Raw genomic sequence first — 56,777 nt, forward strand, 5'->3', positions numbered from 1 at the left:
AGCTTACGCGGTTTTCTTGCCGCGGCGGCGCGCCGCGAAGCCGACCAGGCCGAGGCCGCCCAGCAGCATGCCCCACGTGGCCGGTTCCGGCACGGCCGATACCAACGATACGCCATCGAGCAGCAGGAATGGCGGCGCGCCCGGGGCGGTGCCCTTGGCCAGGAACGACAGCACCTGGCTGGCGCCGTCCGCCGTGAACGTCATCGTCGCGGTTTTCCAGCCGCTGAAGCCGCCGTTGGCGATCGACAGCGCCGTGCTGTCCTGGCTGGCGCCGCCGAAGCCGACCTGCCAGTAGTTGTCGGCGTTGGCGCCGTCGAAACCGACCTGCTGTGCCAGCGCGTAGTCGAAGGTCAGCGTGTACGCGCTGCCAGCGGCCAGGCCGCTCACGGTCTGCGACAGCACGCCGGGGTGGTACTGCGAATCGGAGGCGAAGAAGTTGCCGCGGCCGTCGAGCGGGTCGTAGCCGTTGCCGTTGCCCTTCAGCCAGATCGCCGAATCCCAGGTGGGCGCGGTTTTGCTGTCCAGCACGAAGTTGTAGCCGCCATCGTTGCCATTGCTGCTGGTCCAGCCGGCCAGCGTGGTGCGGTCGGCTGCCGTGGTCGGCTTGGCGGAAAGCTGCTTGTTGCTACCGTTGGTGGTTTGCTCGAAATTGCCGTTGGCAACCAGATTGGTGGCCGCGTGGGCGAAGCCGGTACCCAGCGTGGCGATGGCAACGACGGACAGCAGGGCGGATTTGATGCGCATGAGGCGAACTCCAGTAATGGCGGATAGTGGAAGAAAACTGCCGGCGATGTCTGGGCCGACGACAGCTCGACGGACACTTCCTGCCGAACTGGGGGAATGCCAATTGTTGTATTTGGTTAACAACAATTGCATAAGGAAATTATATCAGCAAATCCGGCGTTGTAACCATTTGTCCAGAACATTCATGCAACGGGGTTCGCAGTCGCAACGCTGGCGCCGCTGTCCCGTGGCACGTTATGCCGCTCAGACAAGCCTACCCCAAGTGCAGATACCGGGGTCAGACCCGCTGGGTCTGACCCCAGCCCTTCGCTGTTGGGGTGAATGCATGCGCTTTCAGAGCGTCGGGGCAACGCTTAACTAAGCGGCGTTACCGTGACACGCACTACTTCCGGTCAGGCATCGCCGCCACCATGCGGTCGCAGTCGGCCGCTTCCTGTTTCTTTTGCGCGCCGATGCCCAGGCCGGCCATCCACTGCGTGAGCGCCGCGATTTCCTCGCCGGCGAACTGCTTCGGGTCGTGCCCGCCGCGGACGAACACCAGCGCGCCCCGATCCAGCGCATCCTTGCGCGGGGCTTCCCAGGCTTTCACGGCGGCCCGGTACCGGTTGGCCCCGGCGGGGAAACGCTTGACGCACTCGTCCATCGTGGCCTGCAGCAGGTCGCGCCGCACCATCAGGCGGAGGTCGGCGCTTTCCGCCGCGGTCATCGGCTTGGGCGCGGGTTGCGGCGCCGTCTGGACAACGCCGTCTCCCGGCACGACTGGATTCGCCAGCGCGGCCTCCACCTGGGCATAGAACGATTTCGGCGTGTCATAGTAAATGTTGGCCCGGCCGACGCGTTTGCCATGGTGGAAGACCGCCTGCTCGGGCACGCCGTAGACCTGCATTACCTTGCCGAAATCCGGGATCTCGCGCCACGGCGCGTACTGCACCCGGGCGAACGCGAACTTGCTGCCGGCCGGGGCGGCCGCCATCTTGTCGAACTTCTTGTCCGCGTCGATGCAGTAGCCGCACTTGCGGTCCGGCGACGTCACCTGGACGATGGCAAATTCATGGCGCGCAACGAAGTCCGCCACTTCCGACGGCTTCAGTTCCTCGACCTGTGCCGCGCCCGCGGCGGTGGTCACCAATACCGCCGCGAACGGGGCTACCCAGGCGACTGTTTTTACCGAGAATTTCACCATGACTCCCTTCATGCAAGTAAACGTTATATAAATAACAATTATATAATGCGGCCGCGATGCGGACACCCCTGCTCCGACGGGCCGAAGTGCACTATCATCCGGCAATGTTCAACTCGTCCATTCGGCTGTCCGGCAGCGGCCGGATCGTCAACCACGCCGGTTTTCCATGTTCTTGAAACGCCCCACCAACATCCTTCTGACAGTCACCTGCGCGATCGCACTGCTGCACTTCGGCCGCGAAGTGCTGCAACCGATCACGCTGGCGCTGGTGCTCAGCCTGGCCCTGGCGCCGCTGATCCGCGCCATCGTCGGGCTCGGCATCTCGCGCACCGTCGCCACCTTCATCGCGCTGGGCCTGTCGATCTCGGCCCTGGCCGGCGCCGGCGTGGTGCTGGTCGCCCAGCTGTACGGCTTGACGGCCGACCTGCCGCAATACCGCGCCGAGATCCGCGCCAAGCTGAAGGAAGTGCAGGTGCTCACCGAGCAGCCGCTGGCCCGCCTGCCGGCCGAACTGCTGGAAGGCGTGCCCGGCGCCACGGCAAGCGGCACGTCGCTGCGCTCGCGCCGCGGCACCACGCAGCCGGTGCCGGTGGTGATCCGCGAGCCCACGTCCACGCAGGATTCGCTGACCCGGGCCATCGGCGTGGTGTCCGGGCCGCTGGGTACCGTCGGCCTCGTGCTGGTGCTGCTGGTGTTCGTCCTGCTCGACCAGGAAAACCTGCGCGACCGGCTGGTGCGCCTGGCCGGGCAGCGCGAAGTGAGCCGCACGCTGAAGGGGCTGGAAGACGCGGCGCACGGCGTGTCGCGCTTCTTCTTTTCCCAGTTCATCGTCAACATCGTGTTCGGCGCCGTCATCGGCGTGGTCTTGTGGTTGCTGGGGATTCCGCACGCGGTGCTGTGTGCGGCACTGTGCGCCGTGCTGCGCTTCGTGCCCTATATCGGCGCGCTGATCGCCGGCGGCGCGATCGCGCTGTTCGCCGCCGCGGTCGATCCGGGCTGGACGCTCGCGCTGGTGGCGCTGGCGCTGTTCGTGGCGCTGGAAGTGGTGCTGGCGTACGTGATCGAGCCGCGCGTGTACGGGCACAGCTCGGGCATGTCGGCCCTGGCGGTGATCGTGTCGGCGCTGTTCTGGAGCGCCGTGTGGGGACCGGTGGGCTTGCTGCTGTCCACGCCGCTGACACTGTGCCTGGTCGTGGCGGGCCGCTACATCAAGGGCCTGGAACCGGTGACCATCCTGCTGGCCGAGATACCGGACGCCAGCGCGGCGCAGCGCTTCTTCCACCGCGCGCTGTCCGGCGACGCGGCCGCGATCATCGCCGATGCCCGCGTGTTCCTGCGCAAGTCGACGCTGGCGCGCTACTGCGACCAGGTCGTGCTGCCCGGCCTGGCCCTGGCCATCGGCGACTTGCGCGGCGGGCGGACCGACAAGGTGCAGGAAGAACGCCTGCGCTCGACCATCGCGCTGGTGGCCGACACGCTGGCCGCCGGCAAGCACACCGGGCGGGCACGCCGGCTGACCGTGTCGATGCTCAACGAAAGCATCGGCGCGCACCTGCGGCGCCGGCGCGAGGAACAGCTGGGCCGCTGGCAAGGCTCGCTCGACGTGCCGGCACGGTCGATCGTGCTGAGCGTGGGGTTCTCCAATATCCGCGAGGAATTCCGCAGCGAGCTGCTGGTGCTGGCGCTGCGCGAAGCGGGCATCGATGCGCGCAGCATCATGCTGGACGACGAGGACGAGGAAGCGCGGCCGGATGCCGAACACCTGGTGTCGACGGTGTTCGTGGTCTATCCGATCGAGACCCCGTTCGAGGCATGGAACGAGGCGATCGACGCATTGCGCGAGAACCTGCCCGACGTGCCGCTGGTGACGATCCGGCCGCGCGAGGACGTGACGGCCGATGCCGCACTGGTAGCCGGGCGCGTGGACATGGTGCTGCAATCGTTCGAGGAGGCGCTGGCCTTCGTGGCGCCGGTGAAGGAAGCCAAGGCGGCCAAGGCGGCGGCGCGCTGACCCGGGTCGCTGGCCTCAGTCCGTAACCTTGCCGCGCAAGGCCTTGATCTTCCCGCTGCGCACCTTGGCATCGACGCGCCGCACCTGCGAGCCGCGGGTGGGCCGCGTGGCGCGCCGGACCACCGGTACGTGCGCCGCCTCGTCGACCAGCGCCTGCAGGCGGCGCAGCGCATCTTCCTTGTTCTGTTCCAGGCTGCGCGAGGCCTGCGCCTTGATGACCAGCACACCCTCCTGCGTGATGCGCGCGTCGCGCAGGGCCAGCAGGCGTTCCTTGACGCGTGCCGGCAGCGACGACGCCGCGATGTCGAAGCGCGCATGCACCGCGCACGATACCTTGTTGACGTTCTGCCCGCCCGGCCCCTGGGCCCGGATCGCGCTGAACTCCACTTCGCTGGGATTGATGACCGCCATGCCGCCTCGATGAACCTGACCGGCCAACCGGCCGCGTGGCGCATGATAACTCATGGTACACTGCCCCGGTTCCGTGCAACGTTATGTCTATGAGACGATTATTCGTCATCTTCCTTGCCCTGCTGTTCCCCCTGAATGTCTTCGCGCTGTCGTTGTCGGTCGCCGCGCACGCGCCGGCGCCCCTCCAGGCCCCCGGCCATGCCATCGAGAGCAAGGCCAGCGACAGCAAGGCAGCTGATCACCGCACCGCTGACATCGTGTCCTTCGACAGCCGGGCCGGCATGGGCCTGCCGGGCGACGTCCTTTGCGACATCGATCCCGGTGAACCGCCCGCCGGCATGGATTTCCACGACACCGTGCACGCCGCCGCGCAGCCGCCGCTGGCCGCGCCGCCCGATGCCTCGGTCCCCTGCTTCGTGCCGCCCTGGCGCGGTCGCGATCCCCTGCCCCCGATAAAGCCCCCGCCTTCGGCCTGATACGGCCCTGCCGCTAATTTTCCCGACGTTTTTCCCGACTTTCCCCAACAAGCAGCACCGCAGTCTTTACGAGGTTTTATCAATGGAATGGCTTTTCGACCCGGCAATCTGGGCGGGATTGCTCACGCTCGTCGTCCTGGAAATCGTCCTGGGCATCGACAACCTGATCTTCATCGCCATCCTGGCGGACAAGCTGCCGCCCCACCAGCGCGACAAGGCGCGGCTGATCGGCCTGTCGCTGGCCATGCTGATGCGCCTGGGCCTGCTGACGATCGTCTCCTGGCTCGTCACGCTGACCACACCGCTGTTCTTCGTGGCCGGCCAGGGTTTCTCCGGCCGCGACCTGATCCTGCTGGCCGGCGGCGTGTTCCTGCTGTTCAAGGCCACCATCGAGCTGCACGAACGGCTCGAGGGGGTGACCCACGTGCAGACCGGCTCGAAGGTGTACGCCGGCTTCGGCGCCGTGGTGGCGCAGATCGTCGTGCTCGATGCCGTGTTCTCCCTCGATGCGGTGATCACGGCCGTCGGCATGGTCGACGAACTGGGCGTGATGATGGCGGCCGTGGTGATCTCGATCGGCGTGATGATCCTCGCCTCGAAGCCGCTGACGCGCTTCGTCAACGCGCATCCCACCGTGGTGGTGCTGTGCCTGTCGTTCCTGCTGATGATCGGCCTGTCGCTGGTGGCCGAAGGCCTGGGCTTCCATATCCCCAAGGGCTACCTGTACGCGGCCATCGGCTTCTCGATCGTGATCGAGACACTGAACCAGTTCGCGCGCCGCAATTTCCTCAAGAACGAGGCGCGCATGCCGTTCCGCGACCGCACGGCCGACACGGTGCTGCGCCTGATGGGCGGCCGCAAACGCGTCGACACGGCGGCCGACACCCTTGGCGGTCAGGCGATGGCACTGGATGCCTTCGCCGTCGAGGAACGCAACATGGTCAGCGGCGTGCTGACGCTGGGCGACCGCTCGGTGCGCTCGGTGATGACGCCGCGCTCGGCGATGTCGTGGGTGAACCTGGACGATGCCGCCGACACGATCCTGCGCCAGTTGCAGGAAACGCCGCACAGCCTGATGCCGGTGTGCCGGGGCCAGCTGGACAATGTGCTCGGCATCGCCCGCACCAAGGACATGATCGCCGACCTGCTGCTGCGCCGCCCGATCGCTGAAACGGGTGGACGCCTGCGCACGCCCATCGTGCTGCCCGATACGGCCGGCGTGCTCAAGGCGATGGACACGCTGAAGCGCGCGCACGGCCAGCTGGTGCTGGTGACCGATGAATACGGCGTCGTGCAGGGCCTGCTGACACCGGTGGACATCCTGGAAGCCATCGCCGGCGAATTCCCCGACGAAGACGAAGAGCTGGCCATCCAGCTGAAGGCCCCGGGCCGGTGGGAAATCGATGGCGCGGCCGACCTGCACCTGCTCGAACAGGTGCTGGAAACGGACGCGCTGGTGCGCGACGATGCCGACTGCACCTCGCTGGCCGGCTTCCTGCTGGCGCATTTCGAGGGCTTCCCGGACGTCGGCCAGTCGCTGGAACTCGATGGCCTGCGCTACGAGATCCTGGCCGTCGAGGAGCGGCGCATCGCCAAGGTCGCGGTGCACCGCATCGCCGCCGCCGAAATGGAGGAAACCGCGTGATGAAGCACCATGCCGCCGGCCCCGCCCTCTCCGACGTCCTCCAGCAGCTGGCCGAAGATGCCACGCGCGAGCGTATTTCCATCGGCGACCTGCTGACTGCCCTGGCCGACCGGGCGCTGGGCGCCCTGCTGTTCGTGTTCGCCTGCCCCAACGTGCTGCCCACGCTGCCCGGCACGTCGGCGATCCTGGGTGCCCCGCTGGTGATCCTGGCCGCCCAGCTGGCGTTCGCCAGGAAGCCCTGGCTGCCCGCCTTCATCGCCACGCGGTCGATCGCGCGCAGCGATTTCCAGGCGCTGATCGGCCGCATCCGGCCGTGGCTGCTGCGCGCCGAACGCATGCTGCGCCCGCGCGGCACGGCCTGGGCGCTGCCGCCGATGGAATACGTGGTGGGCCTGGTGTGCCTGCTGCTGGCCATCGTGGTCTTGCTGCCGATCCCGCTGGGGAACATGCTGCCCGCGCTGGCCATCAGCATGCTGGCGCTGGGCGTGCTGGAGCGCGACGGGCTGTGGATCGTGGCCGGCCTGGCGACCGCCGCCGCGTCCGCCGCGCTCGTTTCAGGGGTTGTATTTGCTGCAATGAAGGCAATCTTGTATATGATGATGGCTTTTTGACATGACAGGATAGAAACGCATGACCGTATCATCGATCGGATGGCTGGAAGCCGCCTTGCTGGGACTGGTGCAGGGATTGACCGAATTCCTTCCCATTTCCTCCAGCGCGCACCTGCGCATCATCGGTCCGTTCCTGCCTTCGGGCATGGACCCGGGCGCCGCCTTTACCGCCATCACGCAGATCGGCACCGAACTTGCCGTGCTGATCTACTTCCGCCGCGATATCGCGCGCATCGCCACCGCCTGGCTGCGCGGGCTGGCCGATCCTGCCCTGCGCAAGGATCCGGACGTGCGGCTGGGATGGCTGATCATCATCGGCTCGCTCCCCATCGGCATCCTGGGCCTGCTGCTGCAGGACGCCATCGAGACCTACCTGCGCAACCTGTACCTGACGGCCACCATGCTGATCGTGTTCGGCGTGCTGCTGGGCTTTGCCGACCGCTTCGGCAAGCAGCGCCTGTCGCTGGGCCAGATGACATGGCGCGACGGCATCGTCTTCGGCTTCGCCCAGGCGATGGCCCTGATCCCGGGCGTCTCCCGCTCCGGCGGCACCATCACGGCCGGCCTCCTGATGGGCTACAAGCGCGAAGCCGCGGCGCGCTACTCGTTCCTGCTGGCGATCCCCGCCGTGATGGCATCGGGCGGCTACCAGCTGGTGAAAAGCTGGGGCGTGGCCGGCCCCGTCGCCCCCGGCCCCACGGCGCTCGCCACCGTGGTCGCCTTCTTCGTCGGCTACGGGGTCATCGTCGGCTTCCTGAAGATCGTCAGCAGCCGCGGCTTCATGCCCTTCGTGATCTACCGCATCGTGCTGGGCGCCGTGCTGCTGGCCATGCTGGGGGCGGGACGGCTGGCGCCGATCTGACGATCGGCTGCATGCGGTGACAGGGAAAACGGCGGCCTTCGGAACACCGCACGCGGCCGGGTGTGCCGGCGCGAACGCACTTGGCGACCGGAGTCGGCCTGATAATCCGCCAGCGCAGCGCACCGCATGAGGAACGCCGGATTTCTTTACAGCTCATCTGAGGGGGACGCGGCATACATCGTCCAAGTGATTGATATCTCCCTGGTTATTTCCACGGCACAGAACATGCTTCAGCACTGTGAAATATTTTTGGAGTTGCAAAATGTCAAAGTCCCCTTTGCAAATGTTCAGAATATTCCTGATGTTGCTCGGCTCACATGGCATTGTGTCAGCGTCGCCAATCCTGCTGATCGAGAACGGTCTCCTGCGTGGCGCACAGGGGGTGGATGTGCAGGGTGTGATGTACAACGTGCAGTTCGAGAAAATCCCGCCGCCCGTGGGAGCACTGCCGTTCACTACCAGCGACGGTGCACTCCGGGCGTCAGAGGCGCTGGCCGAGCAGGTTTTCCTGGGGATTTTCGACGAGGCGCCGCTTCAGACACGGGGTTGCGAAGCGCAAGACGCCTGCTATGTCCTGACGCCGTATTTCTTCCACGACGTCCCGGATCCGAGGTGGCCCGCCATTGACACAGTGGCTTTTATCAACCAGGCCAGTCCGGGAGATGCCGATTCGTTCTGGACTGTCACGGCCTATCCACCGCCTCAAGGCTTCAGCAATTCGACGTTCGCGACATGGTCGGTCGCCGAGGTGGAAGCCGTTCCCGAGCCAGGCACGCTGTTGCTCGTCGTCATCGGAGCGTGCGTCCTGGTGCTCCAGCGCCGTCATTCGCACCTGCGCAAACATGTCGCATAAGGCCGCGGCGTGTGGGAGTACCTCAAGCCCGCTACGCGATCACGCAAGGCACCCCGGCAAAGCCGTCCGCTAGTGCTCGACGCCGCACGCCTTGGCCACGACGCCATCGACGAAAAAGCCATTCCTGCCGGCGGCCTTGGCGACATACAGCGCTTCGTCCGCGCACTTCAGCAAGCTTTCGCGGGTACTGTCGGCGCCACCGAAGGCCAGGCCGACACTGGTGGTGACTGGTAGTCCGCCAGCAATGACGTCGAACGGCAGATGCATGGCCTCGACGATTTTCGCCCCGAGGGCCGGCAATTCATCGACGGCATACAGGCCCTCGAAGACGACGACGAATTCATCGCCCGCATAACGCGCCACGAGGTCGGTGCCCCGCACGGCCAGCTTGAGCCGCCTGGCGAATTCGACCAGTACGGCATCGCCGGCAGCATGGCCATGGCTGTCGTTGATCTGCTTGAAATGGTCGATGTCGAGAAACGCCACGCCGATCCCGGTACGGGTCCGGTTCAGGCGCATCAGCGCCTTGTCCAACTCGCATTCCATCATGCGGCGGTTGCACAGGCCGGTCAGCGAGTCGGTGCTGGCCAGCCGTGCCGATTCGGCTTCCGCCCTGGCCCGCTCTTCGGTCAGCGCATGGATGGCCCGGCTCAGGGCGCCCACCTCGTCCCTGCGGGCCAGGTCGATGATGTCGATGCCGGCATCGCCGCGGCGGATGCTCGCCACCTGGCGGCGCAAGGTTTCCAGGGGACGCAGCAAGACCACGATTGCAAACAGCCCCAGCAGGCCAGCGACGGCTGCCGCGATGCCCGTGCGCAGCAGCGCACGCTGGCGCATTGCCACCAGCGGCGCGAACGCTTCCGCCGTGGGATAGACGATGCCCACGATCCAGTCGGCGGTGGCCAGCCGGCGGTAGCCGATCAGTGAATCCACGCCGGCCTTGTTCTTCGCCAGCACCCAGCCATTCATCCCCGCCAGCGCCTGCCGCGTCGATGGCACGATGCCGCCCTCCTCGTCGGCGACATTGCGCAGCAGGCGGCGCGCATCCGGATGGTGCAGGATGACACCCTCGGTCGTCACCACGAACATGTAGCCGTGCCGGCCCGGCGTGAGGCGGTCCAGGTGGCGGAAGAAATCCGCCTGCGACAGGTCGATGGAGGCGGCCAGCACGAACTGCAGGGTTCCGGCCGCATTGAAGACCGGCTCGGTCAGCAGCACGACGGGCTTTCCCGACAGCGCACTGCGCAGTGGCCGCGACAACAGGCCCCTGCGCGTGGCCACCGTTTGCTGGAAGTATTCGCGGGCCGCCACGGTGGTCTGTCCGGCGGCGGCACCGCCGGACAGGCTGCTCATGAGAGTGCCCTTGGCATCGATCGCCACGGTGTTGAAGAACTGCTGGTCCAGCGAAGGGATCTGTTCCAGGTGGCGGCGTACCGCCGCGGGACGGACCACCTGTGCGGCGCGCATGCCTTCGGCCGTGACGCGCAGCACCGCCCGCTTCGATTGCAGGTCCTGTTCCATCTGCGCCGCCGCACTGGACAACAGCGCGTATTCGCGGTCGCCGACCAGCCGGGTCATGTCCCGCTCGACGATGTTGACCGCGTAGATGGACAGCAGGATGCCGGACAGGAATACCAGCGCGCAGACGATGATTGTCATCCGCGCCTTGAGCGTACCGAATGGATGGATTCTTTGCATGGCGTGCCGGGTCGTTGGATCGAGTCTAGCACGCAGCCCCTGGCGGCTATCACTCTGCACGCTGGCGCATTAAGGACCGATACTGCCGGATAGCCCGCTCAAGGATACGCTGTGCTCAGTTTCACCCAGTCCTCGGCCAACGTCCCGAGTGCGAAGTTCGCAAATTCACGTACACGTGGCGAGAGATGCAAGGCATGCGGATACACCACATGCAGCGGTTCTGCAATCGCCCGGTACTCGCGCATGATGTGCACCAGCCGCCCGTCCATCAAATCGGCACCCACGTCCCAGATCGATTTGAAGAAAATCCCGGCGCCAGCCATCGCCAGCGCACCGGCGGCATCGCCGTCGTTGCAAATGAATGTGCCCTGGATTTCGGCCGCCACGTGCGCATCGTTGCCCTGAAATAACCAGTGCCGCGAATGGCGCGCGCCGTAGACGATGCATCGATGCCCGGCCAGCTGATCCGGATGGGTGGGTTCGCCGTGCTGGCGCAAATATGCCGGCGAGGCGCAAAGCACGCGATAACTGGGCGCCACATAGCGCGCCGTCATCGTCGAATCCATCAGGGCGCCAAAGCGCAGCGCGACATCGATCCCGGCCTCGACCATATCCACGATTTCGTCGGCCAGCACCAGCTCGATGCGCAGGCCGGCGTGGCGGGCCTGGAACGCCGCGACCAGCGGAGCCACGTAGCGCCGGCCGAAAGTGCGTGGCGCAGTAATCCGAAGCAGCCCCGATACGGTCTCACGGCTGCGCACCATTTCCTCCTCCGCTGTCTGCACCTCCGACAGGATCCGCACGCAATGGGCGTGGAAGCGCTCGCCTTCCTGCGTCAAGGACTGGCGCCGCGTGGTGCGGTTCAGCAGGCGGATGCCAAGCCGCTCTTCCAGCGCCGCCAGACGCTTGCTGACGACCGCCAGCGACATGTCCAGCTCGCTTGCGGCGCCGGTCAGGCTGCCGGCCGTGACGACGCGTGCGAACACCAGCAGATCTCCAATGTTATCAATCATCCAATATCGATCATTCAATTATCAACGATAAAGAAATAATGAATCTATTTTCAAGCCATATATCAACCTATGGGAGATAAATATAATCGAAGAACTTCACGCCACCAAGGAATATCGATGCTTGCACGTACACTGATCGCCATCTTCATCTGCGCCTCCAGCCTTCCGGTTGCCAGCGCACAGCAGGACCCCGTCCCGCGTATCGACAGGTTCCAGGCTGGCTATTACCACTTCAAGCTCGGCGATTTCGACGTCACCGCCTTGTCCGATGGGACGCTACCCATTCCAGCCGACGTATTGCTGACCGGCGCCAAGCCGGGCGAGGTTGCCGCGCGGCTGGCGGAAACCTACCAGACCACTGCGGTCGATGCCTCCATCAACGCCTATCTGATCAAAGCCGGCCACCGGCTGGTGCTGGTGGATGCCGGCACCGGCGAACTGTACGGGCCAACCCTGAACAAGCTCGCCGCCAGCCTCGGCGCCATCGGCTATCAACCGGAGCAGATCACCGACATCCTGATCACCCATATCCACACCGATCACACCGGTGGCCTGATGGACGGCCAGCGTATCGTCTTCCCCAACGCCACCGTGCATGTCGAACAACGCGAACTCGATTACTGGATGAGTGCGGCCAACCGCGCCAGGGCGCCGGACAGTGCCAGGCAATACTTCGATCAGGCGGCGGCCAAGATGAAGCCGTATGTCGACAGCGGACGGGTCAAGACCTTCAGCGGCGCCACCCAGCTGTTTCCTGGCATTCGCTCGATCCCGAGCCCTGGCCACACGCCCGGCCACAGTTTTTATGCACTGGAAAGCCGGGGCGAAAAGCTGGTGTTCTGGGGCGACCTGCTGCATGTGGCGGAAGTCCAGTTACCGAATCCCGCCGTGACCATCGTGTTCGACGTCGACCCGGCCGCCGCGGCGGCACAGCGCAAGCAGGCATTTGCCGACGCCCTGAAAGGCCGTTACTGGGTGGCCGGTGACCACGTGGCGTTTCCCGGCGTCGGCCACCTGCGTGCCGATGGCGATGGCTATCGCTGGGTTCCCATGCCGTACGTGAACGACTACTACGTTCCAGCTTTGAAATAAGCGACGGGAGGAATACCATGAAGATCCTTCAGTTCCTGGCCACGGCAGTGGCGTTGGCCTCGCTTGGCTGGCCGGTTGCAGCCGCCACGCCGGAAGAGCATGCAGCCGCCCTGCGTGAGCGCGCCAGCGCCGGCAGCGGCGCCTATGAGATCGTGGAATCCCTCACGACCGAGGTCGGGGCACGCCCCGCTGGCTCAGCCGAAGACGCGAAAGCGGTAGCATGGGCCGTCGAGAAATTCAAGGCGCTCGGCTATGACAAGGTGTACACCGAAGCGGTGACGTTCCCGACGTGGCGCCGCATCGGCGAAAGCGCCGAAGTCACCAGCCCGGCCACGCATCGCCTGGCGATTTCCACGCTGGGCGGCAGTGTGGCAACCGATCCGGACGGCATCAGCGCCACGGTGATCGAATTTCCCTCGTTGAATGCACTGGAGGCTGCGCAGGCGGATGCCGTCCGGGGCAGGATCGTATTCATCTCGCAGCGCATGGAGCGCAGGCGGGACGGCAGCGGCTACTTCGATGTGCTGCCGATCCGCAGCCGTGCCGCCAGCATCGCGGGCCAGAAAGGCGCAGCGGCGCTGCTGCTGCGGTCACTGGGCACGGCCAGCAATCGGCTGCCGCACACCGGCAGTGTCGACTACACCCCGGACATGCCGCGAATCCCGGCTGCCGCACTCTCGGCGCCGGATGCGGATTTGCTGAGCCGCCTGCTGCGCCGGGGCGAAACCGTACGCATTGCGCTGCGCATCGCGGTGGACTCGCGCCCCAGCCATGTCTCGCACAACGTGATCGGCGAAATAACCGGACGTGAACGGCCGGAGGAATATGTGCTGATCGGCGCGCACCTCGACTCCTGGGACCTGGGCACCGGCGCCATCGATGACGGCTTCGGCATCGGCGTGACCATGGCTGCGGGCAAGCTGATTGGCGCCTTGCCACAGCGCCCGCGCCGCACCCTGCGCGTCGTGCTGTTTGCCAACGAGGAGCAGGGATTCCACGGCGCCCGCCGGTACGCCGCCCGGGATGCGGCCGAGTTGTCGCGCCATCGCATGGCAGCGGAAAGCGACTGGGGCGGCGGCCGCATCATCGCGATCCGCTCGCCCCATCTGTCCCCCAGCCTGGCCGGCGCACTGGATCGCGCCCTGGCACCACTCGGCGTGCGGACCGCCTCGGGCGGCACCCCCGGCCCCGACCTCGGCTTCCTGGCCCGGCAAGGCATGCCATGGGCGCAGCTCGAACAGGACGCCAGCGAACTGTTCGACCATCATCACAGCGCCAACGATACCTTTGACAAGGTCGATCGTGCCGCCATCGACCAGAACACCGCCGTGTATGCGGCGTTTGCCTATCTCGCCGCGGAGGCCGATTAAGAGCGCCCGGCAACACCCTGCCCTGTCCCGGAAGCGGTCGCCCGGCATGTCATTCTTTCTGTTCCCCGAAGTTCCGCCACGTGTGGAGTACGAGCTGACACCCATGGGCGCCAGCATGTTGCCCGCGCTGGAGGGCTTTACATCGTGGATCCGCGATCACTGGCCAAGCATCAGGGAGGCCCGCGCCAGCTATGGCGCCTTGCATGACGCGCCGGGGAGCTCAGGGAACGGACAGACAACGGAGGTGCAGGCATCGCAATGAGTGATGAGAAGGAGCCCTATGCTGAATCTCCTTAGTCCGCGACGGATGCCTGTCCTTGCAATACGGCTGGAGCGCGGGATGCCGCCTGGTGGCCAGGCAGCGGCCGGCGCGAGCGCCCCAGCGCCAGCCTGTCGGCCGCGGCTCCGCTCGGAATCCGTTCGCTGCGCGACAGCGCCAGCACCTGCCGGGTGGTGTCGAGGATGCCGGCCACCCGCGCCAGCGCATCGGCGCGTGCGTAGACTTTCCCGCGCGGTGCTACCGACAGCACGCCGCCTGCATTCACCACATAATCGGGACAGTAGGTGATGCCGCGCTCCCAGAGAATGCGGTCCTGCGCTGCGTCGCTCAGCTGATTGTTGGCGGCGCCAGCGACGATCCGGGCGCGAATTTCCGGAACCGTCGCGGGATTGAGGGTCGCGCCGAGTGCACAAGGCGCATACACGTCCGCTTCGGCCTTGTGGATCGTGCTCGCCGGTACGGCAACGCCGCCGTAGGCTTCCCGGGCCTGCGCGACCCTGGCCGCGTCGATATCGTAATAGAGCAGCTTGGCGCCGGCCTGGTGCAACAGTCCGCAAAGCGCCATGCCGACCTTGCCCAGGCCCTCGACTGCGACGGTCCGGCCGGCGAAGCCGGGCATGTCCCGGTGTTCGAGTGCGGCCCTGATCCCGTGCAGCACCCCCCACGCCGTACACAAGGCGCCGTCGCCCGTTTCCTCGAGCGGAAGATTGCGAACGTGCCGGGTTTGCGTGCTGATCAGGCGCACATCGGCGGTATCGATGCCTGCGTCCTCGGCCGTGGTGTAGAGGCCGCCAAGCCGTTCCAGAATTTGGGCGAAGGCAAGCAAGCGCGCGTTTCGCGTACCCGTTCCAGGTACATCCATGATGACCGCCTTGGCGCCACCGTAGCTGAGCCCGCTTGCAGCATACTTGTAGCTCATGGCACGCGACAGGCGAAGGGCGTCCCGCAGGGCGGCCGCCTCGCTGGCGTAATGCTGCATCCGGCAGCCGCCCATACCTGGACCCAGGCTGGTGTCGTGCACGGCGATGAACGCGCGCAGGCCGCTCGCGCGGTCGGTGCAGGCAATGACCAGCTCATGGTCGTCGAAATCGGGGTGGGTGAATAAATCCATGGCTAGCCTCCGGCAGTGATGATGAAATGAACAGGACTTCTTCTGTAGAATCGTGTTCCGCGATAATTCTATTCATCGATCGAGCAGGTAAAACGCGCATGGACGAAGATACGAAAACTGTTCGGCGCAGCCGTGACGAGCACGGCACACTCGACACCACCGACCGAAAATTATTAGGTTTGCTGGCGCAGAACGCCGAGCTCAGCTATGCCGAATTAGGCGAAAGAATCCATCTGTCGCCGCCCGCGGTCCACGAACGCGTCAAGCGCCTCAAGCGCGCTGGCGTGATCAAGGCCACGGTCGCGCTGCTGGACGGGCCGAAGATCGGCAAGCGCCTGCTGGCCTTCGTGCACCTCGAGACCAGCAACTGGCAAACGACCCGGCGCGTGCTCGACATGTCAGCCTTTCCCGAAATCGAGGAAATTCATACTGTGGCCGGGGATACCGCGATGATCCTGAAAGTCAGGACCGGCGGTCCGGTCGAACTCGAAGACCTGCTGGGGAAGCTGCACCGGCTGGAAGGCTTCAAGGGCGTCAAGACCTTCGTTGCGCTCGGCACCTACCTCGAGCGCGGTCCTTCGCCTGCATAGGCTCGGAAAACCCGCGCCATCTGTCAGCGTCACCCCGCTTCATGTATCGGCACAGGCGCTGCTGGAAAGCGCTTGCCGGCGATCCGGGCCGTGTCACTCCGCAACCGCATTACCGCTCAAGCATTGCGCGCACTTGATAATGCATTCTCATTATCGTATAGTTCAGGCCTGCCAATGATCCTGGAGCCCCGCCGTGCTTTCGCTGCCCCGTCGTTCCCTCCCCGCCCCGTTTCCGGTGCACGCCTTGCCGCGGGCCGTCTTCATCGCCTGCGCGGTCCACGGTGCGGCATGTGCCGCCGATGAACCGGCCGGCATGGCGCCGGCGCAGGTGGTCGAGATCCGGGGCAGCCGGGGCGACGACCGCATCACGCCTTCCACCGCGGCCAGCGCGCTGCCCGCCAGCGTCACCACCATCACGGCCGGCGATATCGCCACGCTGGCCATCGGCCGCGACATCTCGAACGTGTTCCAGCGCATTCCCGGCGTGGTGGCCAACAACATCGACCAGGGCGACACGGGCAACGGCTTCCGCATGCGCGGTTTCGCCACCCAGGGCACGCATGGCGCGGACACGGCGATCACCATCGACGGCGTGCCGCAGAACATCCCGTCCAGCCAGGGCGGCGCCGGCCACGGCCCGGCCTTCCTCGAATGGATGACGGCCGACATGATCGGCTCAATCGACGTGATCAAGGGCCCCGTCTCGGCCCTGTACGGCGACCAGAACCGCGCCGGATCGATCGCCATCGCCACCCGCGAAGGCGGCGCCGCCACGCCGTCCAGCGCGGCGCTCACGCTGGCCAGCCATGGCGGGCGGCGCGGCTCCCTCACGCTCTCGGGCGAATACGGCGCGGTGCGTTCGCTGCTGGTGGCGGACCGCTACCGCGGCGACGGTTTCCGCCATGGCGCCAGCAACGACCGCAGCAACCTGTTCTGGAAACTGTCGATGACGCTCGGCGACGGCATCTACAGCGTGCGTGCCAGCTACTACCGCTCCGACTACGCGGGCGCGGGCTACCTGCCGCTGCCGGCGCTGGAAGCCGGGCTCGACCCGCATGCCACGCAGTTCGGCCTGCCCGGCTTCGGCGATGCGCATCGCAAGACCCTGGTGTTCAACCGCCAGCCCACCGGTGCGGACGGCTGGTTCGCAACGGTATACGCCGAGGACTTCGAACGCAGCCGGGCGATCGCCAACAGCGCCACGCTGCACACCTTCGGCTACGACGACCGCACGATCCACGGCGGCCGTGCGGGCAACACATGGAGCTTCGGCGACAAGGCCGTGCTGACGGCCGGTGTCGATGCCCGCGCGGACAAGGGCGACGCGCTGCGCCGCCAGTACCGCGACCGCCAACCCACCGCGAACTATGTCAACAACCAGGAGCTTGACCTGCTGACCTACGGCGCCTTCTTGCAGGGCCAGTACCGCGTGCTGCCGGCACTGAAGCTGCATGCCGGCGCCCGCTACGACCGCTTCGACTACGACATCGTCAACCGAAAGCTGCCGGCCGCCTCGACCGGTTACCGCGGCACGGCGTTCACGCCGAAGTACGGCTTGTTGTGGAGCGCGCATCCCGGCCTGGACGTGTTCGCCAACGTGGCACAGGGTTTCCGCTCTCCGGCGGCCGAGCAGGTCAGCGCCAGCGGCAGCCTCGGGCCGCTGGGCGCGCCGGGCGGCCGCGTCAACGCGGGCATCGATCCGAGCAAGGTGCGCTCGCACGACCTGGGCATCGCGGCCCGCCCGGCCGCCGGCTGGAACGTGGCCGCCTCGGTCTATTCGATCGAGAACGACGACGAGATCGTCAACACCGCCCCGAACGTGTTCCTGCCAGCCGGCCAGACCACGCGCCGCGGCTATGAAGTCGACGTGAAATGGCAGCCGGGGCGCGCGGCCAGCGCCTACCTCAGTTACGGCCGCATCCTGCGCGCGCGGCTCGACAATCCGGCACCGGGCGCCGGAGCATTGCTGTCCGTGCCGGCGCACACGTGGAAGGCCGGCGCGCAGTACCGTCGCGCGCTGGGCCCCGGCAAGCTCACGGTGAATGGCGACGTGTACGTCACGGCACGCAATCCCTACTACAGCGGCACGCCCTCCGTGCGGCGCGACATGCCGACCTACGTGCGCTACAGCCTGAAGTCGGGCTACGAGACCGGCCGGGTGCAGACATCGCTGGCACTGGTGGTCCAGCCGCACGAATTCGCCAGCGACATCGCCTACGGCACCACCGCCGGCCTGCTGGTGTCGACCGTGCCGCGCACGCAGCTTGAAGGCTCGCTGCGCTATTTCTTCTGACCCCATCGACGAAAGATCGCCATGAACAAACTGACCGGCGCGGCCGATGCCGCGGGCCTGTTCGCTTCCACCCTGTGCATGGTCCACTGCCTGGCCATGCCGGTGCTGCTGGCCGTGCTGCCGGCCATGAGCTGGGCCGAGGACGGGCACGTGCACGAAGTGCTGCTGGGCGTGGCAGTGGTGGCCGCGCTGCTGTCGCTCGGGCCGGGCTACCTGGCGCACCGCCGCCGCGCCGTGCCGCTGCTCGGCGGCGCGGGCCTGGCCTGCCTGGCGCTTGCCATGTTCGTCGTCGAACCGCGCTTCGGGCACGACGCGGAAGCCGTGGCCAGCGTGGCCGGCGCCCTGCTGCTGTTCGGCGCCCACGTGCGCAACCGGATCTGCTGCCGGCGCTGCGCGGGTGGGCGGATCTTCCGCTCGCGGTGACGGTGGGTGGCGGCATCGACAGTGGCGGAGATAACGCTGTAACGGATCAGAGGTGACAGCGGTTCCGATGTCGTAGCTTCGTGGCAGATCACTTCGATGTGCGCCGCCATGGCGCGGGCAACGTGGCAGCACTCGGCGCTTGATATCGTCCGTTCCTGGTTGAATGCATGAGCATGTAGGTCATTGTCAGCATTTCCACCTTCTCGCCACGCCCTGCACGAAACAAAAAAACGCGCGAAAATAACGGCTTACGAAATTTTGCCGGTGTTTTCGCCATGTCTCTTTCAACCTCCGCAACCCTCCCCGCCCGTACGGCCATCAATCCGAAGCCGCTCGGTGTTTCCCTCTTTCTCATCGTGCTCGGCGCGTGGTATCTCGCCCAGGTCGTGGGCCCGAAGCAGGCCGCGCTGTACGTCGTCGGCGCGCTGCTCGGCGTGTCGCTCTACCACGCGGCATTCGGTTTCACCTCCGCCTGGCGCGTGTTCATCGCCGATGGCCGTGGTGCCGGCCTGCGCGCGCAGATGCTGATGCTCGCCATCGGCGTGGCGCTGTTCTTCCCTGCCCTGGCGGCGGGCACCCTGTTCGGCAATCCCGTGACCGGCCTCGTGTCGCCGGCGGGCACCTCGGTGATCGTGGGCGCCTTCATCTTCGGCATCGGCATGCAACTGGGCGGCGGCTGCGCTTCGGGCACGCTGTACACGGTGGGCGGTGGCAGCACGCGGATGGTCGTCACGCTCATCGCCTTCATCGCCGGCTCGGTGATCGGCACGGCGCACATGCCGTTCTGGACATCGATGCCGCAACTCGAACCGGTGTCCGCCGTCAAGGCGCTGGGCCTGGCGCCCGCGCTGGCATTGAACTGGCTCGTTTTCGCACTGATCGCCGCCATCACCGTCATCGTTGAAAAGCGCCGCCACGGCAAGCTCGTCGCGTCGCACACGCAGCCGGCGCACACGTCGCCGTGGCTGCACGGCCCGTGGCCGCTGGTGGCGGGCGCGATCGCCCTGGTGCTGCTCAATTTCGCCACGCTGGCCTTGTCCGGCCGGCCGTGGGGCGTGACGTCGGCGTTCGCGCTGTGGGGCGCCAAGGGCGCGGCGCTGCTGGGCATCGACGTCGGCAGCTGGACTTACTGGTCCACCGCCAAGAACGCCGCCGCGCTGGCCGCGCCGGTATGGCAGGACGTGACGTCCGTGATGGATATCGGCATCGTGCTCGGTGCCATGCTGGCCGCGGCGCTGGCCGGCCGCTATGCCCCCGTGTGGCGCATTCCGCTGCGCTCGCTGGTGGCGGCCGTCGCCGGCGGCCTGCTGCTGGGCTATGGCGCACGGCTGGCGTATGGCTGCAATATCGGCGCCTACTTCAGCGGCATCGTCTCCGGCAGCCTGCACGGCTGGCTGTGGCTGGTCATGGCATTCCTCGGCAACGTGGTGGGCACGCGCCTGCGCCCCCTGTTCGGCCTGGAAGTCGAACGGGTGAAGCCGACGGCCTGCTGAGCCGGCAGCCGCGACCGCAGCCATGGTCGCGGCAAGCGGGGATTGCGGCGGCGATGACGGTACTGTTTGTCAATTGCGAATGATTCGCATTACAATGCATGCCTGCCATTAACCTCCGATCCTCACCCATGAACAAACTGCTGCTCTCCCTCGCCATCCTGGCCGCCCCGGCCGCCCACGCCCACCATGTCTGGCTGGAACAGGACGGCAAGACCGTCAAGCTGCAGTTCGGCGAGTTCGCCCTGAACCAGCGCGAGACCACGCCCGGCCTGCTGGACAAGTTCGCCGCCCCGAGCGCCACGCTGATCGGTGCGGCCGGCGAGCGCGCGCTGACGGCCGACAAGACCGCGAAAGGCTTCGTGCTGTCCGCCGCGCCGGCCGCCGGCGAATCGATCGTGGCCGAGGAAGCCAACTACCCGTCGTGGGAAACCACCAAGGATGGCCAGGTCAGCACGCATGTGTGGATTCCCGCCGCGCGCCTGGTGACGAACTTCGCCGCCCAGGCGCCGAAGCTGGCGCTGGACATCGTCCCCACCGGCAAGGCCGGGCAATTCAAGGTGTTCTACAAAGGCCAGCCGCTGCCGAAGGTGGCGGTGAATGCCACCGTGCCGAGCGGCTGGGCGAAGGAAGCCACCACCGACGAGCAGGGCGCCGTGCAGTTCGACCTGCCGTGGCGCGGCGTGTACGTGCTGGAGACCAAGCACACGGACAAGGCCGGCGGCGAACGCGCGGGCAAGGCCTATGCCAGCGCCAGCTACGTGACGTCGCTGACGGTCAGCCAGCCGAAGGGCCTGGCCGCGCTGCCGGCCGGCCCGGTCATGGCGCCGGAAGCGGCGCACTGATCGTGCCCGGCCCGCGCGGCAGTGCCATGCTCACTGGCGCCGCCGCGCGTGGACCGCTCAGCGCAGGATCTTCTCCATCGACTTGCCCTTCGCCAGCTCATCGACAAGCTTGTCCAGGTAGCGAATCCTGCGCATCAGCGGATCCTCGACGTTCTCGACGCGCACGCCGCACACCAGGCCCGTGATCAGCGCGGCATGCCGATGGAACGCCGGCGCCCCATCGAAGAAGGCCCGGACATCGCCCTGCCCTTCGGCCGCCGCCGCCAGCTGCGCCGGGCTGTAGCCCGTCAGCCAGCAGGTGATCCGGTCGACTTCGTCTTTCGTTCGCCCCTTGCGTTCGGCCTTCTGCACGTACATCGGGTACAGCCTGGCAAACGGCGTCGTATAGATTCGATGCTCGGTCATGGCATCCCTTCCGGCTGCTTGATTATCAACAGCATCAGCATCAGCAGCATCATCAGCTGCAGCAGCAGAAGCAAGCTCGTCGCTTGCCTCTGCCCATCGACGAGCCCGCTACCGGCCGCCGGACTTCCCGGCCGGCTGGCACTGCAACTGCCCGCACTCCTCGTCCGTGAACAGCCGCGAGCGCACCAGGAAGCGCCGCCCGGTGCCGTTATCGAGAGAGAACATGCCGCCATTGCCCTCGACCACGTCGATGATCAGCTGCGTGTGCTCCCAGTAGGCGAACTGCTCGGCGCCCATGTAGAACGGCGCGCCATCCAGTTCGCCCAGGCGGACATCCGTGTCGCTCACATTGAACTCGCCGTCCGGATAGCACATCGGCGCGCTGCCGTCGCAGCAGCCGCCGGACTGGAAGAACATCAGCGGACCGTGCCGCCGCCGCAGCTCGCCGATGAAGGCCAGTGCGGCGGGGGTGGCGGTCACGCGGGCGACGGAATGCGCCACCGCGTCGGCCGATGCCATCAGAAGAACCCCAGCGCTTTCGGGCTGTAGCTCACCAGCAGGTTCTTGGTCTGCTGGTAATGGTCGAGCATCATCTTGTGGTTTTCGCGGCCGATGCCGGACTGCTTGTAGCCGCCGAACGCGGCGTGGGCCGGATACAGGTGGTAGCAGTTGGTCCACACGCGGCCGGCCTGGATGGCCCGGCCGACACGGAAGGCACGCGCGCCGTCGCGCGTCCACAGGCCGGCGCCCAGGCCGTACAGCGTGTCGTTGGCGATGCGCAGCGCGTCGGCTTCATCCTTGAAGGTGGTCACCGAGACCACCGGGCCGAAGATCTCTTCCTGGAAGATGCGCATCTTGTTGTCGCCCTTGAACACGGTGGGCCGCACGTAAAAGCCGCCCGACAGGTCGCCTTCGTGGCTGGCCCGTTCGCCGCCGGTCAGCACCTCGGCGCCCTCCTGGCGGCCGATGTCGAGGTAGGACAGGATCTTTTCCAGCTGCTCCTGCGAAGCCTGGGCGCCGATCATCGTGTTCGCGTCCAGCGGGTTGCCGGCCCGGATCTTCGCCACGCGCGCCAGCGCCCGTTCGATGAATTTCTCGTAGATCGATTCCTGCACCAGCACGCGCGACGGGCAGGTGCACACCTCGCCCTGGTTCAGCGCGAACATCGCGAACCCTTCCAGGCACTTGTCGAAGTAGTCGTCGTCGGCATCCATCACGTCGGCGAAGAAAATGTTCGGCGACTTGCCGCCCAGTTCCAGCGTGACGGGGATCAGGTTTTGCGCGGCGTACTGCATGATCAGCCGGCCGGTGGCGGTTTCGCCGGTAAACGCGATCTTGGCGATGCGCTTGGACGATGCCAGCGGCTTGCCCGCCTCCAGCCCGTAGCCGTTGACGATATTGAGCACGCCGGCCGGCAGCAGGTCGCCCACCAGCTCCACCAGCACCATGATCGAGGCCGGGGTCTGCTCGGCCGGTTTCAGCACCACGCAATTGCCGGCCGCCAGCGCCGGTGCCAGCTTCCATACAGCCATCAGGATCGGGAAGTTCCACGGGATGATCTGCCCCACCACGCCCAGCGGCTCGTGGAAATGGTAGGCGTAGGTTTCATCGTCGATGGTGGAAATCGCGCCTTCCTGCGTGCGGATGCAGCTGGCGAAATAGCGGAAGTGGTCGATGGCGAGGGGAATGTCGGCCGCCTTGGTTTCGCGGATCGGCTTGCCGTTGTCGATGGTCTCGGCGGTGGCCAGCAGGTCCAGGTTCTGCTCCATGCGGTCGGCGATGCGGTTCAGGATGTTGGCGCGCTCAGCGGGGGATGTCTTGCCCCAAGCTTCGCGGGCCGCATGGGCCGCATCGAGCGCCAGTTCGATGTCCTCGGCCGACGAGCGGGCCACCTCGCAGAATGGCTGGCCCGTGATCGGCGTGACGTTGGCGAAGTATTCGCCCTTCACCGGCGCGGTGAAGCGGCCACCGATGTAGTTGTCGTAGCGTTCGCGGAAGGGGTTGGCAACGCCCAGTTTGCTGATGTCGGCAAGATTCATGTCGTCCTCTATTCTCTGTTGGAGTATGGGAACGCTTGCGCGTGGTGCAGGGTATGCAAGCGCCGCGGCATCCTGTTTCCGGTCTGGCGCCGGCCGGATGCCGCTTGTCGATTATTCCACAAAGACTGAGCTGAACCATGCGGCGTGAAGTGCCGTGGTATACGCCCAGCTGCGAGCCCAACAGGATTCAGCCGAAGAGAACATGGGCGGCGGTGCGCGCCGCGATGCCGACGCAGCCGCCGAGGACCGCCGGCGCGCAGACACTGGCCACCCGCTTGCCGGCGGAGATGAGGATGGCCACGCCGGGAACGTCCATCGTGTGGATCAGCCAGCCGGCGCTCTGGTTGACCAGGACGGCATGGGGGATCTGGGCGGTGCCTTCGCGGTGCATGTCGTCCAGCAGGCCGAACACCGCGGTGCCGCCCGCCAGCGCCTTGGTCAGCGTGAGCAGTACCAGGCTGGGATCGATGGCGGCGGCTTGCAGCAGCGGCGCAAGCAGGCCGGTGAGCCAGGCGAACAGCCCGAGCCCGCGCAGGATGGTGATGGCGACCATCGACAGCACGAGCATCGGGATCACGCCCACGGCGATCCTGAACGCTTCCGCTCCCGCGCGGTTGATCACGTCGAGGACACCCTTGCCGTCTTCCGCCACCGGGTGCTTCAGCGTCTCGTCCATCGTTTTCTCGGCGGCGGACAGGCGGCGGCCGAAGCCATGGTATGTGACCGCAGCCGCAAGCAACCCGCCGGCCAGCGACACCGCCAGCGCGAAGCCGAGCCGCAGGTCCAGCGCGGCCATCGGGAACATCACATTGGCCTGGCCCATGGCGAACACCATCGCCAGCGTGGCGGCCAGGTGGCGGTCCGACGCGCCGCGCTGTTCCATCATCGCCAGCGTGGCGATCGGCGCGGCGAAGCTGACAAGGCTGATCTGCAGCGCGGCGAACACGCTCAGGCCCGTGAGGCCGACGGGCTTCAGCACCGGCGCCAGTTTGGCCACCACCCAGTCCGTCACGCCGCGCGCTTCCAGCATGCGCATCAGGCACAGCATGACGACCATGATGGGCAGCAGGATGAACAGCGACAGTTCGACGGCCGAGCGGCCCGCCTTCAGGACGATGTCGATCAGTTCCATGGCATGCCGGGAAGGCCAGTGGGCGCGCGAGGGACGCGCGGATGGTTCGTCACGTGCGCCAGGGCGCTCAGGCCTTGGCGAGTTCGGCGTCGATCGCGGCCACCAGGCGCGGGTCGTCGGCCGTCACGTCCGGCGCAAAGCGGCCGGCCACGTCGCCGTTGCGGCCGATGAGGAATTTCTCGAAGTTCCACAGCACGTCTTCCTTGCGTGCCGGGTGCACGCCGTACTGCGTGAGCTTTTCGCGGAACGGGCCGTCACCGGTGGCTTCGGGCTGCGCCGCGACCAGTGCGGCATACAGCGGGTGCTGCGTGTCGCCCAGCACGGAGATCTTGGAATACAGCGGGAACTTGACGTCGTAGTTCAGCGAACAGAAGGAACTGATCTCTTCGTCGCTGCCCGGTTCCTGGCCCATGAAGTCGTTGGCGGGGAAGCCCAGCACTTCCAGGCCCTGCGCGCGCCTGTCCTGGTACAGCGCCTCGAGGCCGGCGTATTGCGGCGTGAGGCCGCACTTGGAGGCGACGTTGACGACCAGGAGTACCTTGCCGCGGTGCGCGGCCAGCGTGTCGTCGGTGCCGTCGATGCGTTTCAGGGGGATGTCGTGCAGTGCGCCCATGGCGGTCCTTTCGTTGTTGGAAAGGCCATTGTACCGGCGCGCGCCGGCGCGTGCTTCAGCGCTGCCGGCTCACACGAACGGCCAGCCGAGGATGCGCTTCGCGTGCAGCACCGAGCGCAGCACCAGGTAGCCGACCGCGCCGCCGAACAGCACCAGGCTGCGCAGGTCGCCCATGAACGCCAGCCAGAAGCCGCCGACGGTGGCGGCGGCCACGGCCACCATCAGCCACGTTTCGATACTGAGGAAAAACGGCAGCGCGGCGCGGCAGGCGCGCAGGACGACGGCGATGGCTTCCCTGATAGTGGTGGCTTGGCTGTTCATGGTGCGGGTGTGCATTTTTTCGACGGAACCCGGCATCTTACGCGCAATAAATCATGTTGACTACTCTTGCATGGCGGAAGCGGCCATGATGGTACGCGATGTTGCGCGATGGTGTCCGATGCGGCCACTCGTCACCGGGGCAGTTCTTCCGCCACTTCGACGGCTGCCCGTTCGCCGCCCGCCGACAGCAGGATGGTCTGGTTCGGGAACGCCAGGTCGATGCCGGCCGCTTCCAGCCGCTCGTAGATCGCCAGCAGCAGCGCCTCGCGGATGACGACCTGCACGTCGAATTCGCGCACGTCGATATAGGCGAACACGTCGATGTTGAAGGAGCGCTCGCCGATGCTGCCCAGCCGGGCCCGCGCGCCCTCGGCGATGTGTTCGTGTTCGGCCAGCACGCCCTGCACGATGGCGATGGCTTCCTTCAGCTTGGCCGACGGCGTGGCATGGTCGACGGCGATCACGGGATTGAACAGGAAGCGGTCACGGTCGGCGAAGTTCTCGATCTGGCGCGCCGACAGGTCGCCGTTGGGAATCGTGACGACGGTGCGTTCGCCGGTGCGGATGCGCGTCGAGCGGATGCCCACGTCCTCCACCGTGCCGACCACGTCGCCGACCTTGATGAAGTCGCCCACCTGCAGCGGCCGGTCGGCGATCACGGTCACGCTGCCGACCAGGTTTTCCACCGTTTTCTGGGCGCCCAGCGCCAGCGCGATACCGCCGATGCCCAGCGCCGCGATGCCGGTGGTGACGTCGATGCCGAACGTGTCGAGGATGCCGATGCCGGAAAACAGCAGCAGCAGGACCTTGACGGTGCGCCGCGCCAGCGTGATGACGGACACGATCTGCCGCCGGCCGCGCCGCTGCATGCGCGTGATGGCCAGTTCGGCGACCGCGTCGACCAGCCGCAGGCCGAACCAGACCACGGCGATCACGGCGACGATGCCGGCATAGCGCAGCAGCGTCTGGCGCGCGACGATGGCGACAGGCAGGCGATCCGCCCAGTTATAGAAGATGCCGACCGCGATCAGCAGGCTCAATGGCGGCAGCGCCGCCTCGACGAAGCGGTACATGCCGTTGGCCGCCGGATCGGCCACCATCCGGCGCGTGTCCGCCACCAGCAGCGCCGCCAGCATCCACAGGCCGCCGAAGACGAGGATGCCGAGCCCCAGCAGGATCGCCCAGTCCTTCAGCGGCGCGCCGGCCACGATGAATTCCTTGTCCTCGGCCGCCTGCTCGGCCTGCTGCGCGGCGGTCACGCGGCCCGTGGCGGCGGCGATCTGGGACAGCGTTTCCTTCGATACCCGCCACACCTGCCGGTCGCCATCCTGGCCACGTGTCAGCAGCACCGGCACCGGCTTGCCCTTCACGGTGATTTCGCCGACGGCTTCCTGGTCGATCGGCAGCTCGTCGTCGAGCGTGCCGCCGGGTTCGTTCGACAGCGCGGCGAAGGGCCGGATCGAGCCGCCATTGTCCAGCAGCGCATGGAAACCGCGCGCCTGGCCGATGGCCTGCATGCGCTGGCGGTTGCTGCTCACCGCGGGCTGGTCGAAATACAGCGCGGCGCGGTCGTAATCGAGTTCGGCCAGCGCCTCGATCATGCCGGACACCATCGCGCGCGGCGTTTCGCGGCCCAGCGGGTCGGGCTGGATGACGACGGCGGTGGGTGCGGGTGGCTTGGCGAACAGGGCGTGGCCCGGAAGGCTGGCCAGCGAGAACAGCAGGAAAATCAGGCTACGGAGCATATGACGCATGCGTGGGACGCCTCCTTCGGCTACTACTTGTCAAGATGTAAAGTTTAACATGCTGGCGGGCAAGCGTCCGCACAGTTGCTCAGATAAAACCTTTACGATTGCTCAACAACTTGAGCAGGCGGCGTTTTTCCACGTGCTAACCTCGTGCGCTACGAGGAAAACACATGATCCGCAGAGAATTCATCGCCAGCGCGCTGGCCGCCATCGCCGCCGCCTCGGCCTCCACCTCCGGCTCCGCCTTTACCCTGAATGCGCCGCCGCCCGGCACCCGGCGCCCCAACATCATTTTCATCCTGGCCGACGACATGGGCTACGGCGACACGGCCGTGTATGGCCAGCGCCGCATCGCCACGCCCAACATCGACCGCCTGGCCAGGGAAGGCATGCGTTTTACCCAGGCTTATGCGGGCGCGCCCGTGTGCGGGCCGTCGCGCTGCGCGCTGATGACGGGCCTGCACACGGGCCACGCGCGCATCCGCGACAACACGGCGCTGGCCGGCGGCAAGCTGGGCACGAAGGGCAAGGGCAAGCAGCTGTGGCGCCGCCCGAACCTGCTGCCGGAAGACAAGACCGTGGCGCAGTACCTGCGCGATGCCGGCTACCGCACGGGCCTGATGGGCAAGTGGCACCTGGACGGCTTCGACCCGCAGGCCACGCCGATCCAGTTCGGCTTCGACGAGTTCAAGGGCTGGCTCACGCCGCTGGAGAGCACGCAGGGCTATTGGCCGGCGCAGCGCGTGCATGGAGAGAAGCTGGTCGATATTCCCGAGAACGCAAACGGCAAGCGTGGGCGCTACGACACCGCCATGATCACCGGCGATGCGATCGACTTCATCGAACGCCACAAGGCTGCGCCGTTCTTCCTGTACGCAGCCTACAACAGCCCGCATTCGCCGTTCACGGCGCCCGACTTCGGGCCGTATGCGGACCGTGCGGACTGGTCGAACGATGAAAAAACCTATGCGGCGATGATCCACTACCTCGACCTCGGCATCGGCCAGCTGCTCGACAAGCTGGCCGCGTCAAGCCTGGACAAGGACACGGTGGTCTTCTTCGCCTCGGACAACGGCCCGCGCTCGGAACCGACGACGCAGCAGACCCGGATCGCCGACTTCTTCGATTCGAACGGCGGCCTGACCGGCTACAAGCGCGACATGTACGAAGGCGGCATCCGCACGCCGTGGATCGTGCGCTGGCCGGGCAAGGTCGCCGCCGGCGCCGTCAGCGACGTGCCGGTGTATTTCCCGGACTTCTTGCCGACCGCGCTGGACCTGGCCGGCGCGCCGCGCGAAAAAAGCGATGGCGTGAGCTTGCGGCCGTTCCTCGCCGATGCGCAGCGCCAGGGGGAAGACCGCTTCCTGTACTGGGAGTTCTACGAGCCGGAATTCCGCCAGGTGGCGCGCTGGGGCAAGTGGAAGGCGCTGCGCATGAAGCGCGGCGGCCCGCTGGAACTGTACGACCTGTCGCGCGATCCGAAGGAAAGCACGAACGTCGCCGGGCAGCACCCGGACATCGTGAAGCGGATGGCCGACGGCATGGCGCGCGAACACGTCGCTTCCACCGAGTATCCGGACCCGCCGCCCGGCAAGGGCTAGTTGGGCCGGGAATGCCATTCAGCGTTCAGAATACCCGCAAAGACCCGGCGTTACCGTAATGCCGTTCATGTAAGGGTCATCCGGCACATTGAAAGCGCATGCATACACCCCAACAGCGAAGGGCTGGGGTCAGGAGGGAGTGCTGGCCTGCATGCCAGCACCGTTTCGCAGGCGCGAAGCATGCTTCGCGAAACCCCTGCTTCACCCCGCCGGGGCGTAGCCGGGGTTTCAAGGAGCATCGCTCCTTGCCGGCGTAGCGGTACTGGCCTGCCAGCCAGTACTCCACCCTGACCCCGGAATTTGCCCTTGGGGTGGGCTTTTCGGGGCGCTTCGAGACACCAGGCTCAGCCGGCCGGCCTGGCGCAGCGGAAGCCGATGTTCGAGGCGGCGCTGTCCGGCGTGTTCATGGTGCGCGCGGCGGGCCGGTAGCGGTTGCAGTACGACGCATGGCACAGGAAGGACCCGCCTTTCATCACGCGCGCGGTGCCGTGCGCAGGCCCCTGCGGATCCTGGCTCGGCGCGTCGCTGAAGCCGGTACTCCAGAAGTCGGCGCACCACTCCCAGGTATTGCCGGTCACCGAATACAGGCCATGGCCGTTCGGGGGAAAGGCGTCGACCGGGCTGGTGCCGGCAAAGCCGTCCTCGCCCGTGTCCTGTGCAGGGAATTCGCCCTGCCACACATTGCACAGGTGCCGGCCCCGCGGCGCCAGCTCGTCGCCCCACGGGTACAGTTTCTGTTCGAGGCCGCCGCGCGCGGCGTATTCCCACTGCGCCTCGGTCGGCAGGGCCGCCCCGCTCCACGCCGCATAGGCCATGGCGTCGTTCCAGGAGACGTGCACCACGGGATGCGTCATGCGCGTGTCGATGGATGAACCGGGGCCCTCGGGCGCCCGCCAGCAGGCGCCGCGCACCAGGCACCACCAGGGCGCCGCCGCCAGCGTGTCTTCCACCATTTCCTCGTAGCGTTCATCCGGTATCTGGCCCTGGAACACGAACGAGGTGCCGAAGCACTCCGCCTCGGTGACGTAGCCGGTGGCTTCCACGAACGCCGCGAAATCCGCGTTCGTTACCGGGTAGACGTCGATCGAGAACGGCGCCAGCGAAACGGGCCGCACCGGGCCTTCGCCATCGCCGGGATTCGAGCGGGCGTAGTCGGTGCCCATCAGGAAGGTGGCGGCCGGCAGCTGGACCATCGCACGGCGCGGTGGCACGGCAGCGGATTCCGATTCCAGGAGCGAGGGTGATGACGGCTGCTCCGATACGGCTGCAATACTGGACCCGGCGCGCGATGCGGCGCAGCAGGGTTTCGCGGGCGTGGCGGGAGTCGTGGGCTTGGTCGTCATGCGCGGTCGGCTGCGGAGGCAAAACCCGAGTATAAGGCCGGCACGCACCCCTTACTGTGGACGGTCACGCATGGTAATGTGCCGGCATTGTCATTTAGTCAGCCCCCACCATGCCCATGCCCCGCCTTTCATCTTCGACCTTGCTATCGACGTCCTTGCCGGCTTGCCTGTCGGCCTGCCTTGCCATGCTGGCGATGATGGCGCCCGCCGCCGCGCAGCAGGCGCCGGTGCCCGCCCCGGACCTGCCGCTGTGGGAACTCGGCGTGTTCGGCGGTGCCGCTTCCACGCCCGCCTATCCCGGCGCGGACGACCGCTCCGCACGCGGGCTCGTGCTGCCGCTCGTGATCTACCGCGGCAAGATCATCCGCGCCGACCGCTCCGGCGTCAGCGCGCGCCTGATCAACAGCGACCGGGTGGAGCTCGACCTGGGCTTCGCGCTGTCGCTGCCGGCCCGTTCCGACGACGTCGAGGCGCGCAAGGGCATGCCGGACCTGAACTCACTGCTGGAATTCGGGCCGCGCCTGAAGGTGCTGCTGGCCGAGCCTTCGCCGAACAGCCGCCTCCGGCTGGAACTGCCGCTGCGCGTGCCGCTGGAGTTGAGGAATGGCTTCGAGCGCCGCGGCCTCGTGTTCGAACCGCGCGTGGTGTTCGAGACCGGCGACGGCACCGGCAAGTGGCAGGCCGATGCCACCGTGGGCGCGGTGTACGGCAATGCGCGGCTGCACGCGTATTTCTACGACGTGGCGCCGCAATACGCCACTGCCGAACGGCCGGAGTACCACGCTTCGGGCGGCCTGCTGATGACGCGCCTCGGCCTGAGCCTGTCGCGCCGGCTGTCGCCGGACTGGCGCGTGTTCGGCTTCACCCGCTACGACAACCACAGCCACGCGGCCAACCGCGACAGCCCGCTGTTCCGCAAGACCAGCGGCGTCTCGGTGGGCGCCGGCTTCACGTGGACCATCCACCGGTCCGCGGCGCGGGCATGGGAATAAGGGGTCAGGCGCCAGCGGCCGGGATCAGCAGCTGTCCGACACGACCGTGACCACGGGCGGCCTGACGGCGTTGCCCGAGCCGCTGGCGCCCACGTATTGCGTGAAGCAGGCCAGCGCGGCCGGCGTGTTCGCCACCTTGACGGGGATCGCCGCGAAGGAGTTGTAGGGCAGCGCGGGCTGGGTGGCGGTTGCCGTGGCCGAACCGTAGCGGATGATGTAGTCGTCGAGGCTCAGGCCGGCCGCCGCCGCCGTATTGCCGCCGCCGGCCGGCGACGGATAACCGGCGACGAGCGTCACTTCCACGTCGTCGACGGTGACGGTTGCCGCACCCGGATCGATCAGCGCCTTGCCATGCACCAGCGTGGCACTGGTGACCAGCGCGCCCTTGACGGCCTGCAGCGAGGCGATGCGCGCATCCCTGCGCAGGTCCGCGAAGCGCGGCAGCGCGACGGCGGCCAGGATGCCCAGGATGACGATGACGGCGATCAGTTCGATCAGCGTGAAGCCGCCCTGGGTCTTCCCTCGGCGCAGGCGGGCGTCTGGCAGGTTCGGCATGTGTGAATTGCACGGTGACTGTGGATGGCGGGCGCACCCCGATGCTTCGGGTACTACGCTGCCGACACTTTAAACTGTTTCCACGAGGCATCGCAATGCCCTCCTTCCGCAAATCGCCGGATTGACGCGATGCGGCAACGGATGGGCTACGAGCGGATGCCGGACCGGCAACTGTGCAGCTTGGGCAAGCCGCGCCACCGGCGCGCCAGGCGCCGGCGGCCGTCCCGGATTCACGCGCCCGGCACCTGCCCTGCCGGGTTGACCGGCGCCACGCGCGCCGTGGCGGGATACTTCCGGCCGTTCAGGAACACGCCCATGAACGTGCGGCGCACCAGGAAGTGATAGGAGCCCACCAGGAGCGCCGCCGTGATGGCCAGGATCAGCGCCAGCTTGGCGGACCAGTGCAGCGGCCATGTCAGCATCCACGCCTGGAGCAGGAACACCACGGGCAAGTGCATCAGGTACATCCAGTACGAGGCGTCGGCCAGGTAGCGCCAGCGTGCCGACGGCGCGGCGAAACAGCGCTGCGCCACGCCGATGGCGCAGAAGGTGGCGCACCACATGCCGCCCAGGTAGGCGGCAAGGTACAGGGCCTGCCCGGTGGCGCCGAGCGGAAGGACCGCCAGCTTCGGCGTGGCGCCGGCAATGGCCAGCGCGCCGGCGATGCCCAGCAGCGCGCCCGCGCCATACAGCGGCCAGTCCCGCGCCAGCAGCTCCAGCGTGTCCTGCCGCCGGTGCAGGAACCAGCCGGCCAGGAACGCCCCGCCGTAGGCCAGCATGCTCGGCACGTTGGGCACCAGCCCCGCGATCGGCGACGGGATGCCCTGCCATTGCACCCACCACGGGGCGCCATGCAGCGAGGCGCCGATGGGCAGGGCCAGGATCAGCGGCGCCAGGCGGGTGCGGAACGACAGGTCGGCCAGGCGCCCGGCAGCGGAGCGCAGCGTTCCGCCGGTGTCGAACCTGGCGACCGCGGCGCGCAGCAGCACCACGACCAGGTAGATCACCAGCAGCATGTACAGGAACCACAGGTGCCCCCACGGTACCGGCGGCCCGATGATCGGCATCGGATATTCGACCTTCCCCGCCGCCTTGATGTCCAGCTGGCGCGCGCCCCACACCATGGCGACGACGATCGACGGCATGACCACGAAATAGAACGCGACCAGCGGCAAGGCGATCCGGCGCAGGCGGTTGCGGAGCAGGCCGCGCGTGCCGAGCTTCTGGTGCAGCAGGCGCGCGAAGAAGCCGGCGAGCAGGAAGAACAGCGGCATCCTGAACAGATGGATGACATAGTAGACGATACCCAGGCCGGTACTGGTCGAGGCATCGGAAATCGGCCAGCCAGCTTCCCGGTAGCCCGGGAGGAAGGACATGATCGCATGCAGGAGGATGCCGATCAGCAGCGCGCTGGCGCGCAGCGCATCGAGATGGTGGAAGCGCCGTTCGTCGGTCTGGATGTCCATGGGGTCCGTTCGCGTGGATTTTCACGTACGACATGCCTGGCACGGATCGGCTTGCATTCCTGCCAGGTGCCACAGCTTACGGCTGCCCTGTCGCCTCTGTCCAGAAAAAGCGGTGGCGCCTGTCCATGGCGGCCTACAGTTCTTCTTCGACGATCGCGCCGGCGGCGGGCTTGCGGGCAGGCTCGGGCGCGGCCTTCGGCATGTCGCCGACGCGCTGGATGCGCAGCGCCATGTACGGCCTGCCCGGCAGCTTGATCACCCGGTTGTCGACGTCGGCTACCCGGTAGCGCGGCGGTTCGCCGATCTCGAACGCGTCCGGCACGGGCGTGACCGTCATGTTCCAGGTATCGATGATGTCGGCCCTGAACTTCATCCCCTTGCGCAGGCCCTTGACCGGCAGCACGAACGGGAATTCGGCGGGCTTATCGTCGCCGAAATAGTAAAGATAGTATTCGCCCGGCTCGCCGGCGGCATTCATCACGAACAGCTGGTCGATCGGCGCGAGCCCCCGCCGCGGCCCGGCCTCGACGATCTTGCGCAGGAAGCCGATGCGTTCCGGGCTGGTGCCGGCCAGCTGGCCGCCGCCGGCGATCCAGCCGCGCACCTTGCCCGATTCCAGCACTTCGCCGTGCGTGGCATACGCGCCGCCGACCAGCGCGACCCAGAAGCGGCGCGTCAGTTCCTCGCCGGACAGCTGGCCCCAGCGGCTGGGCGAGTTGCCCTCGTAGTTGATCTCGTCGTGCACGATGGGCTTGCGGTACATGTCGCGCAGCATCGGCGACACGCCGAACACCTTCACGGCGTTGTAGTACTGCAGGCTCACGTGGGTCACCCACGGCTTGTTGTAGTCGTAGATGCGGTCGGCGTTGTGGATCGAGCGCAGGTGCTGGTACGGGTCGTACTTCTGCACGATCTGGAAATAGCGGTCGAAATCCTCGTCCGCCAGGTGCCGGATGTAGCTGTTCTCGTTGGCCAGGCTCCACCAGATGTTCTGGAACGCGGCGAAGCGTGCCACCATGTAGCGCACGAAGCGCTGGTTGACGGCGTCGCTGGTCGTGTCGAAGCCCCACTGGCCCTTGTCGTAGGGCCGGAACAGGATCAGGTCGACCTGGATGCCCAGGTCGGACAGCCGCTTGACGTCGCGTTCCAGGCTGCGGAAATACGCCGGGTTGAAGCGCGAGAAATCGAAATTGTCGCGAGAGGTACCGACGAACGGAAACTCGGTCAGCTTTCCAGGGCCTTCGACATAGCCCGGCTTGTACGGCGGTACCGCCAGCATGCGCGCCTTGTTGAACGGCGCCTTCTTCAGCGTGGCGAGCGTTTCCAGCTTCTTCGGCTCCGGCTGGAACGCCCACTCGTAGATCGTGGTGCCGAACGGCCGGAACGGCGTGCCGTCCGCATGCGCGAAGTGATGCGTGTCGGCCACGCGGACCGGCCCCTTGTTCGCGCCTTCGACGGCCGTGAACGCACCCTTCTTGCCGTCCAGGTCGGGATGGTTGCTGTGCGTGACATACGTCCACTGCCCCGCGGCGGGCGGCATGAAGCGCACGCGGTAGGTGCCGTGGCCGTCGTAGAAACCTTCCGGCGTGTAGCGCTCGCCGCCGCGCGTGAACGTGGCGGTCAGCTCCAGGTCGATGAACGGATTACCGGCGTCCTTGCCTTTCAGGACGACTTCGTACATGCCGTATCGTTCCACGCGCTGCTGGGCGGCGGCCGGGATGCACACGGCCCATGCGCACAGCAGCAGGGCCAGGAGAAAAGCCGGCAGGCAGGCGAACAGGTCGCCGGAGAAGCGGGCGTGCGCGTACATCGCCGCGCGCTGCGGGAAAGGTCGTGCCATGCCGTGGAGGTCTCCGTCTTATTGTTCAGCAGCAGCTTGTTCGATGCCCTGGCCACCGTAGCAGAGCCATGCCGGGAACTCAAGCATCCGGGCCCTTGCAATCAAGTCCGTGATTGCCGCGCCCAACCAGCGTGCCGTTGGCTCAGCCGGACGCTGTACGCGCGTTGACCGCCAGCTGGGCGGCGAACGCGCGCCGGTAGGCCTGCCGCGCCTCGCCCCGGGCGACATAGGCGGCCAGGTTCGGATACTCGTCCAGCATGCCCGACGATCTCGCCCTGAGCAGCACCGACACCATCATCAGGTCGCCCGCGCTGAACGGGCCGTCCAGCCATTCGGCGTCGCCCAGGCGCGTGGCAAGCAGGTCCAGGCGATCGCGCACCCGCGCCTCCACCAGCGGCAGGCGTTCGGCATACCAGGGCTTGTCGCGTTCCTCCAGCATGACGGTGGACAGTTCGACGATCGGCGGCTCCACGGTATTGAGCGCGGCGAACAGCCACGCGATCGCGCGCGCCTTCGCATGGGCGTGGTGCGGCAGCAGCCCCGCGTGGCGTTCGACGATGTGCAAGACGATCGCGCCGGACTCGAACAGGGCGAGATTGCCTTCCTCGTAGGTGGGAATCTGGCCGAACGGATGCAGCGCCAGGTGGGCCGGCTGCTTCATCGCCTGGTTGGCCACCAGGCGGACCTTGTACGGCTGCCCGGTTTCCTCCAGCGCCCAGCGCACGCGCACGTCCCGCGCAAGTCCCTTGCCGCCGTCGGGCGAATGTTCGAAGGCGGTAATGGTGATGGTCATCATGCGTCTCCTCTCAGGCAAAGCGGCCATCCGCGCAGCAGCCGTTCCATTGCGAGTATAAACGAGGGTGGAGGACGCCCCTGGCACACTTGCCTGCAGGAGATCGGCGTACGAGGTAACATCGTCATCCCCACAACGAGGTTTTTTCCATGACTACGCCTAGCTATCCAGATACCCGTCTCCTCATCGCCAACGAGTGGATCGACGCCACCGGCGGCAAGACCATTCCCGTGATCAATCCCGCCACCGGGCAGCCGATCGGTACCGTGGCCCACGCCAGCGTGGCCGATCTCGACCGCGCACTGGCGGCCGCCCAGCAAGGCTTCGAAGCCTGGCGCGTGGTGCCGGCGGCAGAGCGCGCCGCCATCATGCGCCGCGCCGCGAACCTGCTGCGCGAGCGGGCCGGGGACATCGCCCGCCTGCTGACCCAGGAACAGGGCAAGCCGCTGGCCGAAGCCAAGGGCGAAGCGCTGGCCGGCGCGGAAATCATCGACTGGTTCGCCGCCGAAGGCATGCGCGTGTATGGACGGATCGTCCCGTCGCGCAACCCGGCCGCGCAGCAGCTGGTGCTGAAGGAACCGGTCGGCCCGGTGGCCGCCTTCACGCCGTGGAACTTCCCGATCAACCAGATCGTGCGCAAGCTGTCCGCCGCCCTGACCACCGGCTGCTCGTTCCTGTGCAAGGCGCCGGAAGAAACCCCGGCATCGCCGGCCGCGCTGCTGCAATGCTTCGTCGACGCGGGCCTGCCGCCGGGCGTGGTGGGCCTGGTGTTCGGTGACCCGGCCGAGATTTCCGGCTACCTGATTCCGCATCCGGTGATCCGCAAGGTGACCTTCACCGGTTCCACGCCGGTCGGCAAGCAGCTGGCCGCGCTGGCCGGCAAGCACATGAAGCGCGCGACGATGGAACTGGGCGGCCATGCCCCGGTCATCGTTGCCGAGGATGCCGACGTGGCGCTCGCCGTGAGGGCCGCCGGCGCGGCGAAGTTCCGCAACGCCGGCCAGGTGTGCATTTCGCCCACCCGCTTCCTGGTGCACAACGCGGTCAAGGCCGAGTTCACGCGCGCCTTGGTGCAGCACGCCGAAAGCCTGAAACTGGGCGACGGCCTGCACGAAGGCACCACGCTGGGCCCGCTGGCCAACGCGCGCCGCGTCAGCGCCATGTCGCAGGTGGTCGAGGATGCCAGGGCCAAGGGCGCAGTCGTCGCCACCGGCGGCCTGCGGGTCGGCGATACGGGCAACTTCTTCGCGCCGACGATCCTGGCCGACGTGCCGCTGGACGCGAGCATCTTCAACGACGAGCCATTCGGCCCGGTGGCCGGCATCCGCGGCTTCGACAGCCTGGAAGACGCCATCACCGAAGCGAACCGCCTGCCGTACGGACTGGCCGGCTACGCGTTCACCCGTTCGATCAAGAATGCCCAGTTGCTGATGAACCGGATGGAAGTGGGCATGCTGTGGATTAACCAGCCGGCCACGCCGAGCGCCGAACTGCCGTTCGGCGGCATCAAGGACTCCGGCTACGGTTCCGAAGGCGGCCCGGAAGCGCTGGAGTCGTACCTGAACACCAAGGCGGTGTCGATGGTCGGCGTGTAAGGCGACCTGACGCGCCATCGGCGACCAGAACCAGCTGATCCACCTGCTGAAGAACTTCGCGATGGCCGGTGGCCTGCTGCAGGTGGTGGCCTTCGGCGCCGGCGCCTTCAGCGTGGACCAGCGCCTGGCCCGCCCGGCCGCCCGCCAGTTCGCCTGATCCGGTCCCGGCACCCGCTTCATCCAGCATCCCGCGCGGCCCCGCCGCGCGGGATTTTTCATTGGCGCTGCCGCCCGGACAGCGCCTTCTACATTTGGCGCTCCCGTCCGGACAGCGCCTTTTCCATTGCCTACTCCCGCGCCACCTCGGCGATCACACCCAGCAGCCACGTCAGCGCCGGGTCGCGCTCGCGGCGGGCATGGCCGATCGCGCTGACGTCGAACGCCGGCAGCGCGACCGGCACGGCGCAGGACACCAGGTCGGGCCACAGGGGCGCCAGCACTTCCGGCGCCGTGCCGATCGCGGGGCTGTGGCGCAGGATTTCGGGCACCAAGGCGAAGCGCGGCGTCACGTAGCGCACGTCGCGGCGCAGGCCCTGCGCGGCAAGCTGCTCGTCCGCCGCGCTCTCGAAGGCGGCGCGATAGCTGACCAGCACGTGCGGATGGGCCGTGTAGTCCGCCAGCGCCAGCGTGCCGCGCCGGCGCGTCCTGACCAGTGCGGGATGAAAGAAGCAGCGAAAACCCATCGTGCGCAGCGGCGTGTATTTCTGCCAGCGCGGGCCTTCGCGGAACGCGCCGACGCCCAGGTCGATCTCGCCCGCCTCCAGCATCGCCGTGCCCGTAACCGGGTCGCAGACCTTCACTGCGATACGTACGCCGGGCGCTTCCACGCGCACCCGCTCGAACAGGCGTGGCATCAGCCACAGCTCGACCCAGTCCGGCATGCCCAGCGTGAACGTGTGCTCCGCCGTGGCGGGATCGAAGGCCGCGGACTCGAACAGCGCCGCCTGCACCTCGCCCAGCGCCGGCGCCAGCGCCGCTTCCAGCGCCAGGGCCCGCGCCGTCGGTTCCATGCCGTGGGCGCCGCGCACCAGCAATTCGTCGCCGAACAGTTCGCGCAGCCGGGCCAGCGCGCTGCTGGCGGCGGGCTGGCCGATGAACAGCTTGCGCGCCGCGCCGGAGACGCTGCGCTCCCGCATCAGCACGAGAAACGTGACGAGCAGGTTCAGGTCCACGCCACGGAAATTGCGTTCGTTGATAGTGGAAATCATGACAATCGATTTGATTGATATTCGTCCAGCTTACATCATGGCGGCATCGCTGCGCGGACGCGCGGCACGAACGATGGAGAGACTGCCATGAACAAGACGAAGAAACTGATGACGATCCTGCTGGCCGGCGCCGCGTTCGCAGGCGCGCCCGGCATGCCGGTGGCGCAGGCCGCCGCACCGATGGTGCTGGCGCAGGCGCCCGGCTACTACCGCATGATGGTGGGCAGCGCCGAAGTGACGGCCATTTCCGACGGCACGGTGACGATCCCGCTGGACCAGCTGCTGACGAATACGACGCCGGCGCAAGTGAACACCCTGCTCGCCCGCAGCCACCTGGGGCCGCAGGTGGAAACCTCGATCAACGCCTACCTGGTCAACACGGGAACGCACCTGGTGCTGGTCGACACGGGCGCCGGCAAGCTGTTCGGCCCCGGTGCCGGCGGGCGCCTGCAGGAAAGCCTGCGCGCCGCCGGCTACGCGCCGGAACAGGTGGATGCGGTGCTGGTCACGCACGTGCACGGCGACCATTCGGGCGGGCTCGCGGCCAATGGCGCGGCGCTGTTCCCGAACGCCACGGTGTACGTGAACCGGCACGATGCGGAGTTCTGGTTCGACCCGGCCAACAAGCCGCGCGCCGCGGAAAACCAGCGGGCGGGCTTCGACCAGGCCGCGGAGCAGTTCGCGCCCTACCGGGCAGCGGGGAAAGTGAAGACGTTCGACGGCGCGGAGGAATTGCTGCCGGGCCTGTCCACGCGGCCGGCCGTGGGCCATACGCCGGGCCATACCGTGTATGTGCTGAAGAGCGGGGGCAAGGAACTGCAGTTCTGGGGCGACCTGCTGCACGCGAAGGATGTGCAGTTCGCCGCGCCGGACATCACGATCCGCTTCGACGTGGATTCGCCGGCGGCGGCCCGCCAGCGCAAGGCCGCGTTCGCGGACGCGGCCCGGCGCGGCTACCTGGTGGCCGCCGCGCACACGCCGTTCCCTGGGATCGGCTACGTGCGCACCGCGGGCACGGCGTTCGACTGGCTGCCGGTGCCGTACACCGCGCTGGCAACGCGCTGACGCTGCTTTTTACACGGCGCCTTGACGTGACTTCTTACGCTACCTCTTCCGGCACCAGGATCGCGGCGCCCGACAGGCGGCGCGCGGCGATGTCCTCGTGGGCGCGCGCGGCATCGGCCAGCCGATAGCGGGTCGCCGTTACTTCGCCGAACACGCCATCGCGCATCGCGGCGAACAGCGTGGCGCTGGCCCGTTCCAGGCTGGCGCGCTCGCCCACGTACTGCCCGGTGCTCGGCTGGATGTAGCGGATGCCGCGTGCCGCCAGCGCGGCCTTGTCGACGGCCGGGCTGCCCGACGCGTTGCCGACGTGGACGAGGTAGCCGCCATCGCGCAGCGCTTCCACCGACTGGGCAAACGTGTCCTTGCCCACCAGTTCATAGACGACCTCCACGCCGAAGCCGCCGGTGAGTTCGCGCACCTTCGACGCCAGCGCCGGATCGTCCGACAGCAGCACGTGATGCGCGCCGTGGGCCTGCACGGTCGCGGCCTTGGCGGCCGAGCCGGCAGCGGCGATCACGGTGGCGCCCAGCGCCCTGGCCCAGCGCGCCACCATCGAGCCCACGCCGCCGGCCGCGCCATGCACGAGCACCGTTTCGCCGGCCCGCAGCTGGTGGGCGCCGAACAGCATCATCCAGGCCGTGAGGCCTTTCGTGAACGTGGCGGCGGCGCTTTCGGCACTGACTTCCTTCGGCAGGCGCACCAGCTGCTGCGCATCGATCAGCCGTTCGGTCGAGTAGGCGCCGAAGGCAAAGAAGTACGCCACGCGGTCGCCCGGCTGCACGGTCGTGACGCCCTCGCCCACCTGCACCACGACACCCGCGCCTTCGACGCCCATCGCCAGCGGCAGCGGCAGCGGCATCTTGAACGCGCCGGAGCGGAACAGCGTATCGACGAAGTTGACGCCGATCGCCTCCTGCCGCAGGCGGACCTGCCCGGGGCCGGGATTGCCGATATCGGCGGCGGCTTCGTACTGCATCACGGAAGGGTTGCCGGTTTCGCGGGCGATGACCTGGTGGATCATGATGTGCTCCTGGCGAGTGGTTGACGGGTTCATCATAGTGGCCACTCGCGGGAGGGTAAACGCGGCATTGAAGGCTTCACTGTTCCCATAATGCTGATAATGCACCAGCTGATTTGCGGATCCTGACTGGCCGGAACGCAATTCTCTATTGATATTGCATTATCAATCTCATATAGTAGCACTGCTTGGGCGAACTCCCCGATCGAGCCATGCACTCGCGCTGGCTTTGCCGGGATGCCACCGCCGCGCGCCACCCGGTGCTGCCCGCCTGGCATGGGCGCCTCTCAATCCATCACGACATCATGAAGAAAAACATCGTTCCCCTGCTCGCCGGCGCCATCGCCGCCAGCCCGATGCCGCCGGCCAGCGCCGACGAACAGCCGATCGCCACCGTCACCATCACCGCCGCGACCAGGCCGGCCTTCGATACCGTGGCCGATGCCGGCTCGCGGCTCGGGCTGACCTTGGCCGAGACCCCGGCATCGGTCGAGGTGATCGACCGCGCGCTGATGGAACAGCGCGGCGCGCGCACGCTGGAGGATGCACTGGGCGGCGCCGTGGGCATGACGGTGGGCGGCAACCCCGGCTCGCCCGGTGTCGCCTCGACCCGCGGTTTCACGGGCGGCTTCATCACCTACCTGTACGACGGGGCGCGCATCTCGACCGCCACCATGTCGACCCGGCCGCAGGACAGCTGGAACTACGAACGCATCGAAGTGCTGAAGGGCCCTTCCTCGGTGCTGCATGGCGAGGGCGGCATCGGCGGCGCCGTCAACTTCGTGCCGCGCCAGGCCCGCCGCGAAGCCAGCGCCGAAGCCCTGCTGTCCGTGGGCAGCTACGGCGCGCGGCGAGCGGCATTCGGCCTGGGCGGGGCGGCCGGCAGCGCCAGCGCCTGGCGCATCGACCTCAGCCACAACCGCCACGATGGCTGGATCGACCGCACCGGCCAGAAACTGACGCACCTGACCGCGGCCTGGCAGACCACGTTCCGCCCCGGCTTGCGGCTCGACCTGTCGCTCGACCGACTGCGCGACGACCTCGGTGCCTATTACGGCACGCCGCTGATCCCGGCGGCGCTGGCGGGCGCGCCGACCGGCGCCGTCAGCGATCCGGCCGGGCGCGTCATCGACCGCCGCGTCGCCCGGATCAACTACAACCTGCTGGATGCCGTGATGGACGCCGACAGCCTGTGGCTGCGCGCCAGGCTGAGCTGGGAACCGGCACCCGGCTGGACCCTGCGCAACGAGCTGTCGCGCTACGATGCCGACCGGCTGTGGCGCAATGCGGAAGGCAATGTCTTCGGCGCGCCGGCGAACATCGTGCGCACCCAGAGCCACGTGAGCCACGCGCACCGGGTGTGGAGCGACCGCGTCGACCTGGGCTACCAGGGCACGCTGGCCGGCCTGCGGCACCGCTTCGTCGCCGGCGTGGAACTGACCCATACCGCGTTCGCCAGCGACCGCCGCTTCTCGGACGGTTCGGCCACCACCCGGGCGGCACTGCAGGTCGACCTGTTCGATCCGGACCAGGGCCACTACGACGACAGCCGGGCCCTGACCACCGGCCCCGGCAACCGCGCCCTGCTGCGCACGCGGGTGCGCACCGCCGCCGTGTTTGCCGAGGATGCGTTGACGCTCGCCCCCGAGCTGACGGTCGTCACCGGCCTGCGCCGCGAAACCATCCGCCTGGAAAACGAGGTCGACGACCTCGACCTCGCCGCCAGGACCGCGTTCGCCAGGCGCTACCGGCCAACGTCGGCGCGCGCAGGCGTGGTCTGGGAAGTCTGCCCGGGAACGTCGCTGTACGGCCAGGCCGGCACCGCGGCGGCACCGGTAGGCAGCTCGAACCTGCTGCTGATGAACGCCGCTAGCGCGGCCTATCCGCTGACTCGCGGACGGCAGTTCGAGGTCGGCATCAAGCAGCGCCTGGCGGGCCGTTTCGATTGGAGCGCCGCGCTGTACCGGCTGCGGCAGACCGATGTGCTGTCGCGCGATCCGGACCAGCCGAATCTCACCGTCAACAATGGCAGGATCTCGTCGCGCGGCGTCGAACTGTCGGCAAGCTGGCACGCCAGCCCGGCACTGAGCCTGGCCGGCAACCTGTCCGTGCTGGATGCGCAGTACGACACGCTGGTCGAGGCCGGCGGCGTGTCGCGCGTGGGCAAGCTGCCGGTGAACGTGCCGGAGCGCACCGCGCGGCTGTGGAGCGATTACCGCATCGCCGGCCTCGACCTGGCGGTCGGCGCTGGCCTCAGCTACACGGGCGAACGCTATGCGGACAACGCCAATACCGTGCGAATGAACGGCTATGCGCTGGCCGATGCGTATGCCAGGTGGCGTACCGGGCCGGCCAGGGTGACGCTGCGGGTGCGCAACCTGACCGACCGCCTGTATGCCAAGTGGACCGGCTCCAGCGCCGCCAACCAGATCGTGCTGGGCGATCCGCGCACCGTCGAGCTGACGGCCGACTTCAGCTTGTAGATCCTGAACGCCTTCAACCGCCGGGGCGACGGACACCGGCGCGAGCACCGATACCGGATCGCGCCGCCATTGTCGCTGCCCCATCAGCGGGATTCCCCGGCCCGGCCGGGGTACGTATCATCGATCCGGCCCGGCGCCCTGCCTTGCCGCCACCACCACCAAGAGGAGCATCCATGAATTCTTTCGTCCAACGGCGCCGCGCCTTGCTGCGCAGCGCCGCCAGCCTGGCCGCGGGGCTGGCGGCAGCCGGAAGCGCCAGGAGCGCTGTTCCGGCGACCACCACGGCCCCGGTGCGCGACTGGCAGCAGCTGGCCGCCAGCTATGACGTGGCCAGCGAATTCGTCAACCTGGAGAACGCCTACTTCGGCATCATGGCGCGGCCGGTGGCAGAGGACTTCAAGCGCAATATCGATTACCTGAACCGCTACAACTCGCATTTCCTGCGCCGCGATTTCGACCGCGACGGCATCGAAGCCATCCGCGCCCAGCTGGCGGCGCATGCGGGCGTGGCGACCGGCGAACTTGCCATCACGCGCGGCGCCACCGAGTCGCTGCAAAACCTGATCTGCAACTACCGGCTCGTGAAGCCGGGCGAGACGGTCATGTACGGCAATCTCGACTACGACACGATGATCGATGCGATGAACGACCTGGCCCGCCGCAGCGGCGGCGGCGCGGCGGCGGTGCAGATCCCGGAGCCGGCCAGCCGCCAGAACGTCATCGATGCGTATGAACAGGCCTTGCGCAGGCACCCGCGCACCCGCCTGCTGCTGCTCACGCACGTCAGCCACCGTACCGGGCTGGTGATCCCGGTGGCGGAGATCGTGCGCATGGCCAAGGCGCGCGGCGTGGACGTGATCGTCGACGTGGCGCAATCCTGGGGCCAGCTGGATTACAGGATCCCCGACCTGGGCGCCGATTTCGTCGGCGCCAACCTGCACAAGTGGATCGGTGCGCCGCTCGGCCTGGGCTTCCTGTACATCCGCGAAGCGCGCCTGGAGGATATCGGCGTGCAGGCCGGCGCGACGAACTTCCCCGCGACGGACATCCGTTCCCGCGTCCATGCCGGCACGGTCAACATGGCAGCGATCATGACGATCCCGGCGGCGCTGAAGTTCCATGGACAGGTTCCGCTGGAGGAACGGGCGGCCCGGCTGCGCGGGTTGCGCGACGACTGGGTGCGCCAGGTGATCGACGTGCCGGGCGTGCAGATCCTGACGCCCGAGGAGCCGGGGATGAGCGGCGCGGTCACGTCGTTCCGCCTGCGCGGGCGCACCGGGTTCGAGGACAACGTGGCGCTGTCACGGCGCCTCGCCGACGAGTTCGGGATCTTCACCGTGGCGCGTTCGGGGCCGGCGGGCGGCAGCTGCATCCGCGTGACGCCGTCGTACTTCACGCGCGGCGCCGACCTGGCGAAGCTGGCGGCGGCCATCCGCCAGCTGGCGCCAGCGTAGGCGATTCGTCGCATTGAATGCGGAGATGCAAAAAGGCAGCCACATGGGCTGCCTTCTCTTGAATCCTGGAGCGGGAGAAGAGTCTCGAACTCTCGACCTCAACCTTGGCAAGGTTGCGCTCTACCAACTGAGCTACTCCCGCATGGAGTGGTGATGCATGAAGCCGTGATACCGTGCGCGGTTCCAGGGAAACTGGAGCGGGAGAAGAGTCTCGAACTCTCGACCTCAACCTTGGCAAGGTTGCGCTCTACCAACTGAGCTACTCCCGCATGGAGTGGTGATGCATGAAGCCGTGATACCGTGCGCGGTTCCAGGGAAACTGGAGCGGGAGAAGAGTCTCGAACTCTCGACCTCAACCTTGGCAAGGTTGCGCTCTACCAACTGAGCTACTCCCGCGCGGAGCAGAACTATACCAGAGGAGCCGGCGGTTTGCCAACCCGGGCGTTCAGACGTTCCGAAAGGATCGCCGAGAGCCCGGCGAAGGCGGGATGGTCGGCCGTGATGACGCAGGTGGGAATCGCACCGAGATAGCGCTCGAAACGGCCCTTCTTCTCGAAGCGCGCGCGGAACGAGGAGCGGTCGAAGCGCTCGCCGAGCCTGGTCACGATGCCGCCCGCGATGTACACGCCGCCGCGCGCGCCCAGCGTCACCGCCAGGTTGCCGGCCACGGTGCCCAGCATGCCGCAGAAGGCCTCCACCGTCTCGTCGCACAGCAGGCAGCTGCCGCGCAGCGCGCGTTGCATGATGTCGGCGACGGACAGCGGTTCGGCGGGCACGCCACGCAAGTCCGCCAGGGCGCGGTAGACCAGTTCGATGCCGGGCCCGGACATCAGCCGTTCGGCCGACACGTCGCCGAATTCGCGCCGGGCAAAGCGCAGGATGGCGATCTCCGTGTGATTGACCGGCGAAAAGCTGGCATGGCCGCCTTCCGATGGCAGGGCCGCCCAGCCCGCGGCCGTGGGGATCAGGCCCGAGACGCGCAGCCCAGCATCGGCGCGGATCAAACCCAGCGGCGTGTCGGGCACGGCGCAGCCCCCTCCCACCTGCCACTTCCGGTTGTCCAGGTACGGCAGCGCCCGGGCCAGTGCCGCGAAATCGTCGACCACGGCCAGCACGTCGAAGCCGCACTCGTCGCGCAGCCCGGCAACCGAAAATTCCCAGTGAAGGTCGGTCATGCGCACGACATCGCCGATGACCGGGCGGGCGACCGCGATCGCGCCATGGCGCACCACCGGCGCGGCCGCGGCGACTTCGGCTTGCGACAGGTAGGCGCGCAGTGCCGCCGCCAGCGTCGGATAGGCCAGGCATGGCAGGACCTGCACATGGCTTGCCCGGCCCGGCCCCGCTTCCAGCGCGAAGCGCACATGCGTGCCGCCCACGTGTGCCAGCAGGCGCGGTCCATCACGGAAATCGGCGAGGTGGTCGGGAGTGGAGAATGTCGGTGTCGTAGGCATCGGCGGAGCTATCGTCAGGCAGGCCGGGTACGCGACCGGGCCAGGGATCAGGAAAGACAGGCGGGGCGCATCCGGCAGTACCGCCCGTCTTGCATATTATCCATGCGACGGCCGGCGCAGCCCCCGCGGTGCAATGCGGCGCGGCGCCAGCCGGCGCATCAATACCCGTGGATCATCTTGAAGGCCATCTCGGGCAGGAAGGTACCCGCCGCCGCCGCGCAGCCATCGGCTTCGCCCGGCGCCTTGACCCACAACGTCATGGCAGGCTGGCTACCCACCGCATTCACGCGCGGGGGCACGCCGATCTTGCGGCCCGGCGGATCGCACCACTCGCGACCGTCCGGCCCTGCGCCATTGCGGCTGGTATCGACGACGAACGGCTTGCCCCAGCCGGCCTGCTGGCGCAATGCCTGGCTGACGGCGATGCCGTAAGGATTGCTTTCCCCGTCGGTGCGATAGTTCGACACGTTCAGCGCAAAGCCCTCGGCGCTCGCGATGCCGGCCTGGACGAGGCGTGCCGCCGCCTCGGCAGGCTCCAGCCAGTCGCTGTTGCCGATGTCGATGTACAGCGCCGTGCGTGGCGCACGCTCGTTGAACTGGGCCACCGCGTGGCGGAACAGCTGCAGCCGCGTCGCCTTGCCGGCGGCATCCAGGCAGTCCAGCTGCGGCAGTGCATCCGGTTCGAGCACCACCACGGCTTCGCGCGGGCCGATCGCATTGGCGAAGGCACGGATCCAGTCCTGGTAGGCCCCCGCGGAACCGGCGCCGCCGGCGCTGTGCTGGCCGCAATCGCGTGCCGGGATGTTGTAGGCGACCAGCACCGGCACCCGCCGCGCGGCCGCCGCGGCGCCGACATAGCTGCCCACCGCGTTGCCGATGTCGCCGCTCCAGCCGCCGAACCACTTCGCGGCGGGCTGGTCCGCAATGCGCGGGCCGATCTCGGCGGCGCGGCCATCGCCGGCATTGTCGCGCACCCAACGTGCAGCGGCCGACTGCGGGTCGCTGTACAGGTTCGGGCTGGGTCCCTGGATCGTGCAATGGGCTCCCCCGACCGTGATCTTGCCGGGAACCGGCCGCGCGCCGGCATACGCCAGCGGCATGCCGAAGCCGATGCTGGCGCCAGGCGCGATCGATGGACGTCCGCCGTCGTCGGTGGCCGTTACCCGGCCGCCCGCGACCGCGACCCGCGCGCCCCACGGTGCACTGGCCAGCGTGACCGCGCTGCCATAGTCCCACGTGACGTTCCAGCCGCTGACGGTATTGCTGCCGGTATTGGTGACGACGATGTCGACGACGAAGCCGTTGGCCCAGTCGTCGCGCGTGGCATACGTTGCGGCGCATGTCGGCGCGGCGCTGGCGGCACCGCTGGCAAGCAGGACGAGCGTGGCCAGGGCTGGCCGGAATACGGTATGCATCATGGATTTCTCCTGTCGTTATGTACTGCGTCTCCATTCAGGCCGGCCAGGTGGCCGGCCTGTCGTGCAACACCCGCTGGCTCAGAAGTCGTAACGCAGCTGCGCCGTGTAGCGCGGCCCCGTCTTGAACCAGGTGTGGTTCATGTTGCCGATATGCTGGTCCATCGTCTGCCGGAACTTCACATCGGTCAGGTTCTGCGCTTCCAGGCCGATCGACAGCTTCTCGGTCAGCTTGTAGAAGATCGAGGCGTCGATCTGGCCATATGCTTCGGCCCACAAGGGCAAGCCCCAGGCCAGGTTCTCGGCACCGTAGGTCGGGCTGGCCGGATTGGTATCCTTGCCGTCGGTGCCGCGCGCACCCCAGGCATTCACCGACTGCAGGCTGCGTGAACGCCAGCTGTAGGCAACGCGCGCCGAGACCGGGCCGCGGTCGTACATCAGCGACAGGTTGGCACTCTGGCGCGACAGGCCCTGCAGCGGCAGGTTGCCGAACACGCGGCCATCGGTATCGCAGCCGTTGATGTTCAGGTTCAGGTTGGCGGCACCGTCGGCGCTGCCGCTGCAGTATTCCGAATACACCGGGTTGTACAAATCGCGCGCGCTGTCGACGAACGTGAAGCTGGCCTGCACGCCGATGCCCTTCAGCCAGCCGGGCACGTTGTCGTAGTACTGCTGGTAAGCCAGTTCGAAGCCGCGCGCATGGCCCTTCGCGCCATTGACCGGCGACGTGGTGGCGAAGCTGTGCATCGCGCCCGTTGAATCCGGCAGTTCGACACTGACCATCTGGTCGACGACGATGTCTTTCAGGCGCTTGTTGAACACGGCCAGCGTCAGCGAGCCGCCCGGCGCAAAATACCACTCGGCAGTCAGGTCCAGCTGGGTCGACAGGGTCGGCTTCAGCATCGGATTGCCGGAGGCTTCGCCGGTCAGGCTGACGCTATCGATATTGACCGCGCCGGTGGCCGGATTGACGCTGCTGTCGACCTGCTGCGACAAGCGGTTGTAGGCCTGCAGCCGGCCGAAGTCGGGCCGCGACATGGCCTTCGCCAGGGCCAGGCGGAATTGCCAGCCGCCCGTGCCCTTCAGCCGCAGGTTCAGGCTCGGCAGCACGTTGCTGTACGCATGCTCGAAGTCGGCCTGCTGCGAGAGCGCCTTGATGTCGGGGATCGGCATGCCCGTCACGGCGGCGCCCGGCGGAATCGATACCACGTTCGGCGTGAACACGGTGTAGCCGGCCGCGCGCATGTCGGTCTTCACGTAGCGCACGCCGATATTGCCGTCCACCGGATACTTCAGCTCATCGAAGCCGAAACGCAGCTGGGTATAGAACGCCCTGGTCTTTTCGGCCACGTCGTTGATTTCGGCCGGGTCGGTGCCGAAGGTAGCGCGCTTCCACGGCTCGCAGGTACCCCAGCCCTGGGCGGCCGCCTGCTGCTCGCACAGGACGGTGTGGTAGCCGTGCAGCGTGGCATAGCTGTCGGGATAGCCGCGGGCCAGGCTGTCGCTGGGGAACACCGCCGCGGGCACCGATGCGTCGCCGTTGAAGAAATTGCTGAACGGATGGACGCGCACCTCGTTGTTGAAGCGGGGATCGCCCAGGTAGGCCAGCGTGGGGATGTTCCAGCCCAGCATATAGGGCTGGGTGATGGCCTGCCAGTTGTAGCTGGGGTTCGAGTTCTGAGTCAGCGACTTGCGGTCGGTGAAGCGCACGCCGAAACGCACGTCGCGCAGCACCGCGTGATCGAAGTTGTACTGCACGTCCGTCCTCCACACGTTGTTGCTGGCCGTCGAGCGGTCCAGGTGCTCCATCGTGTAGGCCCAGTAGTAATTGTTCGGATCGGCGATGGCGGCGCGGTCCGCATCGTCGAAGTGCAAGGTCGGCAGCTTGGTCGTCAGGTCGATGCCCTGCTTTTGCAGCAGCATGCCGGTGGCGACGTCGGAGTCCAGCGAACTGGTTTTGGCCCGGATGCGCTGCACGTCGTTGCGGATTGTCCAGTCCTGGTTCACGCGCCATTGCACGTTCCACGCAATATCGGTGGTCGACGAACTGCGGCCCGAGACGCGGCGGTCGGGGTTCAGGTTGATGCCGCCGTGTTCCGGGTCCGATAGCGTGCCGGACAGCAGGGCGCCGTTCGCATCGTAGACCCCGTTGGCCACCTGGATCGCGTACGGCGTGGTGTGCTTCATCAGCATCGCCTGCTCGCTCCAGCTGTTCTCGTAGCTGGACTTGAAATACGTCAGCGACGTGGAGAGGTCGCGGTTCGGCCGCCACTGCGCCGCGGCGTACTGGCCCTTGCGCTCGCGCTCGAATTCCATTGTGCGCCACGTGACGCCGGTTGGCACCCACACGATGCGTCCGGGCACCAGGTTGTCACGCGGGTAGTACGGCTCGATCTGGAAATTGTCGGTGCGGGTGTCGCTCTGCGACCTGGCGAAATCCACCAGCAGGCCGAACTCGCCGAAGCGCGTTTTCCACCGGTCCGACAGCAGCAGCGACGTCGACGGGGTGGGCTTGCCCTCGCGCAGCGTGGAGTACGACATCTGCCCCGAGACCGATCCCTTGAAACCCTTGAAGTCGAACGGCATCGCCGTGCGCAGGTTGACCAGGCCGCTGATCGCACCTTCGATCTGTTCCGCCGACGGGTTCTTGTACACATCCACGCCGGCCATCAGCTCGGGCGGCACGTCTTCGAAGCTGAGGGACCGGGCACCATTGGCGGAGAACGAGTCGCGTCCATTCAGTTCGGAGCGCACGTAGTTCAGGCCGCGGATCGCCACCCCGGAACCTTCCACCGCATAGTGTTGCGGGTCGCCGGACATGCTGCGATCGATCGTGACGCCGACCACGCGCTGCAGCACTTCCGTCACGGAACGGTCGGGCAGCTTGCCGATGTCCTCGGCATTGATGGAGTCGACGACTTCGTCGGCATCCTGCTTGATCTTCTGGGCAGACTGCAGCGCGGCGCGCTGGCCCGACACTACCACCACGCTGGCATTCGCACTGGCCGTGCCCTCCGTGGACGAGCTGGCCGACTGGGCCAGTGCGACGCCGCCCGACAGGGCCGCGATATGGGATACCGCGATAGCCATCGCGGTTTTCTTGACGTGTTTCATTCTGTCTCCGATGCAGAAGATGTTTTTATCGAGCAAGTGCCTGCTCTTGTTGGCGTCGCGGATTCGCCGCGCGCCGCAGGTCGTTGAAATCGTTTTCACACCCACGCAAAGAAAACCCGAAGGTGTCCTCGGGCAATGAATGCGGTTGTGCGGCATGGTGGGATTTTCACCAACGCGCTTATGAAAACGAATTCAGGAAGCGAAACTTACTGGCAACCGTGACGTTCCGTCAACAGCTTTGTTTAGTGGAAATCACTAAACGTAGTAAAAATACGAATTTTCGTGAAATATCAGGCGGGCTGCTACGCCGCCCCTTGACATTACGCCAGACGATCACGAAACTGCGTTGAAATCGATTTCACGGGCCCTTTTCTCTTCTTTTTTGCGTGTTTCGGCAGGCCATATTCCGGTCTGGCACGAGCGAGAGCTCAACCATGCAGGGCGTACCTTGACAACATTTCGAATAATTCACGGAGACAAACGGATGAGACAACTCAGCATGATCATGAAGCACCGCGCGAAGCACCGCGTACAACACGGCGCCCTGGCCCTGACGCTCATCGCGTCCGCTGTCCACGCGATGGCTGCCGACGCCTTTGCCGACAATCCCAAGGCGGACCCCGACCAGCGCGCACGCGCCGCGGTCGCCGCGATGACGCTGGATGAAAAGATCCAGACCGTGTTCGGCTATTTCTCCACCGATTTCAAGGGCACGGCAAAGCCGAAGGAAGGCGTGCCATTCACCGCCGGCTTCATCCCCGGCGTGCAACGCCTGGGCATCCCGCACCAGCAGTTGACGGACGCCGGCACCGGCGTCGCCTCGCAGCCGAATCCCTCGCCGCGCCAGCGCACCGCCCTGCCGGCCGGCATCGCCACGGCGGCCAGCTGGAATCCTGCGCTCAGCTACGCAGGCGGCGCCATGATCGGCAAGGAAGCGCGCCTGTCCGGCCACAATGTGATGCTGGCCGGCGGCGTCAACCTGCAGCGCGAACCCCGCAACGGCCGCAACTTCGAGTACGCCGGCGAAGATCCCTTGCTGAGCGGCGTGATCGCCGGCGAGCAGATCCGCGGCATCCAGTCCAACCACCTGGTCGCCACCGTCAAGCACTTCGCCTACAACGACCAGGAAACGGGCCGCTTCAAGGTGAACGTCAAGATCGGCGATGCGGCGGGCCGCATGTCCGACCTGCTGGCCTTCCAGATCGCCATCGAGCGGGGCAATCCGGGTTCCGTCATGTGCGCCTACAACCTGGTCAACGGCGCCTACGCCTGCGAGAACGACCACCTGCTCAACAAGGTGCTCAAGCGCGACTGGGGCTACAAGGGCTATGTGATGTCCGACTGGGGCGCCGTGCACTCGACCATCCCGGCCGCGCTGTCCGGCCTGGACCAGCAGTCCGGCTGGCCGTTCGACCAGTCGCCGTACTTCAACGGCGCACTGAAGGAAGCAGTGGAGAACGGCCACGTGCCGCAGTCCAGGCTGGACGACATGGTGCAGCGCATCCTGCGCGCCATGTACGCCAACGGCGTGATGGAACACCCGGTGCAGGTCGAACCGGAGAAGATCGATTTCGCCGCCAGCGCGCAGGTCTCCCAGCAGGCCGCCGAGGAAGGCATCGTGCTGCTGAAGAACCGCAACGGCGTGCTGCCGCTGGCCGGCACGCAGCGCACCATCGCCATCATCGGCGGCCATGCCGACGTGGGCGTGCTGTCGGGCGGCGGTTCCTCGCAGGTCTATCCGATCGGCGGCTCGCCGGTGCCGAACGAAGGTCCGAAGACATTCCCCGGCCCGATCGTCTACCTGCCCTCCTCGCCGATGCAGGCGCTGGCCAAGCGCCTTCAGGCGAAGCTCGTCTATCACGATGGCAAGGATGCGGCGGCCGCCGCCCGGCTGGCCGCGTCCAGCGACCTGGCCCTGGTCTTCGCCACGCAGTGGACCGCCGAGAGCATCGACCAGCCCGACCTGTCGCTGCCCAATGGCCAGGACGCGGTGATCGCCGCCGTGGCGGCCGCCGGCAAGCCCACCGTGGTGGTGCTGGAAACCGGTTCGCCGGTCACCATGCCGTGGCTGGCCAATGTCGACGCGGTGGTGCAGGCCTGGTACCCGGGCAGCCGCGGCGGCGAAGCGATCGCCCGCGTGCTGACCGGCGAAGTGGATGCCTCCGGCCGCCTGCCGGCGACCTTCCCGATGTCTGTGGACCAGCTGCCGCGCCCCGTGGTGGACGGTACCGGACTGCCGGAAGGCAGCCGCTTCACGACCGACTACGACATCGAAGGCGCGGCGGTCGGCTACAAGTGGTTCGACAAGAAGGGGCACAAGCCGCTGTTCGCCTTCGGCCACGGCCTGTCTTACACCTCGTTCAAGTACACCGGCCTGGCCGCGGCGGCGAAGGATGGCGCGATCGACGTGTCGTTCAGCGTGACCAACGACGGCAAGCGCGCCGGCAAGGCGGTGCCGCAGGTGTACGTGAGCAAGGCCGGCAGCGGCTGGGAGGCGCCGAAGCGCCTGGGCGGCTGGGACAAGCTGGCATTGCAGGCCGGCGAAAGCCGCGCCACCCGCGTCGCCATCGACCCGCGCACGCTGGCCGTGTTCGACAGCGCCAGCGGCAAGTGGAAGATCGCCGCCGGCGAATACACCGTGATCCTCGCCGAGGCGGCCGATGCACCGGTGGCGACCGTCAAGGTGCGCCTGCCGGCTCGCGAGTTCGCGGCTGGCGGCCGCTGACCCGGCTATCCAGTTAGCGGTTGAACCTGGGGTCCGAGACGCCGCGCGCGGACCCGCTCAATACGCCACTACCAGCAGTGACACCGCCTGGCGAGGCAGCTGCATCCGCAAGGTGGGGACGCCGTTGCGCACGGTTACGGTGGACGGCTCGCCCAGCTGCGCCAGGGCGCTGGCCTTCTGCAGCGCGGTCACTTGCGCGGCAGTGGGGCTGGCCGGCGACCCCATGCGCTTCCAGGCGGCATACGAGTTGCTGTGCTCCTGGTCGATGCGGTAGTGCCGCACGGTGGCGCTCTGCGCGGGAATGCCGCTCAGCGCCACGTCGACCGGCGCGCCGGCATCGATGATGTCGTCGTCGTGATAGTTCCAGACCAGCACGGCCACCTCGCGCCCGGAGCGGCTGGCCAGCGCACCGACGTCGGTGCGGGCACCGCGCACGCCTTCGCGCTGGATACGTTCGGCATCGTACGCCAGGTCGCCGCCGACCTTCAGCCGCGCGCCGCGCATCATGCCCAGCATGCGGAACACATTCAATACCGGCTTGTCGACGCCGTTGGTGGCCAGGTCGCGGTAACCCGCGAACCAGGGCTGGTCCTCGAACAGGAAGGACCAGTTGACCGCGCCGATCAGGTTGGTGCCGCGGCGGTCGGCCAAGTCGTACAGGCGGGCCACCGATGCCGCTGTATAGCTGGCGTACAGCGTGCCGTTGCGGTAGGCGTTTTCCGGATTGGTCTGCATGCCGCAGGCCGCGCAGCCTTCCGGATCGGACTCGCCGATGATGACGGGGATGCCCTTCAGCTCGGGGTATTTCGCCACCATCGCAAAGCCCCGGTCGAGGTTGCGGAAGTGGGTGTCCATGCCCATCCGGACCACGCCGTCGACCACCTTCGGCGCGCCCTTGGCATGCCAGGCCACGAAGTCGAGCGGCGAGCCTTTCTTGCCGGTCGCGTGGTTGGTGCCGTGCAGCGCGTGCTGCAGGAATGCTTCCATGAAGTCCCCCGCCACGGCCGTGTGCGGGCCGCCGAAGCGGGCCGTCGGCAAGGCGCGCTTGACGGCGTCGGCGGCGTGGTCGTACATCTTGAAATACGCCTGCCGGCGGTCCGGCGCGATCAGGTAGTGCCCGTCCGGTTCGTTCCACACTTCCCAGTACCAGCTCTCGACTTCCTGCTGGCCATAGCGTTCCACGCAGTGGCGCACCCACTGGTAGATCAGCTCGGACCACTTGGCGTAATCCTTGGGCGGATAGGCCCACCCCGTCATGATGTCCTCGTAGCGCACGCCCGGCTTCCACCGGTGCTGGTAGGGCTGGGGTTGCGGCGACAGCGCCTCCGGCATGAAGCCGATCTGCGCCAGCGGCTTCATGCCGCGCTCGATGTAAGCGTCGAAGATGGCGTCGGCGATCTTCCAGTTGTAGACCGGCTTGCCGTCGGCATCCTCGCTGTACATGCCGGTGGAACCCCATTTGAGCGCATGGCTGCCGTCGCCCGAGGTCATCAGGTTATGCGCGCGCACGTACACGGGGACCGGGCTCATGGCCGCCAGTTCGGACAGCAGCTTCTTGCCATTGGGCGTGGTGGTGTAGTTCGGCTCGTCGTAGCCGAACCAGGCCCACAGGGGTGTCATGGGGCCGGTCTCGGTGCGCGTGTCGACGGTCAGCTTCACGGCGGTCGCGGCGGGCGTTGGCTTGGCCGGTTCGGCCATGGCGGCGAACGGCAGCAGGCCGGCGGCCAGGACGGCGCCGGCAAACAGGGTTTTCATGGTCTGGTCTCCGAATATTGTTGTGCGCCCGAGTCTAGGCGAAACGGCTTGACGCGACCAATGAGGAATTTATCGCCTGCGATAGCGAATTGACATCGATGCGACGTCACTTCGATGCGTTTTCCTGCCGCGCGGTGCTCCCTACCCTGCGCCGGCGGGCAGTGCGCTCTCGCCGAGCACGCGGTCGCGGTAGATGCGGGGCGTGCATCCCAGCTCCCGCTTGAATACCTGGTACATGTACTGGGTGGTGAGGAAACCGCACTGCTGCGCCACGTCGGCGACGCTGCGATCGCGGCTGCGCAGTCCCGCTTTCGCGGCCTCGAGCTTGAAGCGCAGGATCGCGTCGTGCACGCTGCAGCCGAATTCCTGGCGGAAATAGAGTTCCAGCGAGGAGCGCGACAGGCCCACGTAATCGGCGACCTGGTAAGTCTTGATGCCCTGGCATGCGTACTGCCGGATGAAATGGCTGGCCTGCATCACGTAGGGGTTGCGCACCGGCTGGTGCAGGCTGGAAGCGCACACATTGATGCCGGCCGGGGGGACCAGGATGCGCGTATCGGGCAGGCGCACCCCGTGCAGCATGCGGTCCAGCAGGTGCGCGGCGGTGCGCCCGATTTCCTGGGCACCCTGGATCACTGAACTGAGGGGTATGCGCGTGAGCTGGCGCACCAGCGGGTCGTTGTCGATGCCGATCAGCGCCACCTGTTCCGGCACCGCAATGCCGCCGATGGTGCAGGCCTGCGACAGCTGCCGCGCACGCGCATCGGTGACGGCAATGATGCCGCATGGTTTCGGCAGGCTGCGCAGCCAGGCGATCTGGCCCTGCACCGCTTCGTCCCACGAGGAACCGGCGGTGGCGCAGCCCTGGAAGACCTCGACGTGCGCTCCGCTCTTTCCCGCCAGCTCGCGAAACGCATGCTCGCGCTCCTGCGCCCAGCGGTTGCCGGGTGCTTCGGGCAGGCTGAACATGGCGAAGCGGTGCAGGCCCGCGTCGATCAGGTGATCGAAGGCCAGCTTGACGAGCTTGGCATTGTCGGTGGCCACGTACGGCACGCCGGCGGGATAGCCGAGGTCGTCGGCATACGAGCCGCCCACCGCCACCACCGGCACGCGGCAGCCCGTCAGGGCCTCGGCCACGCACGGGTCGTCGAAATCGGCGATGATGCCGTCGCCCTGCCAGTGCTCGATGTTGTGCAGCCTCAGACGGAAATCCTCTTCCAAAAACAGGTCCCACTCGGCGCGGGTACTGTGCAGGTGGGCCGCGATCCCGGCCATCACTTCGCGGTCGAATATCTTGTTCCCGTTGAATAACAGGGCAACCCTGTGCGGTTTGCCGGTATGCGGCATCGTCGTCTCCATCGTCATTCTTTTACAGAGAAGCTCGCGCTTGCGCCGGCTTTGCCGGCCGCCGCCGGCCCCGTCACGCCGGCATTTTCCGGCGCCATCGCAGTGCCGCCAGGGTGGCGCAACCCAGTGCCGTCAGGGCGAAGCTGCCGGGTTCCGGCACCGCGCTCGCGCTGGCGATGGACAGGTCGTCCATCACGAACCAGCCCTTGTCGCGCGCGATGTTCAGGCGCGCGACGTTGCTGAAGTTCGCCGCGATGAAGGTATAACTGGCGCCGATCGCCAGGTTGCCGGTGCT

General features: G+C 67.2%; 47 protein-coding genes, 3 tRNA genes and 1 pseudogene (1 of these 51 running past the window's edge). 22 read left to right on the forward strand and 29 right to left on the reverse strand.

Going from position 1 to position 56,777, the window contains the following annotated elements; translation table 11 throughout:
• Window positions 1-3 precede the first annotated feature (3 nt).
• Complete coding sequence (locus OU994_RS22660; protein ID WP_281607789.1) at window positions 4-744, reverse strand: FxDxF family PEP-CTERM protein; 741 nt, start codon at window positions 742-744, stop codon at window positions 4-6.
• Between the two features lie 382 nt (window positions 745-1,126).
• On the reverse strand, window positions 1,127-1,927 hold the full coding sequence (locus tag OU994_RS22665; RefSeq protein ID WP_281607790.1) for a hypothetical protein: 801 nt from the start codon (window positions 1,925-1,927) through the stop codon (window positions 1,127-1,129).
• Between the two features lie 166 nt (window positions 1,928-2,093).
• On the opposite strand from OU994_RS22665, the gene OU994_RS22670 reads away from it, so the two are divergent.
• The gene (locus OU994_RS22670) at window positions 2,094-3,938 is read left to right on the forward strand and encodes an AI-2E family transporter (RefSeq protein ID WP_281607791.1); all 1,845 of its coding nucleotides are present in this window, start codon (window positions 2,094-2,096) and stop codon (window positions 3,936-3,938) included.
• 15 nt (window positions 3,939-3,953) lie between these two features.
• Here OU994_RS22670 and arfB read toward each other — a convergent pair whose 3' ends face one another.
• A complete protein-coding gene (arfB, locus tag OU994_RS22675; protein WP_281607792.1) occupies window positions 3,954-4,349 on the reverse strand; it encodes an alternative ribosome rescue aminoacyl-tRNA hydrolase ArfB in 396 nt (131 codons plus the stop codon).
• An 89-nt stretch (window positions 4,350-4,438) separates the two neighbouring features.
• Here arfB and OU994_RS22680 point away from each other — a divergent pair, with 89 nt between their 5' ends.
• From OU994_RS22680 to OU994_RS22700, 5 genes are all read left to right on the forward strand, one after another.
• The gene (locus tag OU994_RS22680) at window positions 4,439-4,825 is read left to right on the forward strand and encodes a hypothetical protein (protein WP_281607793.1); all 387 of its coding nucleotides are present in this window, start codon (window positions 4,439-4,441) and stop codon (window positions 4,823-4,825) included.
• Between the two features lie 82 nt (window positions 4,826-4,907).
• Window positions 4,908-6,470 (forward strand): TerC family protein, encoded by a 1,563-nt coding sequence (locus OU994_RS22685; RefSeq protein WP_281607794.1) that lies wholly within the window; start codon window positions 4,908-4,910, stop codon window positions 6,468-6,470.
• Window positions 6,470-7,081, forward strand: a complete 612-nt coding sequence (locus OU994_RS22690) for an exopolysaccharide biosynthesis protein (protein ID WP_281611690.1) — start codon at window positions 6,470-6,472, stop codon at window positions 7,079-7,081. Before OU994_RS22685 ends, OU994_RS22690 begins: the two co-directional genes overlap by 1 nt.
• Before the next feature lie 19 nt (window positions 7,082-7,100).
• Complete coding sequence (locus OU994_RS22695; RefSeq protein WP_131144986.1) at window positions 7,101-7,943, forward strand: undecaprenyl-diphosphate phosphatase; 843 nt, start codon at window positions 7,101-7,103, stop codon at window positions 7,941-7,943.
• A 262-nt stretch (window positions 7,944-8,205) separates the two neighbouring features.
• The gene (locus OU994_RS22700; protein ID WP_281607795.1) at window positions 8,206-8,796 is read left to right on the forward strand and encodes a PEP-CTERM sorting domain-containing protein; all 591 of its coding nucleotides are present in this window, start codon (window positions 8,206-8,208) and stop codon (window positions 8,794-8,796) included.
• A 69-nt stretch (window positions 8,797-8,865) separates the two neighbouring features.
• On the opposite strand, the gene OU994_RS22705 is transcribed toward OU994_RS22700, so the two are convergent.
• Together OU994_RS22705 and OU994_RS22710 are read right to left on the reverse strand one after the other, a co-directional pair.
• Window positions 8,866-10,455: a diguanylate cyclase domain-containing protein gene (locus OU994_RS22705; protein WP_281607796.1), complete on the reverse strand. Its 1,590-nt coding sequence runs from the start codon at window positions 10,453-10,455 to the stop codon at window positions 8,866-8,868.
• Between the two features lie 137 nt (window positions 10,456-10,592).
• Complete coding sequence (locus OU994_RS22710) at window positions 10,593-11,507, reverse strand: LysR family transcriptional regulator (RefSeq protein ID WP_281607797.1); 915 nt, start codon at window positions 11,505-11,507, stop codon at window positions 10,593-10,595.
• A 117-nt stretch (window positions 11,508-11,624) separates the two neighbouring features.
• Between OU994_RS22710 and OU994_RS22715 the strand changes: the two genes are divergently transcribed.
• From OU994_RS22715 to OU994_RS22725, 3 genes are read left to right on the forward strand one after another with little or no spacing between them, the layout of a single operon-like run.
• Window positions 11,625-12,599, forward strand: coding sequence for an MBL fold metallo-hydrolase (locus OU994_RS22715; RefSeq protein WP_281607798.1), 975 nt, complete (start codon window positions 11,625-11,627; stop codon window positions 12,597-12,599).
• 17 nt (window positions 12,600-12,616) lie between these two features.
• A complete protein-coding gene (locus tag OU994_RS22720) occupies window positions 12,617-13,969 on the forward strand; it encodes a M28 family peptidase (protein WP_281607799.1) in 1,353 nt (450 codons plus the stop codon).
• 46 nt (window positions 13,970-14,015) lie between these two features.
• On the forward strand, window positions 14,016-14,231 hold the full coding sequence (locus OU994_RS22725) for a helix-turn-helix domain-containing protein (RefSeq protein ID WP_281607800.1): 216 nt from the start codon (window positions 14,016-14,018) through the stop codon (window positions 14,229-14,231).
• A gap of 31 nt (window positions 14,232-14,262) precedes the next feature.
• Here OU994_RS22725 and OU994_RS22730 read toward each other — a convergent pair whose 3' ends face one another.
• A complete protein-coding gene (locus OU994_RS22730; RefSeq protein WP_281607801.1) occupies window positions 14,263-15,360 on the reverse strand; it encodes a Glu/Leu/Phe/Val dehydrogenase dimerization domain-containing protein in 1,098 nt (365 codons plus the stop codon).
• A 98-nt stretch (window positions 15,361-15,458) separates the two neighbouring features.
• On the opposite strand from OU994_RS22730, the gene OU994_RS22735 reads away from it, so the two are divergent.
• The 5 genes from OU994_RS22735 to OU994_RS22755 all read left to right on the forward strand — a co-directional run bounded on the left by OU994_RS22735 (window position 15,459) and on the right by OU994_RS22755 (window position 21,001).
• Window positions 15,459-15,950, forward strand: a complete 492-nt coding sequence (locus OU994_RS22735) for an Lrp/AsnC family transcriptional regulator (protein ID WP_281607802.1) — start codon at window positions 15,459-15,461, stop codon at window positions 15,948-15,950.
• A 193-nt stretch (window positions 15,951-16,143) separates the two neighbouring features.
• Complete coding sequence (locus tag OU994_RS22740) at window positions 16,144-18,243, forward strand: TonB-dependent receptor (protein ID WP_281607803.1); 2,100 nt, start codon at window positions 16,144-16,146, stop codon at window positions 18,241-18,243.
• A gap of 21 nt (window positions 18,244-18,264) precedes the next feature.
• On the forward strand, window positions 18,265-18,666 hold the full coding sequence (locus OU994_RS22745; RefSeq protein WP_281607804.1) for a MerC domain-containing protein: 402 nt from the start codon (window positions 18,265-18,267) through the stop codon (window positions 18,664-18,666).
• A gap of 275 nt (window positions 18,667-18,941) precedes the next feature.
• The gene (locus tag OU994_RS22750) at window positions 18,942-20,159 is read left to right on the forward strand and encodes a YeeE/YedE family protein (RefSeq protein ID WP_281607805.1); all 1,218 of its coding nucleotides are present in this window, start codon (window positions 18,942-18,944) and stop codon (window positions 20,157-20,159) included.
• Window positions 20,160-20,287: 128 nt separating this feature from the next.
• Window positions 20,288-21,001 (forward strand): DUF4198 domain-containing protein, encoded by a 714-nt coding sequence (locus OU994_RS22755; RefSeq protein ID WP_281607806.1) that lies wholly within the window; start codon window positions 20,288-20,290, stop codon window positions 20,999-21,001.
• Window positions 21,002-21,058: 57 nt separating this feature from the next.
• On the opposite strand, the gene OU994_RS22760 is transcribed toward OU994_RS22755, so the two are convergent.
• From OU994_RS22760 to OU994_RS22790, 7 genes are all read right to left on the reverse strand, one after another.
• A complete protein-coding gene (locus OU994_RS22760) occupies window positions 21,059-21,406 on the reverse strand; it encodes a DUF2200 domain-containing protein (protein ID WP_281607807.1) in 348 nt (115 codons plus the stop codon).
• 108 nt (window positions 21,407-21,514) lie between these two features.
• On the reverse strand, window positions 21,515-21,925 hold the full coding sequence (locus OU994_RS22765) for a DUF779 domain-containing protein (RefSeq protein ID WP_373922479.1): 411 nt from the start codon (window positions 21,923-21,925) through the stop codon (window positions 21,515-21,517).
• Entirely contained in the window at window positions 21,925-23,445 is a 1,521-nt protein-coding gene (gene adh / locus OU994_RS22770; protein ID WP_281607808.1) for an aldehyde dehydrogenase, read from the reverse strand. Before adh ends, OU994_RS22765 begins: the two co-directional genes overlap by 1 nt.
• A 187-nt stretch (window positions 23,446-23,632) precedes the next feature.
• Window positions 23,633-24,577: a nucleoside recognition domain-containing protein gene (locus OU994_RS22775; RefSeq protein WP_281607809.1), complete on the reverse strand. Its 945-nt coding sequence runs from the start codon at window positions 24,575-24,577 to the stop codon at window positions 23,633-23,635.
• Window positions 24,578-24,644: 67 nt separating this feature from the next.
• Complete coding sequence (locus tag OU994_RS22780; RefSeq protein WP_281607810.1) at window positions 24,645-25,190, reverse strand: glutathione peroxidase; 546 nt, start codon at window positions 25,188-25,190, stop codon at window positions 24,645-24,647.
• A 69-nt stretch (window positions 25,191-25,259) separates the two neighbouring features.
• Window positions 25,260-25,511 (reverse strand): hypothetical protein, encoded by a 252-nt coding sequence (locus OU994_RS22785; protein WP_281607811.1) that lies wholly within the window; start codon window positions 25,509-25,511, stop codon window positions 25,260-25,262.
• A gap of 131 nt (window positions 25,512-25,642) precedes the next feature.
• Window positions 25,643-27,265: a mechanosensitive ion channel family protein gene (locus OU994_RS22790; RefSeq protein WP_281607812.1), complete on the reverse strand. Its 1,623-nt coding sequence runs from the start codon at window positions 27,263-27,265 to the stop codon at window positions 25,643-25,645.
• A 164-nt stretch (window positions 27,266-27,429) separates the two neighbouring features.
• On the opposite strand from OU994_RS22790, the gene OU994_RS22795 reads away from it, so the two are divergent.
• Window positions 27,430-28,860: an arylsulfatase gene (locus tag OU994_RS22795; protein ID WP_281607813.1), complete on the forward strand. Its 1,431-nt coding sequence runs from the start codon at window positions 27,430-27,432 to the stop codon at window positions 28,858-28,860.
• Between the two features lie 344 nt (window positions 28,861-29,204).
• Here the strand turns inward: OU994_RS22795 and OU994_RS22800 are convergent, their stop codons facing one another.
• The gene (locus OU994_RS22800; RefSeq protein WP_281607814.1) at window positions 29,205-30,203 is read right to left on the reverse strand and encodes a formylglycine-generating enzyme family protein; all 999 of its coding nucleotides are present in this window, start codon (window positions 30,201-30,203) and stop codon (window positions 29,205-29,207) included.
• Window positions 30,204-30,319: 116 nt separating this feature from the next.
• Here OU994_RS22800 and OU994_RS22805 point away from each other — a divergent pair, with 116 nt between their 5' ends.
• Window positions 30,320-31,195, forward strand: a complete 876-nt coding sequence (locus OU994_RS22805) for a MipA/OmpV family protein (protein ID WP_281607815.1) — start codon at window positions 30,320-30,322, stop codon at window positions 31,193-31,195.
• Between the two features lie 24 nt (window positions 31,196-31,219).
• On the opposite strand, the gene OU994_RS22810 is transcribed toward OU994_RS22805, so the two are convergent.
• The 4 genes from OU994_RS22810 to OU994_RS22825 form a co-directional block, all read right to left on the reverse strand.
• A complete protein-coding gene (locus OU994_RS22810; RefSeq protein WP_281607816.1) occupies window positions 31,220-31,750 on the reverse strand; it encodes a type II secretion system protein in 531 nt (176 codons plus the stop codon).
• A 230-nt stretch (window positions 31,751-31,980) separates the two neighbouring features.
• Window positions 31,981-33,216, reverse strand: coding sequence for an acyltransferase family protein (locus OU994_RS22815; RefSeq protein WP_281607817.1), 1,236 nt, complete (start codon window positions 33,214-33,216; stop codon window positions 31,981-31,983).
• A 133-nt stretch (window positions 33,217-33,349) separates the two neighbouring features.
• Window positions 33,350-35,056, reverse strand: a complete 1,707-nt coding sequence (locus OU994_RS22820; protein ID WP_281607818.1) for a DUF5060 domain-containing protein — start codon at window positions 35,054-35,056, stop codon at window positions 33,350-33,352.
• 142 nt (window positions 35,057-35,198) lie between these two features.
• Window positions 35,199-35,849: a glutathione S-transferase family protein gene (locus tag OU994_RS22825; RefSeq protein WP_281611692.1), complete on the reverse strand. Its 651-nt coding sequence runs from the start codon at window positions 35,847-35,849 to the stop codon at window positions 35,199-35,201.
• A gap of 149 nt (window positions 35,850-35,998) precedes the next feature.
• On the opposite strand from OU994_RS22825, the gene OU994_RS22830 reads away from it, so the two are divergent.
• Both OU994_RS22830 and OU994_RS22835 read left to right on the forward strand, forming a co-directional pair.
• Window positions 35,999-37,444 carry an NAD-dependent succinate-semialdehyde dehydrogenase gene (locus OU994_RS22830; RefSeq protein WP_281607819.1) on the forward strand — a complete coding sequence of 482 codons (1,446 nt, stop codon included), beginning with the start codon at window positions 35,999-36,001 and terminating at the stop codon, window positions 37,442-37,444.
• A 13-nt stretch (window positions 37,445-37,457) separates the two neighbouring features.
• Window positions 37,458-37,601, forward strand: a pseudogene (locus tag OU994_RS22835) (LysR family transcriptional regulator); the annotation flags it as partial.
• A 130-nt stretch (window positions 37,602-37,731) separates the two neighbouring features.
• Here the strand turns inward: OU994_RS22835 and OU994_RS22840 are convergent.
• Window positions 37,732-38,652, reverse strand: coding sequence for a LysR family transcriptional regulator (locus OU994_RS22840; RefSeq protein WP_281607820.1), 921 nt, complete (start codon window positions 38,650-38,652; stop codon window positions 37,732-37,734).
• A gap of 87 nt (window positions 38,653-38,739) precedes the next feature.
• On the opposite strand from OU994_RS22840, the gene OU994_RS22845 reads away from it, so the two are divergent.
• Complete coding sequence (locus OU994_RS22845) at window positions 38,740-39,717, forward strand: MBL fold metallo-hydrolase (protein WP_281607821.1); 978 nt, start codon at window positions 38,740-38,742, stop codon at window positions 39,715-39,717.
• 34 nt (window positions 39,718-39,751) lie between these two features.
• Here OU994_RS22845 and OU994_RS22850 read toward each other — a convergent pair whose 3' ends face one another.
• Complete coding sequence (locus tag OU994_RS22850; RefSeq protein ID WP_281607822.1) at window positions 39,752-40,738, reverse strand: zinc-binding dehydrogenase; 987 nt, start codon at window positions 40,736-40,738, stop codon at window positions 39,752-39,754.
• A gap of 209 nt (window positions 40,739-40,947) precedes the next feature.
• On the opposite strand from OU994_RS22850, the gene OU994_RS22855 reads away from it, so the two are divergent.
• Entirely contained in the window at window positions 40,948-43,218 is a 2,271-nt protein-coding gene (locus tag OU994_RS22855) for a TonB-dependent siderophore receptor (RefSeq protein WP_281607823.1), read from the forward strand.
• Between the two features lie 173 nt (window positions 43,219-43,391).
• Entirely contained in the window at window positions 43,392-44,672 is a 1,281-nt protein-coding gene (locus tag OU994_RS22860) for an aminotransferase class V-fold PLP-dependent enzyme (RefSeq protein ID WP_281607824.1), read from the forward strand.
• A 66-nt stretch (window positions 44,673-44,738) separates the two neighbouring features.
• Here the strand turns inward: OU994_RS22860 and OU994_RS22865 are convergent.
• From OU994_RS22865 to OU994_RS22890, 6 genes are all read right to left on the reverse strand, one after another.
• Window positions 44,739-44,814, reverse strand: a tRNA-Gly gene (locus tag OU994_RS22865).
• A gap of 51 nt (window positions 44,815-44,865) precedes the next feature.
• Window positions 44,866-44,941, reverse strand: a tRNA-Gly gene (locus OU994_RS22870).
• A gap of 51 nt (window positions 44,942-44,992) precedes the next feature.
• Window positions 44,993-45,068 (reverse strand) — tRNA-Gly (locus tag OU994_RS22875).
• An 11-nt stretch (window positions 45,069-45,079) separates the two neighbouring features.
• Window positions 45,080-46,126: a glucokinase gene (glk, locus tag OU994_RS22880; protein ID WP_281607825.1), complete on the reverse strand. Its 1,047-nt coding sequence runs from the start codon at window positions 46,124-46,126 to the stop codon at window positions 45,080-45,082.
• Between the two features lie 158 nt (window positions 46,127-46,284).
• Complete coding sequence (locus tag OU994_RS22885) at window positions 46,285-47,544, reverse strand: glycoside hydrolase family 6 protein (RefSeq protein ID WP_281607826.1); 1,260 nt, start codon at window positions 47,542-47,544, stop codon at window positions 46,285-46,287.
• A 78-nt stretch (window positions 47,545-47,622) separates the two neighbouring features.
• On the reverse strand, window positions 47,623-50,655 hold the full coding sequence (locus tag OU994_RS22890; RefSeq protein WP_281607827.1) for a TonB-dependent receptor: 3,033 nt from the start codon (window positions 50,653-50,655) through the stop codon (window positions 47,623-47,625).
• Between the two features lie 484 nt (window positions 50,656-51,139).
• Between OU994_RS22890 and OU994_RS22895 the strand changes: the two genes are divergently transcribed.
• On the forward strand, window positions 51,140-53,380 hold the full coding sequence (locus OU994_RS22895; protein ID WP_373922480.1) for a beta-glucosidase: 2,241 nt from the start codon (window positions 51,140-51,142) through the stop codon (window positions 53,378-53,380).
• A 57-nt stretch (window positions 53,381-53,437) separates the two neighbouring features.
• Here the strand turns inward: OU994_RS22895 and OU994_RS22900 are convergent, their stop codons facing one another.
• From OU994_RS22900 to OU994_RS22910, 3 genes are all read right to left on the reverse strand, one after another.
• Window positions 53,438-55,135, reverse strand: coding sequence for a hypothetical protein (locus tag OU994_RS22900; protein ID WP_281607828.1), 1,698 nt, complete (start codon window positions 55,133-55,135; stop codon window positions 53,438-53,440).
• 141 nt (window positions 55,136-55,276) lie between these two features.
• Complete coding sequence (locus OU994_RS22905) at window positions 55,277-56,482, reverse strand: XylR family transcriptional regulator (RefSeq protein ID WP_281607829.1); 1,206 nt, start codon at window positions 56,480-56,482, stop codon at window positions 55,277-55,279.
• A 73-nt stretch (window positions 56,483-56,555) separates the two neighbouring features.
• Window positions 56,556-56,777, reverse strand: partial view of a PEP-CTERM sorting domain-containing protein gene (locus OU994_RS22910; protein WP_281607830.1) — the end only. It continues 369 nt past the right edge of the window; 222 of the gene's 591 nt are visible here — the last part of the coding sequence; its start codon lies beyond the right edge, outside the window; its stop codon occupies window positions 56,556-56,558.

This window comes from Pseudoduganella sp. SL102, assembly GCF_027856995.1.
GTDB lineage: Bacteria > Pseudomonadota > Gammaproteobacteria > Burkholderiales > Burkholderiaceae_D > Rugamonas > Rugamonas albidiflava.

Excerpts from the sequence above, each read along its gene's own strand:
- OU994_RS22660 (WP_281607789.1), bottom strand. The coding sequence starts at position 744 with ATGCGCATCAAATCCGCCCTGCTGTCCGTCGTTGCCATCGCCACGCTG.
- OU994_RS22665 (WP_281607790.1), bottom strand. The coding sequence starts at position 1,927 with ATGGTGAAATTCTCGGTAAAAACAGTCGCCTGGGTAGCCCCGTTCGCG.
- OU994_RS22670 (WP_281607791.1), top strand. The coding sequence starts at position 2,094 with ATGTTCTTGAAACGCCCCACCAACATCCTTCTGACAGTCACCTGCGCG.
- arfB (WP_281607792.1), bottom strand. The coding sequence starts at position 4,349 with ATGGCGGTCATCAATCCCAGCGAAGTGGAGTTCAGCGCGATCCGGGCC.
- OU994_RS22680 (WP_281607793.1), top strand. The coding sequence starts at position 4,439 with ATGAGACGATTATTCGTCATCTTCCTTGCCCTGCTGTTCCCCCTGAAT.
- OU994_RS22685 (WP_281607794.1), top strand. The coding sequence starts at position 4,908 with ATGGAATGGCTTTTCGACCCGGCAATCTGGGCGGGATTGCTCACGCTC.
- OU994_RS22690 (WP_281611690.1), top strand. The coding sequence starts at position 6,470 with ATGAAGCACCATGCCGCCGGCCCCGCCCTCTCCGACGTCCTCCAGCAG.
- OU994_RS22695 (WP_131144986.1), top strand. The coding sequence starts at position 7,101 with ATGACCGTATCATCGATCGGATGGCTGGAAGCCGCCTTGCTGGGACTG.
- OU994_RS22700 (WP_281607795.1), top strand. The coding sequence starts at position 8,206 with ATGTCAAAGTCCCCTTTGCAAATGTTCAGAATATTCCTGATGTTGCTC.
- OU994_RS22705 (WP_281607796.1), bottom strand. The coding sequence starts at position 10,455 with ATGACAATCATCGTCTGCGCGCTGGTATTCCTGTCCGGCATCCTGCTG.
- OU994_RS22710 (WP_281607797.1), bottom strand. The coding sequence starts at position 11,507 with ATGATTGATAACATTGGAGATCTGCTGGTGTTCGCACGCGTCGTCACG.
- OU994_RS22715 (WP_281607798.1), top strand. The coding sequence starts at position 11,625 with ATGCTTGCACGTACACTGATCGCCATCTTCATCTGCGCCTCCAGCCTT.
- OU994_RS22720 (WP_281607799.1), top strand. The coding sequence starts at position 12,617 with ATGAAGATCCTTCAGTTCCTGGCCACGGCAGTGGCGTTGGCCTCGCTT.
- OU994_RS22725 (WP_281607800.1), top strand. The coding sequence starts at position 14,016 with ATGTCATTCTTTCTGTTCCCCGAAGTTCCGCCACGTGTGGAGTACGAG.
- OU994_RS22730 (WP_281607801.1), bottom strand. The coding sequence starts at position 15,360 with ATGGATTTATTCACCCACCCCGATTTCGACGACCATGAGCTGGTCATT.
- OU994_RS22735 (WP_281607802.1), top strand. The coding sequence starts at position 15,459 with ATGGACGAAGATACGAAAACTGTTCGGCGCAGCCGTGACGAGCACGGC.
- OU994_RS22745 (WP_281607804.1), top strand. The coding sequence starts at position 18,265 with ATGAACAAACTGACCGGCGCGGCCGATGCCGCGGGCCTGTTCGCTTCC.
- OU994_RS22750 (WP_281607805.1), top strand. The coding sequence starts at position 18,942 with ATGTCTCTTTCAACCTCCGCAACCCTCCCCGCCCGTACGGCCATCAAT.
- OU994_RS22755 (WP_281607806.1), top strand. The coding sequence starts at position 20,288 with ATGAACAAACTGCTGCTCTCCCTCGCCATCCTGGCCGCCCCGGCCGCC.
- OU994_RS22760 (WP_281607807.1), bottom strand. The coding sequence starts at position 21,406 with ATGACCGAGCATCGAATCTATACGACGCCGTTTGCCAGGCTGTACCCG.
- OU994_RS22765 (WP_373922479.1), bottom strand. The coding sequence starts at position 21,925 with ATGGCATCGGCCGACGCGGTGGCGCATTCCGTCGCCCGCGTGACCGCC.
- adh (WP_281607808.1), bottom strand. The coding sequence starts at position 23,445 with ATGAATCTTGCCGACATCAGCAAACTGGGCGTTGCCAACCCCTTCCGC.
- OU994_RS22775 (WP_281607809.1), bottom strand. The coding sequence starts at position 24,577 with ATGGAACTGATCGACATCGTCCTGAAGGCGGGCCGCTCGGCCGTCGAA.
- OU994_RS22780 (WP_281607810.1), bottom strand. The coding sequence starts at position 25,190 with ATGGGCGCACTGCACGACATCCCCCTGAAACGCATCGACGGCACCGAC.
- OU994_RS22785 (WP_281607811.1), bottom strand. The coding sequence starts at position 25,511 with ATGAACAGCCAAGCCACCACTATCAGGGAAGCCATCGCCGTCGTCCTG.
- OU994_RS22790 (WP_281607812.1), bottom strand. The coding sequence starts at position 27,265 with ATGCGTCATATGCTCCGTAGCCTGATTTTCCTGCTGTTCTCGCTGGCC.
- OU994_RS22795 (WP_281607813.1), top strand. The coding sequence starts at position 27,430 with ATGATCCGCAGAGAATTCATCGCCAGCGCGCTGGCCGCCATCGCCGCC.
- OU994_RS22800 (WP_281607814.1), bottom strand. The coding sequence starts at position 30,203 with ATGACGACCAAGCCCACGACTCCCGCCACGCCCGCGAAACCCTGCTGC.
- OU994_RS22805 (WP_281607815.1), top strand. The coding sequence starts at position 30,320 with ATGCCCCGCCTTTCATCTTCGACCTTGCTATCGACGTCCTTGCCGGCT.
- OU994_RS22810 (WP_281607816.1), bottom strand. The coding sequence starts at position 31,750 with ATGCCGAACCTGCCAGACGCCCGCCTGCGCCGAGGGAAGACCCAGGGC.
- OU994_RS22815 (WP_281607817.1), bottom strand. The coding sequence starts at position 33,216 with ATGGACATCCAGACCGACGAACGGCGCTTCCACCATCTCGATGCGCTG.
- OU994_RS22820 (WP_281607818.1), bottom strand. The coding sequence starts at position 35,056 with ATGGCACGACCTTTCCCGCAGCGCGCGGCGATGTACGCGCACGCCCGC.
- OU994_RS22825 (WP_281611692.1), bottom strand. The coding sequence starts at position 35,849 with ATGACCATCACCATTACCGCCTTCGAACATTCGCCCGACGGCGGCAAG.
- OU994_RS22830 (WP_281607819.1), top strand. The coding sequence starts at position 35,999 with ATGACTACGCCTAGCTATCCAGATACCCGTCTCCTCATCGCCAACGAG.
- OU994_RS22840 (WP_281607820.1), bottom strand. The coding sequence starts at position 38,652 with ATGATTTCCACTATCAACGAACGCAATTTCCGTGGCGTGGACCTGAAC.
- OU994_RS22845 (WP_281607821.1), top strand. The coding sequence starts at position 38,740 with ATGAACAAGACGAAGAAACTGATGACGATCCTGCTGGCCGGCGCCGCG.
- OU994_RS22850 (WP_281607822.1), bottom strand. The coding sequence starts at position 40,738 with ATGATCCACCAGGTCATCGCCCGCGAAACCGGCAACCCTTCCGTGATG.
- OU994_RS22855 (WP_281607823.1), top strand. The coding sequence starts at position 40,948 with ATGCACTCGCGCTGGCTTTGCCGGGATGCCACCGCCGCGCGCCACCCG.
- OU994_RS22860 (WP_281607824.1), top strand. The coding sequence starts at position 43,392 with ATGAATTCTTTCGTCCAACGGCGCCGCGCCTTGCTGCGCAGCGCCGCC.
- glk (WP_281607825.1), bottom strand. The coding sequence starts at position 46,126 with ATGCCTACGACACCGACATTCTCCACTCCCGACCACCTCGCCGATTTC.
- OU994_RS22885 (WP_281607826.1), bottom strand. The coding sequence starts at position 47,544 with ATGATGCATACCGTATTCCGGCCAGCCCTGGCCACGCTCGTCCTGCTT.
- OU994_RS22890 (WP_281607827.1), bottom strand. The coding sequence starts at position 50,655 with ATGAAACACGTCAAGAAAACCGCGATGGCTATCGCGGTATCCCATATC.
- OU994_RS22895 (WP_373922480.1), top strand. The coding sequence starts at position 51,140 with ATGAGACAACTCAGCATGATCATGAAGCACCGCGCGAAGCACCGCGTA.
- OU994_RS22900 (WP_281607828.1), bottom strand. The coding sequence starts at position 55,135 with ATGAAAACCCTGTTTGCCGGCGCCGTCCTGGCCGCCGGCCTGCTGCCG.
- OU994_RS22905 (WP_281607829.1), bottom strand. The coding sequence starts at position 56,482 with ATGCCGCATACCGGCAAACCGCACAGGGTTGCCCTGTTATTCAACGGG.